Here is a 57,671-nt window from a genome sequence, read left to right on the forward strand (position 1 = left end):
GGGTACTGCTGAGCTGCTTGTAAAGGGCCTGGAAAGAGGCGACCTGGACTGGAGGAAAATTGTGAAGAGCGAAGACGGTGAGGTTCTATGATAGAGGATAAATTGGATATCCTTGCTTTTGGCGCCCATTCCGACGATGTAGAAATCGGGATGGGAGGGTCGCTTGCCAAGTATGCAGCTGAAGGAAAAAAGATTGGCATCTGCGACCTCACTGGTGCGGAGCTTTCGTCTAACGGAACTGTAGAAACCAGGAAAAAAGAGGCGGAAAGGGCAGCCGGCATCCTGGGTGTTTCTGTCAGGGAAAACCTTGGACTGCCAGACAGGGGGCTGCTGCTGAATGAACAGGCTATTACTGCTGTCGCGAGGATAATCAGGACTTACAGGCCAGCTGTCATCTTTGCGCCATATTTTGAAGACAGGCATCCAGATCATGGCAACTGTGCAAAAATCGTGGAAGAAGCCGCATTTTCAGCAGGCATCCGCAGGGCAGACCCTGAAAGCGGATTAGCCCCGCACAAAGTAAACGGGCTTCATTTCTATATGATCAACGGCTTCCATCAGCCTGATTTTATCATTGATGTGTCAGATTATATGGACAAAAAGCTTGCGAGCCTGAGGGCGTATGAGAGCCAGTTTGTCAGGACGGAGGATTCAGCAGACACTCCGCTTGTAAATGGCTATATCGAAAATGTAGAAGCAAGGGAAAGGCTGTATGGGAGAGAAGCGGGAGTAGAATACGCTGAAGGCTTCATATCTAAAAAGCCGGTACTAATACATAAAGATTTATTGGGTGGAGAAGCATGACAAGAAAATTAAAAATCGGGATCACCTGCTATCCGACAGTCGGTGGATCAGGGGTCGTCGCTACAGAGCTTGGAAAGCTCCTTGCCGAAAGAGGGCATGAAATACATTTTATTTCTTCCAGCCTTCCTTTCAGGCTGAATCGGATGTATCATAATATATTTTATCACCAGGTGGAAGTGAGCCAGTATTCTGTTTTCCAATATCCGCCGTATGATATTGCCCTGGCCAGCAAGATGGCTGAGGTGATCAACAGGGAAAAGCTTGATCTGATGCATGTCCACTATGCTGTTCCCCATGCTGTATGTGCAATCCTTGCCAAGCAGATGAGCGGACGCGATGTGAAAATTGCCACTACGCTTCATGGCACAGATATCACTGTCCTTGGATATGAGCCGTCACTGAAAGACAGCATCCGCTTTGGGATCGAAAAGTCTGACAGGGTGACAGCTGTTTCCAAATCTCTTATATCACAAACAAATGATTTGATACATCCTGAAAAAGAAATTCAGGCTGTCTATAATTTCATAGACCATAGAGTATACCAGAAAACTGACTCTGATCATCTGAAAAAAGAATATGGGATAGCTGAAGAAGAAAAAACGGTCATCCATGTCTCTAACTTTCGTGCAGTCAAAAGAGTGCAGGATGTTGTAAAGGTGTTTGCCAGGATTGCGTCGGAAATGCCTGCCAAGCTCCTCCTCGTCGGCGACGGTCCGGAAATGTCCAATGTCTGCAAGCTGGTCAAAGAGCTCGGGCTGAAGGAGAAGGTGCTGTTTCTCGGGAAGCAGGATAAAGTGGAAGAGCTTTATTCCATCAGCGACCTGATGCTCCTCCTTTCTGAAAAAGAAAGCTTCGGCCTGGTGGCGCTTGAGGCCATGGCGTGCGGTGTTCCCTGCATAGGGACAGATATCGGGGGAATCCCTGAAGTGATCTCAGACGGCGAAACAGGATATATCTGCAGACTTGGCGATATCGGGAGCATGGCAGAAAAAGCAGCCGGGCTGCTGGCGGATGCAGATAAGCATGCAAGCTTTTCACATCGGGCAGTAGAGACTGCAAGGGAAAAGTTCAGCGCCGAACAAATAGTCAGCGAGTATGAGAGGCTTTATTTTGAAATGTTAAATGAGGGATAATATGAATCCGGTATTTTTAAAGGCGTCACCTGTATTGGAAAGGATCGAAGCTGCCGGTTATGAAGCCTATTTTGTAGGTGGATCTGTCAGGGATTATCTGCTCGGAAAGGATATTTCTGACGTGGACATAGCGACTTCGGCCACCCCGATGGAAATCAAAGGCATTTTCCCCAGAACAGCGGATGTCGGTATTGAGCATGGGACGGTCGTAGTGCTTTACGCAGGGGAAAGCTATGAAGTCACCACTTTCCGGTCTGAGTCGGAGTATGAAGATTTCCGCAGGCCGTCTAAAGTGGACTTTATCCGTTCCCTGGATGAGGATCTTAAACGCAGGGACTTCAGAATGAACAGCATGGCAATGGCAAAGGACGGCCGCATCATTGATCCTTTCGGGGGCCAGGAGGATATCCGCCGCAAAAGGATTGCTACCGTTGGGAATCCGCTGGAGCGATTTTATGAAGATGCTTTAAGGATGATGAGAGCCGTGCGTTTTGCCAGCCAGCTTTCTTTCCAAATAGATGGAGAGACTTATGAGGCGCTGAATTCTGGAGCTTATCTTCTTGAGAAGATTGCGGTTGAAAGAAAGCTTTCAGAATTTGAGAAGCTGCTTGCGGGCGAAAACAGCTTTATGGCGCTTAATATCATGGCAGAAACAGGCCTCTCACAGCATCTCCCGGGACTGGCAGGGAAAAAGCAGGAGTTGATATCATTTGCCGGGAAGCTGGGCAGCGGGCTTGTATCCGAAGAAAGATGGACTCTGCTGTCAGCTGCTCTAGGCCATGATTACAGGACCGCAGAAGCCTTTTTGAGAAGCTGGAAAATGCCTGTAAAAAAGATCAGGCATATATGCAAGATACTTTATTGGCTTCAGTACCGCTCAGAGCAGAGCTGGACACTTGAATCGGTTTATGAGGCGGGGGCAGAGGCTGCCCGGAATGCAGAGAAGGTTCTGGCGGCGGCGGGGGATGACAGCGCCGATGAGGAAGTTCCTGCCCGTTTATATGCTTCACTTCCGATACGGAGTACAAAGGAGCTGGATGTTACCGGGAATGATTTGATCCAATGGTTCCAACAGCCAGGCGGGCCCTGGGTGAAGGAATTGCTGGGCAAGGTTGAAAAGAGCATTATTTCCGGACGTCTGGCAAATAAAAAAGAGGAAATAAGGGGGTGGCTGGAGTGCAATCAGAGCTGAGGAAAAAATTGCTTGCCGCCTTTACGGAGAGCAAGGGGGAATATTTGTCCGGCCAGTATCTGGCAGACCTGATCGGCTGCTCCAGGACAGCTGTCTGGAAGCATATCGAAGAGTTGAGGCGCGAAGGGTTTGAGCTTGAAGCGGTGCGGAGGAAAGGCTACCGGATTGTGAAGACAACAGAGAAGGTGACTGCCGATGAAATCCGCCTTGGTATGAAAACCAGCTTGCTCGGTACAGAAATCCATTATGAGGAAAGCGTAGATTCGACGCAGAAAATTGCGCACAGGCTCGCGTACGATGACGCACCTGAAGGTACGATCGTAGTGGCGGAAGAACAGCTTAACGGCAGGGGGAGGATGGACAGGAAATGGCATTCCCCGAAATATACAGGAATTTGGATGAGCGTCATCCTCCGGCCGGAGATCCCGCTTCCGCGCGCACCGCAGCTGACTCTCCTTGCAGCGGTTGCCGTCGTCCAGTCCATTGAAGAATGCACGGCCCTTTCCCCGCAGATCAAATGGCCGAATGATATTCTCATTGGCGGCAAGAAGGTTACAGGTATCCTGACAGAATTGCAGGCGGAAGCAGACCGTATATTCTCAATCATTATCGGGATCGGCATCAACGTGAACCAGCAGCTTGAGGATTATCCGGAGGAGCTGAGGGGCACAGCGACTTCCCTGGCGATAGAAAAGGGCGGGAATCTTTCGAGGGCAGAGCTGATCAGGGTTGTCCTGCAGAAATTGGAGAATTTGTACAAGCTTTATATGGAAAAAGGCTTTTATCCGATCCGGCTTCTTTGGGAAAGCTATGCTGTCAGCATTGGAAAGCAGATTACAGCAAGGACGATATCAGGCAGCATCAGCGGGAAGGCTTTAGGGATCACTGAGGAAGGAGTTCTTAGAATTGAAGATGAAGCTGGGGAAATCCACCATGTCTACTCTGCTGATATTGAACTGGACTCATGATTTTATTAGCTAACTTTTTTCGTTTTTGATATAATTCAAATGGGCAGTATCATAATGAACTGCACCTTTTTATCATTTTATATTGAATAGTTTCTGCCTAGATCCAGCATATGGACCGGGACAGAGGGATGAAACGAATAATGAAGCCAAGACGCGACAGGATCCTTCTGCTTTTTTTTGAGGGATCCTTTTTTATATGCCGGCTTTTTGTTCACTTGTTTTGTCTCCTCTGAGTCTTGAGGCGGGTCTTCTTCAGGCCCGTACTTGCGAATGGGAGGAAGAAGGATGAAGCAAACAACGGATTTTTCTAAGATGAAGGAAAAGAACGAAAAAATCGCGATGCTGACTGCCTATGATTATCCGGCAGCCAGGCAGGCGGAAAAAGCCGGAATGGATATGATCCTTGTCGGAGATTCGCTTGGTATGACGGTATTGGGATATGAATCGACCATCCCGGTGACGATGGAAGATATGATACACCATGGAAAAGCGGTAAAAAGAGGGGCGGCCAATACTTTCATTGTCATTGATATGCCCTTCATGAGCTACCATCTCCCTGAACGTGATACCCTGCTCAATGCAGCCAGGCTGATCCAGGAAACAGGCGCGATGGCAGTGAAGCTTGAAGGCGGGGAAGAAGTGGCTGACAAGATAAGAAGCATAACGAAAGCAGGCATCCCTGTATGCGCCCATCTTGGCCTCACTCCCCAGTCAGTGGGTGTTCTTGGCGGGTATAAAGTCCAGGGTAAAGATGCTGAAGCAGCCAGAAAGCTGATTTGCGAAGCTAAAAGATGTGAAGAGGCGGGCGCATTTGCGCTTGTGCTTGAATGTGTGCCAAAACAGCTTGCTGAAGATATCTCCTCAATCCTGAGGATTCCTGTCATCGGGATCGGGGCTGGAGCGGGGACGGATGGACAGGTCCTTGTCTATCATGATGTGCTGTCGTACGGGACAGAAAGGATAGCGAAGTTCGTCAAGCGGTATGCAAACATGGATGAAGAAGCAGAAAAGGGCTTAAAAGCCTATATCACTGAAGTGAAGGCCGGATTATTCCCAGGCGGGGAGCACAGCTATACGATGAAAGAGGAAGAGCTGGCAGGACTTTATGGAGGAAAATCATGAAAATCATTACATCACCAGTAGAAATGCAGCAGCTCATGCTGGATGAAAAAAAGGCAGGGCGTACAATAGGGTTTGTGCCTACAATGGGATATCTGCATGAAGGGCATCTTTCCCTGCTGAAGCGGGCGAGAAAAGAAAATGATGTGATGGTTCTGAGCATCTTTGTGAATCCGCTTCAATTTGGCCCAACAGAGGATCTGGACTCTTACCCAAGGGACTTTGAGCGGGATTCCCATCTGGCAGAAGCCGAAGGGGCCGATTACCTTTTCTGCCCAGGCCCGGAAGACATGTATCCTGAAGGCAATCCCTCCGTCTCAGTAGCCGTAAACCGAAAGACCGATGTATTGTGCGGCAAATCCCGACCCGGCCATTTTGATGGAGTAGCGACTGTTGTCTCTAAATTATTTCATATCGTTTCCCCGGATAACGCTTATTTCGGGAAGAAAGATGCACAGCAGCTGGCAGTGATAGAGAGCCTTGCACGTGATCTGAATTTTCCTGTCAGGATAATAGGCGGGGAAACGGTAAGGGAGCCGGACGGCCTTGCCAAAAGCTCGCGGAATGTAAAGCTTCTCCCGGAAGAGCGGAAGGAAGCACCGGTTTTATACAAGAGCCTGTCAGAAGCAGCCCGATCGATTGCGGAAGGAACGAAGGATGCACAGCAGCTTAAAGCGTCCATCCGCAGCAGGATAACGGAAGAGAGCTCCGGGATCATCGATTATGCTGAGATTCTTTCTTATCCGGAGTTAAAAGAGATAGATAGAGCAGAAGGCACAATCATCATTGCTCTCGCCGTGAAATTCAAACATGCACGCCTGATAGATAATATAATCATTGCAGTCTAACAACTGATCGGAGGAAAAGACATGTTCCGCACCATGATGAATGGAAAGATCCACCGTGCAAAGGTGACAGAAGCTAATCTCAATTATGTGGGCAGCATTACAATCGATAAAGACCTGCTGGATGCGGCAGGAATGGCTGATAATGAGAAAGTCCAAATCGTCAATAACAATAACGGGGCAAGATTTGAAACATATATCATCCCCGGAGAACGGGGAAGCGGCGTAGTCTGCCTGAACGGGGCGGCAGCAAGGCTTGTCCAGGTCGGCGATACAGTCATCATTATTTCTTATGCCCTTGTCCCTGAGGAAAAAGTAAATTCCCATAAACCAAAGGTAGTCATTATGGGAGAAGGCAATACCATCTCAGAGCTGCTCCATGCTGAGCCTGCATCAACCATTCTCTGAGCATGATCATCTATAAGGTTTATGGGCTGCATTGCATAAATGGCGATGCAGCCTTTTTAACATCGGTCCGATTTTCTGTCCTCCGCCATTGATTCTTGAATAAACCCGGCATGGAAGGGAAGAAAAATAACGACGGGCAAGGCTGTTTACCTTTTTTATTTTCCGCTTTTGTGATACCGTTTGAATGACTGAATGTTTGAGGTGTAACCGATGAGTAATAAATATGTAGTAGTTGATTTGGAAACTACAGGAAACAGCGCCAAAAAGGGCGATAAAATCATTCAATTCGCTGCGGTTGTCATGGAAGGCGGAAAGATCATTGATCAATACTCCAGCCTGCTCAATCCGGGGAAGGAGATTCCGGCCTTCATCGAGGAGCTGACCGGGCTCAATGACAGCATGGTCTATGATGCTCCTGTATTTGCAGAAATAGCTCCTAAAGTGATGGAGCTATTGGAGGATGCCTATTTTGTGGCGCACAATGTTCTGTTCGACCTGTCCTTTCTGCAGGAAGAGCTTCTGGATGCAGGCTTCCCGGGCTTTTATGGACCGGTCATCGATACGGTTGAGCTGGCACGGACGGTGCTGCCCTGCTCTGACAGCTATAAATTGTCAGACCTGTCTGCAAAAGAAGGGATTGTGCATGACAGGCCTCACCAGGCGGACAGCGATGCCTATGCCACTGCAAAACTGCTCCACATCTTCCTGGAACGGCTTAAGGAATTGCCCCGGACGACGATCAAACAGCTTCTGAAGCTTTCAGGAGGTCTGAAAAGCGACCTTGATCAAATTTTGGAAGATATCCTCCTTGAAAAGGAAGGGACAGTGGAGAGACTCCCTGAAGGGATTGAAATACATAACGGAATCGCCATAAAGGCAGGCGGGGTCCTGGAAGCAGCATCAAGCCGCCAGCCGGCTCCTGATTATCCCGCTGGAAGCCTGGAAAAAGAAGATATGCTAAAAAAGGCATTTCCGGATTATGAACTGCGCCCCGGCCAGCTTGCCATGATGGATGCCGTCTATCAATCCTTTTTAAATAACGAGCATACCCTGATTGAAGCAGGCACCGGTACAGGGAAAACGCTTGGCTATCTGCTTCCTGCCTCCATTTTTGCAAGGCAGGAGGGAGCCAGGGTGCTGATCAGCACTTATACTGTACAGCTTCAGGAACAGCTGCTTTCGAAGGACCTGCCGCTGCTTGAAAAAATTCTGGGCTTCCCGGCCAGTGCTGTGCTATTAAAAGGCAGGAAGCATTATTTAAGCCTTGCCCGGTTTGAGCAGTCATTGAATGAAGCGGATGATAATTATGATACTACACTTACAAAAATGCAGATACTGGTCTGGCTGACTGAAACAGCTACAGGCGATGTGGATGAACTGAATCTTTCCAGCGGCGGTGCTGTTTTCTGGAGTAAGATACAAAATGGGGACAGCATGTTCATCAGTGAATCAGGCTGGAAATCAAGGGATTTTTATCATAGAGCAAGGAAGAGCGCAGAAAATGCTGACCTGATCATCACCAATCATGCTATGCTTTTGAGCAGTCTTTCAGGTGAAACCCAGATTTTCCCTTCATATGATTATGCAGTCATTGATGAAGGGCATCAGTTCAGCAAGGCGGCCGGAAAGCATTTTGGCTTTTATATTGATTATTTATCTCTCCGTCTCCTGTTTGGAAAAATCGGGCTTTATGAACAAAAACAGCTCCTCTATAAGCTCGAACGGCTGCTTGAAGGCAGGGTCGCTATGGATGGTGCTGCTCATCCTTTTGAGCTCAACAGGCTGGTTGCTGATCTTCAGTATGAGATGGATGAGTTTTTCAAGCTGGTGGGTATTTATGGAAAGAGGAAATTGAAAGCAAGGAAGTATGCATCCAGCAAAATAAGCTTCAGGCTCACAGACATAAGCCCGCGGGATCTTAAAGCTGTGGAGGCGTCAGCAGAGCGCTTTTCTTTTCTGGTCCTGGACCTTATCACAGCGCTGGAAGAAAGGCTTCAGCTGCTGCTGCCTTCAGCCGGTGAACTGGCACCTGGTGATCAGGCGCTGCTGGAGGAGGCCTCAGCCTGCATCGGAGAGCTGAGGGATGTCCGTGAGAGCATCAGGAAAACCATATTTGCCGAACATACAGCTTGTGCTGTCTGGATCGAGCTGGATGGCAGAGCGATGCAGAATGCGACAACTGTCTATTCTCAGCCGATTACTGTCTCAGGAAATCTGAGGGACGGCTTTTTCAACCAGAAGAAAAGTGCTGTTATTACATCAGCCACCCTTTCTGTCGGCCAGTCATTCGATTATATTATGGATGAACTTGGCCTTGACCGGTTCAGCTGCCAGACGGAACAGATAGAGTCCCCATTCGACTATGCTTCACAAGTCAGGCTGGCCATACCATCGGATTTGCCTGAAATCAATACCGTTTCTCAGGAAGAATATGTTTCTGCAATCACAGAGCATATCATCTCACTGGCTGAAGCGGCAAAGGGAAGAATGCTGATTCTGTTCACCTCCCATGATATGCTCCGCAAAACCTATGAGCTAGTCAAAGAAAGCGGCTTTCTCGAAGAATATGTTCTTATAGCCCAGGGAATTACGTCTGGAAGCAGGACAAGGCTTACAAGGAACTTTCAGCGGTTTGACAAAAGTATTCTTTTTGGGACAAGCAGCTTCTGGGAAGGTGTGGACATTCCGGGTGAAGATCTTTCCTGCCTTGTGATGGTCAGGCTGCCATTCTCTCCTCCTGATGAGCCTTTGGGAGAAGCAAGGAAGGAAGCGATTCAGAGCAGGGGCGGCCGGCCTTTCTCCGAGCATGCACTCCCCGAAGCGGTCCTTCGCTTCAAGCAGGGAGTCGGGAGGCTTATCAGAACAAGGAATGACCGCGGGATTATCGTGGTATTTGACCGGAGAATCGTTACAGCGTCATATGGCAGGGCATTCCTTGATTCCATCCCAAGCATACCAGTTAAGGTAAGCCCGCTGGATGCTATTGTTGATCTTGTGGAAGATTGGCTGCAATAAGGTAAAATATACCGGGATACAAGGATAAAATCTTTCGGATGACACACTCTAAAGGATAGCATTGGAGGAATTCGAGATGAATATGCTATTCGCCTTTCTTATGTTGTTTACTAACTGGTATTATGTCCCGGTTGAATCTCCATCCCTGCCGGCAGAAGTAAAAAGCATTGATTTAAAGCTTAAACGCAATGAGCTGGCAATCACGTTTTTTTCGCTGCAGGAAGGGGAATCTGCCTTAATCCAGCATCCGGATGGAGAGAATATCCTTATTAATACAGGCGGTGAAGGCTCTGGGGAAGAGCTTTCAAAGCTTCTTGGACTTTATAATGTGGAACAAATATCGACTATTATCATGACAGAAGAAGATGCAAATTCAATGATGAATGCCGGAAGCATCATAAAGGAATTCGGTGTTAAGCAGCTCGTTGCCGGCCAGGGGCTGGCCCGGAAACGGATGGAAGAGCTTGAAGAGTTTGAAGAGGTGAATATCCATATATGGAGTGCCGGCACAAGGCAGCAGCTTTTCCATAATTTGAAGGCAGAGGTCCTGTTCGAAAATGAAAACCCAAAAGAAGGGATGGACCTTGAGCTTACATTTATGAAGCATAAGGTGCTGCTGCTTAATTCCAGCAGCCTTGATGCAGAGAAGGCCCTTCTCAAAAAAAGTCTTTCGGATGTTAATATAGTGAAGATGCCAGGCTTCGGGCAGGGCAATTCGGTTTCAGGGCAGCTGATCAAGCATCTTGACCCTCAGATAGCCGTCATCTTCCAATCCAGGAAAGTGAAGCCCGATGAAGATCTTTTCAAGATGCTGCATGAAGCATGGATCGATGTGTATTATACAGGGGTCCATGGGACGGTCACAATAAAGTTCACTGACTTGAATTATGAGGTTATCACGATTTCCCCGGGTGAAGCGCGGTAGGCTGTATAGCATAAAGGAAAGGCGCGCACCCGGCACGAGACAAAAAAGCTGCGCATGATTGCGCAGCTGAAAGACGTTGTGGACTAGAAGAAAATTTTTGGTGAATCTTGCATCTTTGGTTAACGGATGATAACATCACCTGTTATAATATTGGCAAAGACCTGTTATAAGGATAGTATTAGCTGTCCGGGCTGTATTATCAGCTGCAATATTTGTCAAAGGTCCGGAGAGAGGAGCAGAACAATGGAAAGCAAAATAGAAGTGCTGTCGACTGTAAAAATCAGCAACAGCCCCGATTTGTATAAAATCGTCGATTCCTTAAATAGGACATTAAAGGAGAAGGATTTAATGTTCGGCCTGGCACTTGACCAGGAAGATCAAAATAAAGCGGTATTCACCATTTATCGTACATAAAGCAGAGTGATAATATGAAAAAATGGATCATCATCAGCATCATTGCGGCCGCCATTCTGATCGGGATAGCCGCTAAAGTTTATATTGCTTCAACTGAGCCGGTTAAAGCTGCTTCAGAAAAAGCGTTTGAGAGGGCAAAAGAAGAGACAGCACTCGAGAAAATGGACAGCTTTACCCTTTATCACGGACAGGAGACCTTTTACGTCCTGCAGGGAAAGGATAAAAAAGGAACAGAGCTCATCGTCTGGGTTCCTGAGAAAAAAGGGAAGCCGGTTGTCAAGAATGCAAAAGACGGCATATCTAAACAAGAGGCCATTGAAATAGTTCAAAGGGAAAAGCAGCCAAAAGAGATCATTTCTGCGAAGCTGGGGATGGAAAAGGGCTTTCCTCTCTGGGAAGTGTATTATCGCTCTAATGGCGGCCTGATCAATTATTATTATATTCATTTTGAAACTGGGGAAATGCTCAAGCGGATTGAAAATTTATGATGAGGATGAAATGGAGGCGCAAGCTATGAAAATAAAGCTAGCAGGCAGGGTGGAGGCGCTCACGCCTTCTTCGACGCTGGCGATAACAGCTAAGGCAAAAGAACTGAAAGCCCAGGACCATGATGTAATTGGGCTGGGGGCAGGAGAACCGGACTTCAACACGCCGCAGCATATCATAGATGCTGCTTTGGCTTCAATGAATGAGGGGCATACGAAATATACTCCATCCGCAGGTCTTCCCGCGCTGAGAGCCGAAATAGCTGCAAAGCTAAAAAAAGACCAGGGGCTCGACTATAAAATCAATGAAACCTTTGTCGGAAGCGGAGCAAAGCATGTGCTATACACCCTTTTCCAGGTGCTTCTTGATGAAGGAGATGAAGTCATCATCCCCACCCCATACTGGGTGAGCTATCCTGAGCAGGTGAAACTGGCAGGAGGCGTCCCTGTATACGCGGAAGGCTCTGAGGAGAATGGTTTTAAAATCACTCCACAGCAGCTGAAGGATGCGGCTACAGAGAAAACAAAAGCAGTCATCATCAACTCTCCGAGCAACCCGACCGGAATGCTTTATACGGAGGAAGAGCTGAAGGCGCTTGGGAAAGTGTGCCTTGAGAAAGGCATTCTGATCGTATCGGATGAAATATACGAGAAACTTGTATATGGCAATAACCGCCATGTGTCCATTGCGCAGCTGTCGCCTGAATTAAAAGAGCAGACCATCATCGTGAATGGTGTTTCTAAATCGCATTCAATGACAGGCTGGAGAATCGGCTATGCAGCGGGCGGCAGCAGGATCATCAAGGCAATGACCGATCTGGCGAGCCACAGCACTTCAAATCCGACCACTGCTTCCCAGTACGGAGCCATTGCCGCTTATGCCGGGTCACAGGATCCTGTAGAGGAGATGAGGCAGGCATTTGAAGGCAGGCTGGAAGAGATCTACGGAAAGCTTGTGTCTATACCGGGATTCACCTGCATTAAGCCGCAGGGCGCATTTTATTTATTCCCTAATGCCAGACGTGCAGCCGAAATGACTGGATACAGAGATGTAGATGCATTCGCCGAAGCGCTTCTTGAGGAAGCACTGGTAGCGGTCATTCCCGGATCTGGATTCGGGGCTCCGGACAATATCCGCCTTTCCTATGCAACTTCGCTTGAATCCTTGGAAGAGGCTGTAGAACGTATCTGCAGGTTTGTGGCAGAAAAGACCCAGTGATATAAATAACATTTTATGGCATAACTGCTGCGCACATGTTTTCGCGCCTCAGTAATTGCCAGTTTTCATTTCCGCTTACAGCATTAAAAGGAAAATAAAAGGATCCGCTTATGCGGATTTTTTTATTCATATGCACTCAGGCCATGCGCTGTTTTCAGACCTAATTTCTGCCAGCGTTGCCTGTTATTCTCCTTACTGGCCCTGAATGTTCATGATATACTCTAAAGGAGGTGTCCAGGATGAAAGACAATATGATCAAGTGGCTTCAGGAAGGGAGCCTGTCCATACCAGGTGCCCTCTTGGCCCGCTACCATAAACTGAATATAACTGAACAGGAACTCGTCCTGCTTTTGCATATATCTTCCTTTATAGAAAAAGGCAGAGACTTTCCTACCCCAAATGAAATTTCGTCCAGAATGACGATTTCTGATACAGCTTGCACAGATATGATCCGGAAACTGATCCAGAAGGGATTTATAGAAATACTCGACGGCTTTTCGGATGATGGAATACGCTTTGAAAAGTATTCGCTTGATCCCCTTTGGGAAAGGGTGGTTGACCAGTTTCTCATCGATGATAAACAAAAGGATATTAAATCCCATCAGCAGGAAGAGATGGATCTGTATACATGCTTCGAAAAAGAATTCGGCAGGCCGCTTTCGCCTTTTGAATGTGAAACGCTGGCAATGTGGATGGATGATGACCACCATGACCCTGTCATCATTAAAGCGGCATTGCGGGAGGCAGTTATATCCGGAAAGCTGAATTTCCGCTATATCGACCGTATTTTATTTGAGTGGAAGAAAAATGGGATTAAGACAATCGAACAGGCGAAGAGCTTTGGACGCAAATTCCGTCAAAACCAGCCGCAGTCAAGGCAAAAAACGGATGAACGTCCTGTTCAGCAAAAATCAATCCCTTTTTACAACTGGCTTGAGCAATAAAGTTTATGGCGGGAGACTTCTCCCGCCCTTTTTATATGATATTCCTGCTTCTCCGGTGCCTGAAGAGGGTTTGGAAGGACAGGATATAGAGAAAAGGTTAAGATAATAGAAACCTATTTAAATACAGAGTGGTGATACAAATGCTGAATAAAACACAAATCAGGCATTGCCTGGATGTTATGGGCGAAATGTTCCCCGATGCCCATTGCGAGCTTAATCATGAAAATCCTTTTGAACTTGTTATCGCGGTTGCCCTTTCTGCTCAATGTACAGATGCGCTGGTCAACAAGGTTACCAAAAACCTGTTTCAAAAATATAAAACGCCTGAGGATTATTTAGCTGTTTCCCTTGAGGAGCTGCAGAACGACATCAGGTCGATTGGCCTGTTCCGGAACAAGGCAAAGAACATTCATAAGCTCTGCAGGCTGCTGATCGACGAGTATAATGGCATTGTCCCGCATGACAGGGATGAACTGACAAAGCTGCCGGGGGTCGGAAGAAAAACGGCAAATGTCGTCGTTTCTGTGGCCTACAATGTGCCTGCAATCGCAGTAGATACCCATGTGGAAAGAGTCAGCAAACGGCTCGGGTTCTGCAGATGGAAGGATTCTGTTCTCGAAGTAGAGAAAGCATTGATGAAAAAGGTGCCTGAGGACGAATGGTCAGTTACACATCATCGGATGATTTTTTTCGGCCGATATCACTGTAAGGCACAAAACCCGCAGTGTGAAATCTGCCCGCTTCTGGACCTTTGCAGAGAAGGCCGGAAAAGGATGAAGAGGAAATAATGGGGGAGAGCGAAAAAATCATGCTGCGGCTGCCTCCTGAAGTATCCCATCCCTTTCTGATGGGAGAGGAGGAAGTATGGGAGCCTGCTTGGGCAGCAGAGTTTCAGGCAGATGCTATCTTCATCTATGAGGTTGCTTTTTATCATGGAATTGAAGCACTCAAGCCATGGGAGAAGGGTGAAGAGTTCTTTCCGGCCAGGATTGAACAGTGGCAGGAGGTAAAGATCTCCATCGCAGCTTTGCATGAGAAACGGAAGAGGACGGGATTAGCGGAATTGATGAGGCATGCTATAGGCCTTTTCCTTCAGATGCTGTTCTGGGCCAACGGAAAGCCGGCCAGGCTGGATATCCCTGGTGAGTTTGATAAATTGAGTGTAAAGCCTGCTAATCTAAATGAACGGCTGGAATTTGTTTTGTCCAGGCCGACCCTTTATCATTCGTTCATCCAATTATGTGAGCTGCAGGCTGAATTAGAAAAGCAGCGCCAAAAGAAAGCAAGCATAGAAAAAGCGTTTAAGCACAAAGCTTAAACGCTTTTTACATTTATGATTACTAATGAAAGATGAGTCGGACTAATTGCTGCCGTCAGACCCGGAGCCGCTGCCTGATCCAGTTCCGCTCCCCGAACCGGATCCAGAGCCAGAGCCAGATCCAGATCCAGATCCAGAACCTCCAGACCCGGTTCCTGTCCCGGATCCTCCAGAGCCGGACCCAGAGCCAGTTCCGCCGCCCGAGCCGGTCTGTCCTCCGTTCTGGCCGGTTTGCCCTGAGTCTCCGCCGGAGCCGGATTCACCACCGGAGCCGGTCTCGCCTTCAGAACCGCTGCCATCGTCCTCTCCGTCATCTTCTTCATTTCCTCCATTGCCATTGCCGTTGCCGTTGCCGTTGCCAGGATTCTGATTGTTTTCCTCATTTTCATCATCATTCTGGTTAGCATCGTCATCCTGGCTTCCATCTTCACCATCTTCAGATTCTTCCTGTCCATCATCCTCAGGAGCCCCTGGTATGGTGACAGAAACAGAAGCAGGATCGCTTCGCATATCATTTCTAAACGCCGTTACGCTGAAAGTATATGTGCTTCCAGGGGAAGGAGCAGTGAACCTTAAGCCTTTTTCACTTGTTACCGTAGGCTGCTGGCCGCTGCCGTCAACCGAAGCATTCACCTCGAATTGTACACCTTCTTCTGAACCATACTCCCAGCCAACCACGATTTCATTGGCTTCAGGATCATATACTGCAGATAAGCCTTGCGGCGCATCAAGCTTGTCGTATTTCTTTGAAACCTGTGTAGGCGCTTCTCCTTTAACTGCATATTCAGTAAGGATCTGGTCGCTTGGCGTATAGGCACTTGCGAGCTTTGAAGTGCCTTTTTCAATTTTAACGACTTCTACGCTTTTCGGCATTTTGAAGTCAGGTGTGTCTTTGCCTTCGGATACATGGGCAATTAAATTTTTAAAGAGATTCTGGGCTATCTTCTGGTCTCTTCCGTTTGAAGGAAGATAATTCTTCCTATCCTTATAGCCAGTCCATACTGCCGCTGTATAATTCGTTGTATAGCCGGCAAACCAGGCATCAGGTACTGCGCCGTCAGGAACATTATACTTGGATATTTCATCATTGCTATAATTGGTTGTTCCTGTCTTTCCTGCGACCGGCAGGCCTTGCACGTTAGCCTGCTGGCCGGTGCCATAGGAATCCTTTACAACGCTCTTGAGCATATCTGTGATCATAAAGGCTGTATAGTCCTTCATGACTACCTTTGATTCCGGAGCCAGATCGAGCTTTGTGCCATCTCTAAGCTCTACGCTTTTGACTGTATGGGGAGTATTGTAAATGCCGTTGTTTCCAAAAGCACTGTAGGCTCCGGCCATCTGCATGGAGGAAACCCCTTTTCCAAGCCCTCCTATGGCATATGATTCGAATATTTCGTCCAATGGTATGCCGAGATCGACAGCAAAGTCCTTAGCCCGGTCAAGTCCTACTTCCTGAAGAGCCATGACCGCAGGGACATTCCGTGAACGGGCGAGTGCTTCTCTCATGCTCATAGGACCCATATGCCGGCCGTCCCAGTTGTTGAATTCGGTGCCGTCGGAATACGTGTAAGGTTTATCATCCAGGGTATAGTAGGTGCCCCATTTTAAGTATTCAATGGCAGGGCCATAGTCGAGCACAGGTTTGATGGTCGAACCTGGCTGGCGCTTCTGGTCAGTGGCATAGTTGAAGCCAAATTCTACTTCAGGATTGCGGTTTCCGCCAAGGGCGCGGATTTCTCCGGTCTTTGTATCCAGGAGCGTGATGCCCGCCTGGAATTCCTCGTTCGGGAATTCAACAATTTCATTGCCGTTGAGCATTGTCTCAACATATTCCTGTGCATTTTTGTCCAGTGTTGTATAAATTTTCAATCCGTCTGTAAAGACATTAATCGTTCCATACTTATCATTTATTTCAGCAATGGCCTGCCCGATGAAAGAATCATAAGGAATGTCTCCATTGATTTTCCGATTCTCTTCGGCAACCAGGGAAGATGTGACCGGAACCTTCTTGGCCGCTTCCATTTGTTCTTTTGTGATGTATCCATGCTTATTCATTAGCGTCAAAACAATGTTCCGCCTTTTTTCCGCCTTGTCGGGGTGGTTGAATGGATTGTAATTGTTCGGGCTTTGCGGCAGTCCTGCAAGCAGTGCCGCTTCATGGAGCTCAAGGTCCTTCAGCGGCTTGCCGAAATACGTTTCCGATGCAGTCGCGAAACCGTAGGAGTACTGCGACATATTCACTTTGTTCATATAAAGCTCTAAAATCTCATGCTTCGTATATTTGCGTTCCAGCTGGATGGCAAGCCATGCTTCCTGCGCTTTACGGGACAGCTTTTTGTCAAACTCGAGGAAATAGTTTTTGGCAACCTGCTGGGTGATGGTGCTCGCTCCTTCTGCACCGAAGCCTTCTGTGATGTTGGCAAGGACTGCACCGCCGAGGCGGATCGGATCTATGCCATGATGTTTATAAAAGCGGGAGTCTTCTGTTGCAATGACTGCTTCCTCTACAATCTTAGGTATGTCCTCATACTCGACATAATCCCTGTTTTCGGAACCAATGGTCGCAATCTGCTCCCCGTTCATATCATAAATTTCAGATGCGATAGCGGATTTCAACTTCTCTTCATCAAGCTTTGGCGTATCTTTGACCATGTATGCGAATGCACCGGCCCCGATGATGATCCCGGCAAGACCGAGTGCGATCAGCACCAGAAATATCTTTTTAAAGATACCGCCTTTTTTCTTTTTGGGAGTTTTCTTTTTAGTGCCGGCAGACTGCTGCTTCCGGCGTTCCTCCCTTGAGTTGTAGTTTTCTGCCATATATATATTCATCCTTTCTTACATCTGCATAAAATCATGTAAGATTATAAAGATAATCTATTACTTTAATATAGTCAATCCTGGGCTGGAAGCCAAGCTGGATCCTATGGCCATTTTCTTCTATTTCCGTTTTCGCAATAGATTTGCGCCCGCCATTCTCCATCCTCTCCCAAAATGGGAAAAGGGAGCCGGCTTCCAAAAGGAAGATTTCCTCGCTCTCTGAGAAACGGAGCAGTACAAAGCAAATCCCCCCCTGGTCAACTACCCTGCGCATATGGGATATCTGGTGGGCATGGAAATTTTTAAGGGGAAAAGATGTGCTATTCTTTGTTTCCTTCGCTTCAAAATCAATATATCTTCCTTTATAAAGGCCGTTATAATCTGTTGTTGAGGCTTGCTTGAAATAAGCCTCCTTGATAACTGCAGCACTTCTTTTTGGATAGTCCACATTTACAATCTGGACTGGAGTGGGCTTTTTATGGATTACAGCCAGCCCTCTTTCCAGGTAAAAAGCATTCGTTTCATTTATATCATCCTCTAGTGTCATCCCCCTGTTGGAATATGTCCATTTTTTCTCCTTTTTTACAGGCGCAGCAGCCGTCTTTTGCGGCAAATACTTTCGTCCGTTTGGATAGTGGAAACTCAATTGCATTCACCTGCCCGTTTTTCTTTGCCGGCATGCCGGCAATCGCTCATTACTCATCATACCAAAAGTGCCGGCTGGAATGTTGAATAAAAAGCACCAAAAAGTGAACGATAAAAGCAGTGAGCAAGGAGGTTTGCTTTGAAAAAGACTGCCAATTTCACACTTGACAGCTCCGAACGGGTGCTCGCCGAAGAAATCCGTTCGATTGCGGATCATTATAACAAAGATAATATCAGCCGGACTGATGCCTATTTTGACTATTATCAATCCCACCAGGACATCCAATGGGCTTTCCTGGCGAGTATGGTTTCCAGAAATGCAGGCTGGAATATGTGCGATCTGGAAGAGGATTCATTGTCCTGCCTCCTTGGACCGGAAATCAGGGAGCGGCTTTTCCTTACATATGAGCGTGCCAATTGGCTCATTTTCTCAGATGCCTTTCCACAGCTGCTTCTCTATGAATATTCGACGAAAAAAAACTCGCCAATGTTTCACCTTCTGCCATTCTTTCATGTTTCTTCATTTATGGAAGCAGAATGGAACCGCTACTGGCGGGAGGGGGACCGGGAAAGACTGATGACAGCCCTCATTATAAACGAACAAAATCTGATCCAGCGCCCTGTGATTGAACATCCGGTTTATAAAAGGAGGGTGTTCCATTCACTGTTTTTTTCCATCCAGGACTGGATGCATTTCAGCTCGGTCCTGTTTCCAACCTGCAGCGGCCGGCTTTATGGCGCAAGTGTAAAGAAATTCAGAAAAACAGACGAAAGGATCATGCTCGGAAAACGGCTTGCAAGGATTCTGTTCTCACCGGTTCTTTTCCCGGAGTTCCTGAAGTTCGCAGGAAAAGTGCCCCACACGGGGTCGAGGGCGGATTATGAACAATTCCTTAATGGCGGAACAGGGCGTGTTATGCAAACCTTAAAAGATACTTACCCCATTATCAGCCATCACATACATGAAAGCCATGATTGGTCTAAGGATAGAAGGGCCAACCCGGATTGGTTTGCAGAAGAAGTAGAGATCAAGGAGCCTGTCTTGATGACAGAGTGGTTCCTGCATAAGCAAAGGCAGCTGGAAAGGGCAGCGGCAATAAAGAAATTTATCTGTTTTAAAAGCTAGACCCAGCGTCAGTTTTTGACAAGAGGGATGGGGAGGGGCAGCTGCCGACTGAGGGTTTCAGGCAGCTGAGCTGGAAACAGTTCAAGCACCTTGGCCACTATATCAGCAAAAGTGAAAACAGCGGCTCTGGACCACAAGCCCGGAAACACTATTCTCATAGACTCTATCTTATTGGAGAAAGTTTCCCTGATCTCCGGAACCTTGGTTTTATTAGGCCCAATTCAGAAACTGTACAGCCGGCAGTATAAAAAAAGCAAGGGATCCCCCTTGCTTTCATCAGGTGGAAGGTCTGTCCGGGCCTTCCAGCTTTTTGCTGCCATATCCAGCTTTCGTTTCTTCCTGTTTTTTCGGCTGAACCTTATTTTGTTTTTCCTTGTTTGCCATCTTTCAACACCTCCATCATCTAGTGTGTTCAATCACTATTATTTCATCCATCCAAGATGTCGAAACGATCTTCCTTGATTGAAAAATATAACTTTCTTTGACGAATCGCTTCTAGTTTTGTCAAGGGTGAAGGGAAGTGAAGAGAGAAGGCGAATACAGTGAATAGCAATAAGCCGCACACTCGGGCAGGCATATGCAAAAGGGAGGTTATATCATGAAACACACTTCACAGAAAGAAGAATTGCTCCATATGCTGAATGAGATATATGACCAGCTGGAAGAATTGGATGCAGCACTTGAGACAAGCCTTTCAAAATTCAGGGGACAAATGTCAGAAGAACATCAGCAAAAGATGATATATTGTGAATCAAGGCTGTCTAAAGCTGAAAAGGGGTTTCAGGAGATCGGGAGAAAGGACGGCAGGGACCTAAAGATGACAGGCGGTAATGACAGCATTAAGCTTGAATTGGGCTATTAGGTTGTCTAAAATATAGAGAATAATCCTTTAGTAGCTGGATCACCACGCTACTTTTATTTTTTTGGACAAAAATATCCAACTGGAGATGAAATATATGGAAGAGGCAAAACGATTAGACCTGCTGACAAGAGAGCTGCTGGAATGTACGGAGGAAGCGGCAGTTCATTACCGCCAGGCGCGGGAGAGGGGGACAAAGCCTGATTTCTATGCGGAAGTGAAGCCTTTTGCAGATCGCAGCAAACACCTGCTGGATGAATGGTCCTCTCAGGCTGCCGGCTGGATCGCCGAGAACAGGCCCAAGAACCTGCATGAAAATCAGATCAGTTCGGCAGCGGAGCATATAGAGCTGATTACGGTCCAATGCTTTTTCCCGGAAACAAGCCGGACGCGTTTCATTAATTACTATAACTCCGCCAAATATGTCCTCAATGTGCTCCTTGGCCATTTAGGCGAAAAAAAATGAAGCCTGCAGGACAATTGTCCGCAGGCTAAGTTTTACTTGGATAAAAGTTTTGCGTCCCGCGTCCCGCTTTACAATCCGGGGATCAATTCTGCAGGTTTGCTGCTGCGGTGAAGGAACAGTCAGCTTCAGCTCCCTGTGCTTCAAGCTCACGAATAAGGTTGCGGTATTCATTAATGGTGATTTCATTGTGGATATAGGCTTTTTTGGCGAAATCCAATAATTCATTGACGCTCTCGGGGCTATAATCTTTCAGCTGCAAAAATTTGACTCTCAGTTCGTGAATGTTCATTAATGTTCCTCCTCCGCCTTTTTCAATATCGTATCATGAAACAAAAAAGATTCTCCGTTTTTAAAAAATTGAAACTTCCGACAAAATTCATCATAAGCAGACAAAACCGGATAATCTTGCCTGCAATGCACAAAATGGGCAGAAGCTTCATAATTTAAAGTAGTGATCAGTATTAGGAGGATGTCTGCCCATGTTTCAGAAAAAGAGAAGATTTCCGGCACGAGTGCTGCAGCCAGGGGGCAGCGGCATAAACGGCCGGCACCTGTACTATTCTGCATTTCCGACTATGCAAGGAAGCCCCCAGGCTCAATATCAGCCCCAGTACCAGCCTTTTGCCGGCAATCAATCAGCATATTTCAATCCGTTTCAGCAGGCACATAATACTCCGCCCTATTTCCAGGGATATCAGCAGCATATGCAGCCCCCGATTCAGCCTCAAGTCCAGCAGCCTATAAGCCAGGGGCTTTTTCAGAATCCGCTGCAGCAGGAGGAAGCATACCAGCAGCCCCAAAGCCAGCAGCCGAACAATCCGTATCCTTTCATGAACCCATACCCGAAGCAGTCTTTTATGGCAAAACAGCCCTCAGGGGTCCAGTCAATCATGAATTCCTTTAAAGGCCAGGATGGATCCCTGGACTTCAATAAAATGATGAATACAGCCGGGCAGATGATGAGCGCGGTTAATCAGGTTTCATCAATGGTCAAAGGGCTGGGAGGCATATTCAAGGTATAAGAACAGCTGATGCAGGCTGTTCTTTTCTATGTGGTCTTCATCAATGCGGCCGGCGAAAATTTCGGAATTCATGGAATATTATTGACAAAATTGTGAAGGGATTGGAAAATGTAAACATTGACTGTAGGTCATATAAAAAGGGGTGGTCAATATTGCTTAGGCAATTACAGCAGCTTATCATCGTGGTACTGCTTATTCTTCTCATTGCCTCACTGCCATTGATGGTAACCGCGGATCCGGAAACACAATCGCTGAGCTTCAGTCCGGGTGCGCTGCCGCAGGTATACGGCGAATTTTTCACACAAATAGCAGATGGGGATTTAGGTACTTATCAGCAGGGGACCAGGACACGGTCCATCGGGGAGGATATCGGAAGATTCTTTATAACAAGCCTGAAAATCATGGAAGCAGGCATCCTGGCAGCGGTCGTGCTCAGCCTTGTTTTCGGTGTCTTTATCAGCAGGTTCCGGGCAGCCAGGGGTTTCAATTATATCCTTAACATTCTGGCATCAATCCCGGATTTCATCATTATTGTTGCTAGCATGATCCTTGCCGTAAAATTTTATAAAATGACGGGGATAAGGATCATTTCCCTTAGGCCGGATTCTGGTGCGCTGAACACGTGGTTTCCGACAGTGCTTGTGGCGATAGCCCCAACATTGTATCTGTTTAAGCTGGTGGCAGTGAAATACTATCAGCTGAGCGGCGAGGATTATATCAGGACCGCGGTGGCTAAAGGGATGCGGCTGGATTATATCAATCTTCAGCATGTTTTTAAAAACATCGAGCCTTTTATCCTTGCTGAAATGACAAAGGTAATTTCGCTTGGGATTGGCAATTTATTTATCGTTGAGTACATAATGAATGTTTCAGGAATCACGAAATTCATTTTCCAGGCTAATGGATTCCAGCCCATTGCGATCGGCTTGTTCGCAATGCTTTTGATGTCGCTGATCGTTTATCTTTCTATCAGATTATTATTTTATTTATTTAAGCGGGTGCTGATCCATGAATAAGCTCCTCAGAGTGAATTACTCATTATATATTGGCGTATTTCTAGTCAGTGTTCTGCTTTTCTTTGCTGTTTTCGGGCCTTATCTGGCGCCCCACCAATTGTCTGAAGCGCTGGAAACCCAGTATAAGGATGGAAAGGTGCTTGCACCGCCGATCCAGCCGTTTGAATCTGATGAATATCCATTGGGGACTGACCGATGGGGCTATGACATTGCATCGATGATTCTCAATGGCCTGAAATATACGGTTTTCATCGCGATTGCCGTAACTTTTATCAAGATGGTGCTGGGTACCATTATCGGCCTGTATGTGGGGACCTGGAAACGGACACCGGGATGGCTGCTGGCGTTTGAAAATGCATGGAGCTTTGTCCCGCTGTTTCTGATCGTTTATTTTTTCTTCAGGGGAATCAATACACTAACATTCATTCCGACATGGAAGCTTATCATGCTGTTCATCCTGATCACTTCCCTTGTCAGCATTCCAAGCATTGTCTCTTCTGTCCGGCAGAAAACGGCAGAGCTGAACAAATCTGTATACATAGAAGCTGCCAGGGCATTGGGGGCAGGGAGGCACAGGCTCATCTGGAAACATATTTTCCCTCAGCTCAAGGAAACATTTCTTGTCATGTTCATTCTTGAGATTGTCTATGTGATTACGATTATGGGGCAGCTTGGCCTGCTGGAGATATTTGTCGGCGGTACAAGGGTCACCTATGATCCGCTCCTGTTCCATTCCATAACGAAAGAGCTGGCAGGACTGGTCGGCCAGGCAAGGGGGAATATTTATGGGAACCTCCATATTTTAATGGTGCCCCTTGCAGTCTTATTGATCACGACCATTTCATTCAGCCTGCTGGCCAATGGCATGAAAAACCGCTTCCAGTCCAATTACCAGAGAACACCTTGGATCAAAACCGGTCAGGAGCCAAAGCTGAAGCCGGTAAGGAAAAATTATGATGCCCAAAAAGGAAGGAAGTTCCTGTCGCCTGAGCCGATGGCGCTTATAATTCTTTTGATCCTCTTTGTCAGTGCCGGCACCTATGTATATGCCACAAAGGATCAGGATATAGGGGTGAAAAACTTCAGTAAGGCTGAATATGACCTGAGCCTTAAGATGAACAAGCAAGGAAAATTCTCATCGACGGCCAATATTGAAGTGAAGAACGAGTCAGAGGATGAATGGGATAAGCTGGTGTTCTATTTTATCCCGAATGTATTCAAGGAAGGCCATTCATTCCAAAGCGTGGAAGGCTGGGCCTCCGTAACTCTGGATGACATCGAGGTGGACGGGAAGGAAGCAAAGTATGAACTGAAGGATGATACCTTAACCGTCTTCCTTTCAGAAAAAATGGATGAAGATGATAAAGGCAAAGTTGAGATAAACTATGAATTCACCCTTCCTGAAAAAGGAAATCGTTTCTCGAAAGTGGGTAAAAATTATTATCTTGCCCAATGGTATCCGATGCTGGCAACCTTCCGTGAACATAAATGGAATAAGGAAGAGTATTCCGAAGGGCTGGAAACCTATCATACCGATTTTTCGGATTATAAGGTTACCTATGATATACCAAAAGGCTATACGATTGCCTCAACAGCAGATGAAGACCCGCCAGCTTCTGAAACCAGGGGAACTTTGAAGGCTAAAAAGGTCAGGGATTTTTTCATCAGTATTCTTAAGAATACAAGCGTACATGAGGCCGAAACGGAAAATGGGGTAAAGGTGAGGCTTTTTACAAAAGAAGATCATAATAAAGACCCTGAACAGTCGCTCGAGCTTGCGAAAAAGGCTCTGTCATTCTACCAGGATAAAATCGGGGAATACCCTCATGAGACGCTTGATGTCGTCCTGGACGAAGGCCAGTTCATGGAATATCCGGGCATTGTCACGATCAATCCGTATATTGAAGATTCGTATTTCTACCAGGCTTCCATCGTCCATGAGATAGCCCACCAGTATTTCTACGGAACCGTTTCTAATGATCCTTATTATGAAGCCTGGGTGGACGAGGGGATTACAGAGTTTGCAACCAGCATGTATTTCTATGCGGGAGAAGGCGAGGGGGAAATGAGGGCATTTTCTATTCCCTTTAACCGGATGAAGGGCATAGAAGAAGAAAACGTTAAAAGGCAGCATTCAAATGTGCCTTTAGATGAAGTGGCCCATAACGGGTATGTGTACGGCCAGCCGGCAGTAAAGCTGCTTGAACTGGTCAATAACCGCTTCATGGTTAAAGGCAATGACCCGCGTGATGTGGGAATGGACTTCCTCTCAGCGTATTATGAAAAGTATAAATATAAAGAAGTGGATTCCGAAATGTTTGCCGATTTTGCTGCAGATTACTTCTTTGTGCCGCGAGGCTATTTTACAGATTGGCTGGAGCTCGAATAGCACTCTTCAGCTGAAGAATATATGCAAAAAGCTCCCTTGCTGCAGCCGCAAGGGAGCTTTTCAGTCTCTAAAGAGGAACCTTGGATGCCTCTGGCAGGGAAGCTTCTCAATAGGCATTAATTGTTTTCGTCAATGATGATTTTCTTGCCTGACTGCTTAGCTACCCGGATGATCAGCAGACCGTCCTGATAAGAGGCCCTTACCTTTTTCTCATTGATAGGCTGCGGAAGCGGGATGGTTCTTGATGATTGCTGCACCGTCTGCTTCCGGCTGAAGGTCCTGTGTTTGTCATCTTCCTGCAGGACGGTTTCCGCATGGCTGACTGAAATGGTAATATAATTATCCAGCACATCAATATGGATCTGCTCTCTTTTTATTCCCGGAAGCTCTGCTGTAATATGATGCTCTTTATCGGTTTCAGATACCCTGACAGAAAAGGTACTCTGCGGAAAGGGGGTCTTAAAGAAATCATCAATGCTCTGCAAGAACCCTTTGACGGGTTTTTCCTGAAAGAATGTGTTCATCGATTTCATGATATCGCTGAATGGCTCATTTTTCTCTTTCTTTTTTGGGCCATCAGGCAGCTGTGAAGACATTCATGCATCTCCTCCCAAACAGAATCTTGGGATATAGTATGCAATTAGCGCCCGATTGGTCCCTTGGAGGAAGACGCAGCGTTTTACTTACAGATACCTTATCTTCCGAGCGAAAATATTTTTGATCCCCTGGGAAAGGAGATTGAAGGTGAATATAGAAAAAGTCATAAACAAGGCTGCAAAGAATGGAATCCAGATCGGGCCCCGGATGTCGATGAACGCATCCTTCAGAAGCATCGGCCAGGAGATGGAAGTGTTGACAAATTCCCATAGCCCTGTTGGCATCTGGACAAACTGCTGAGAAATGAAGATGCCGACAAAGCCAAGCTGTCCCAGGAGGAACATGACTTTTCCCAGATCTGAAATCATATAGACCAAAATTTTCCCGTACAAAAAAGGCAAGTAATATCGTTTGAACATGCCAAAGGGAGTGGTTCCCGCTGCTATTCCCCCTGTAATGAACTCTTTAGATGAAACTTCATCAAACTCCAATTTGATCATGTCGGCAGCCCTGGCTGCTTCGGAAAGGGCAACCACAAGGATCAGCCAGAAAGGCCGGTCTTCAGCAAACAATAAAGGCGGCAGATTAACGACCAGTATGACAATGATAATGGTCGGGATATAGGATAAGAAGCCATTCAGCCATTTCAGGACAGAATCGGCAGCAAGCACTTTTTTATGCGCCAGGAACGCAAAAGGAATCGCCAATGCATATCTGAGCGCTGTAATGACAACGACCAGGAAAAGCGTTTCCTTAGCGCCAAGCACAATGAGGCTCAAGAGATCCCTGCCTGCTTTATCCGTTCCGAGAGGGAAGTCTTCATTTGGCCCATATGGCGGGATGACAGGCTTTCGGTTTTCATCCATTATGTAAGTGATCGTCGACAGATCACGGTCGATAAAAGGGAGGTAAGGGCCAATAAAAGCAATAAAAGCCAAAATCCCAAGACAAAGCAGGCTTATAAGAAATACACTATATTTTTCCCACTGAAATTTTCTGTTCATATCAATTCGCTTCCCCCTGGCCTTTTTGGCATAAAAAGATATTTAGCTGATTGAGAGGCCAGTATGGTTAAAAACATCAGCACCAGGAATGGAAGCATCAGCGCAAAAGAAGAAACATCATTATAATTCAGGATGCTCTTAAGCAGATTGTTTCCTGCTCCCTCGTAGCCGGATAACTTCTCCACGATCGGCAGGCTTGACAGGATGTACAGCATGATGAACTGAGCCTGATTGAGAAGTGTCCCTGCACAGTTAAAAAGGATATGCAGATAGATCCTTTTCCTTCCCAGTCCTTTTGAGTAGGCTGTCCGGATATAATCCTCCCCGCTTTCCTTGTCCATTGCAGCAGCGGTAAAATTGACCATATGAATGAAAGGGAAAAGTGTCAGTGAGATCATTGGGAGCAGAAAACTGTACCAATGCTCATGGCCGTAAAGCGTAATCTTTGGGAAACCCAATTGAATCAGCTTGATCAATATATACTGCAGGCTCATATACAGAAAAAAATCAGGAACAGATGAAAACAGCCAGGACAGCGCTTCCTGGATTTTGCCCCGCATACGGAGGCGCAAAGAAAACTTTGCAATTCCGGCCATTATGCCGGCTGCCATGCTGATAAAGAAAGCAGGAAGGATGATTCCCAGGCTTCTTTTCATATAGAGGATGGTTTCTTCAGATACTTTCCTGCCGGTCCGGCTCTCGCCGAATCCGTTTTCTTTCTGGATAAATTGAAAGAAGGATTGGATTTTATTTTTGTAGGCCTCTGCACTGAAAGGATAATCCATTTCAATGTGAAAAGCGGAAGGCTGATGGATGACCGGTTCTCTTGGCAGCAGCAGAATCAAGAGAAAGCTTGCCAGCACAAGGAGAAAAATGAACAGCTTTTTCAGTAATAGCATAAAACGATTGACCCCCATTCTTCTATATATCTGTTAAAATAGGTTTTCCGCGGCTGGAGAGCCGCATTTTGTAAAAAATATATCTGAATTGTCGCAAATTTTATACCATCAGTCAATTTGTTTTTGGAAAAATCTGATAATCCTAAAATTGGTTATTCAAATCATGTTCCAAAATAATCCAACGGTAAAACGATAGAAAAACCTTTTTGAACGAACGTTTATTCGGTAGAATGAGTGTATGAGGTGAACGGAAAATGAAGCTCAGGAAAAATCTCCAGGAGATATTGAAAGATTTAAAGATGACTGAAGAATTCAAGGACAATATTGTCCATTGGCATACTATTGAAGAAAAAGAGGCAAAAACAGAGGAACTGCCGGAGGATATACATCCTTCCTTGAGAAATGCATTGGAAAGGCGGGGCATCAGCCGCCTTTATACACACCAGAGGTCTGCCTATGCTGCTGCTTCTGAGGGAAAAAGCCTTGTGGCTGTCACACCCACTGCATCTGGTAAAACACTATGCTATAACCTTCCCGTCCTGCAGACGGCCGTCAGCGACCCGAAGGCGAGGGCATTGTATATTTTCCCTACCAAAGCACTGGCCCAGGACCAGAAGAGTGAAATAAATGAATTGATCCAGGAAGCGGAGCTCCCTGTCAACAGCTATACGTATGATGGCGATACTCCGGCAAATATAAGGGAAAAAGTGAGGAAAGCGGGCCATGTTGTCATAACAAACCCTGATATGCTGCATTCGGCGATTCTTCCCCATCATACCAAATGGGTTTCTCTTTTTGAAAACCTCAAATACGTTGTTATTGATGAGGTTCATATATACAGAGGCGTGTTCGGCAGCCATGTGGCAAACGTGATCCGCAGGCTCAGGCGCATCTGCCGTTTCTACGGGAGCGACCCGCTCTTCATCTGCACATCGGCTACCATTGCCAATCCGCTTGAGCTTGCTGAAAACCTGACGGAAAAGAAAATGGAGCTGATAGACAATAACGGGGCGCCAAGCGGAAGGAAGCACTTCTTGTTCTATAACCCGCCAATCGTCAATAAACCGATGAATATACGGCGCAGCGCCACGCTTGAAGCAAGGAAGCTGGCAGGAAGGCTCCTGAAAAACCGCATACAGACCATTGTATTTGCCAGGAGCCGGGTCAGAGTCGAAATCCTGCTCACCTACCTCCAGGAGCTGGTTAAGCATCAGCTGGGCCCGAAAGCCATCAGAGGCTACCGGGGAGGCTATCTGCCGACAGAGAGAAGGGCAATTGAAAAGGGACTGCGTGCGGGTGAAATCTACGGGGTCGTCAGTACAAATGCATTGGAGCTTGGCGTGGATATCGGCCAGCTTCAGGTCTGCATCATGACGGGTTATCCGGGATCGATCGCAAGCTCGTGGCAGCAGGCAGGACGGGCAGGGCGGAGGCATGGCGAGTCTCTCGTCATCCTTGTTGCAAGCTCCAGCCCCCTGGACCAGTACGTCATCCAGAATCCGGACTACTTTTTCAATAAAAGCCCGGAAACGGCCAGGATCAATCCTGACAACCTAATCATTTTAATCGACCATATGAAGTGTGCTGCCTACGAGCTGCCTTTTAAATATGGGGAGAAATTCGGCACTGCAGATACGGAGGAACTTCTTGAATATCTGACAGAGGAAAGGGTGCTTTACCAAAACGGCGATAAATGGCACTGGATGAATGATTCTTTTCCTGCCCACAATATCAGCCTCCGGTCTGCTTCACAGGAAAATGTCATCATCATTGATCAGTCAGACATTGCAAACGTGAAGGTCATAGGCGAAATGGACCGTTTCTCTGCGATGACACTCCTGCATGATGAAGCCATCTACCTCCATCAGGGCACCCAGTTCCAGGTTGAGTATCTGGATTGGGATGAAAAGAAAGCATATGTGAGGGAGGTTGATGTGGATTATTTCACAGATGCCAATCTGGCCGTCGAGCTCAAAGTGCTTGAAGAAGATAAAAACAGGTCACGCGGTGAAATGGAAATCGGCTATGGCGATGTGAGCGTGCTGGCCATGGCAACGATTTTCAAGAAGATCAAGTTTGAAACACATGAAAACATCGGATCCGGGCCGATCCATTTGCCTCAGGAAGAGCTGCATACAAGCTCGGCATGGATATCCATCGGCAAGGAGCAGATCCAATTTGATGAGGACCGTATTGAAGAAGGTCTGATCGGGACCGCCCATGCACTCAAGCATATAGCCCCATTGTTTGTCATGTGCGACCCGCAGGATATTTTCGTCGTACCGCAAGTGAAGGCCGCGCATAATGAGAAGCCGACCATCTTCTTTTATGACCGCTATCCGGGAGGCATCGGGCTGAGTGAAAAGCTCTATGATGGCATTGAAACGGTCATACAAAAAGCTGAAGGCATGGTAGCAGGCTGCTCCTGCGAGAACGGCTGCCCATCGTGCATTGGGACTGACTCAGCTATGAATACGGCAAAAAGCGATGTTTTGAAGCTTTTGGCTTTATTCAGAAAAACGGCTATGGAGGGGGAGCGGTATGAGCCTCAAAAATAAGCTGAACCGATTGAAGCCTCATCTTTCAAAAGAACAGGGGAGTGAACCGGCTAAGCCTGTCGGGACAGCAGAAGTTCCCAAGGAATTTATGCTTCATGACCTGTGGAAGGAAAACGGGGTTGTCCCATTCCATTTTGAGGATACCTTCTGCCTTGTCAGGGAAAAGGAATATCCGCTTGACTGGAAGCATGGGAATTACCGGTTCTCTGATTTTGCGGCAGCTGTGGATGCATGGAACAGCAGGGATGTGTCCCATCCGCTTTCCTCTGCCGGGCATCAGCCTGAGGAGCTGTTCTTCTTTGATACAGAAACAACGGGTCTTGGCGGCGGCACCGGCAACACGATTTTCCTGCTGGGCCATGCCAGTGTAACGCGTGATGGTGTGAAGCTCAGGCAGCACATCCTTCCCCATCCCGGTGCAGAGGTGCCTCTTTATAAGAGCTTTTTGGACAGCGTGGATTATACAACCATGGTCACCTATAATGGCAAAGCTTTTGACTGGCCGCAGGTGAAGACAAGGCATACCCTTATCAGGGAACAGGTACCCAAGCTTCCGCCTTTCGGGCATTTTGATCTTTACCACGCATCCCGAAGGATCTGGAAGCACAGGCTCGAAAGGCTGAAGCTTTCCATCGTCGAGAAGGAGGTGCTTGGTGTTGAGCGGAAAGATGATATACCAGGCTTCCTTGCACCGATGATTTATTTTGATTTTGTCCAGACAAAGAACCCTGAAGGCATGCTCGGAATCCTGAAGCATAATGAAATCGATATCCTGTCGCTCATAACGCTGTACACACATCTATCCTATCAGCTCCTTGGGCTGGACGGCAGACAGACCGCTGCGGAAACCTATGAAGTAGGGCGGTGGTTTTCTTCTCTTGGCAACACTTCTTCGGCGAAAGCAGCCTTTGTGCAGGCAGCACAGACAGAAAATGAAGAGTCGTTAAAGGCCAGGAATGCACTTGCGTTTGAGTACAAGAAACTGAAGGACTGGGAACAGGCGGCCGCTCTTTGGCAGGAATGCGCCGATTCGGAGTCCGATCCGAAAATTACTGCTGAATCATCCATTGAACTGGCAAAATATTTTGAGCATCGCAGCAAAGATCTTGGGCGGGCAGTCCATTATGCTGAAAAAGCGAGAGAGGCGCTGGCAGCCGTTCCTGCACCAGGTACCTCTGATAGGCTTAAGCCGGAAACAGATAAGCGGATCCGGAGGCTCTATGCAAAGCTGGAAAAAGAACAGTCCCGGAATCATGACCGTTTCAGCATGTGAAAAAAGCGCAGCATCAGGAAAGTATCATCCTGGCTGCGCTTTTTTGCATCAAGGGAAGCAGGTCTGCCCGCTGTAACAAAACTTTAATATTTCTATATGCAAAAACCATTATTTATTAGTTGTCTGTACCTCATTGAAGCTGTAAAATTGAATGTTGTATGCTACATACAGTGAATAAAAAGAGTGAGGCTGGTTTGGATGTATAAAGCAATATTGTTCCTGTTTTTTGTTGTCATCTGTCTGACAGTCATTATTTTTTCCAGCATGAAGGACAGCTTTTATGTGATGCTGTAGCGAAAAAACCCCGGCAAATGCATAAAATTAGGTGTTTTCCTTAGTACAAGATTCCCCCTTTCATCATAACTTGTTAGTGTAAATATAACAGAATGAAGGGAGATCTTAATTATGCATTGCGGACCAAGACCGAATATTTGCCCGGCAGTTGTCCACCCGACAAAATGCTGTGTAAATCATACTTTCCAGAATAATGTGGTGCCTCATATCCATCCTACACACACTACGACAGTCAACCACATTAATTTTCAGCATCAGCATTATTTCCCACAAACACAATCAGTTGTAAATGAAGTGACAAACCAGCAGTTTGTCGCAGGCCCTGGCCCGGCCCCTGGATTTGGAGGACCTGGCTTCGGCGGCCCTGGAGCAGGCGGCTTCGGCGGACCTGGGTTCGGAGGCCCAGGCTTTGGCGGCCCAGGCTTCGGAAGATAATAATCTGTCCTATTAAGGTGCAGAATACCAAGGCAGGGGCCTGTTTACAGGCCCCTGCTCACTTTTTTACATAGAAAGGAGCAGCCCAAATGAAAACAGCGGTTGTCTCAGGCTATAAACCCCACGAGTTGGGAATTTTCAAACGAAATGACCCTGCAGCAGCTTTCATAAGGGCTGCAATCAGGAAAAGCCTGCTCAGTATGCTTGATGAAGGGCTTGAATGGGTGATTATCAGCGGGCAGCCGGGCGCAGAGTTATGGGCTGCTGAGGAGGTCTTTCAGCTTCAGCTCGATGAATATCCTGATCTAAAGCTGGCCGTCATCACCCCATTCCTGGACCAGGAGCAGAACTGGAGCGATTCCAATAAAGAGTGGTATGAATCAGTCATTTCCCAGGCCGATTTTGTGGATTCAGTAACAAGGAAGCCTTACGAAAAGCCCTGGCAGTTCAGGCTGAAGAATCAATTCCTTATCGAAAAAAGCGATGTGCTTCTTCTTGTATATGATACAGAAAAGGAAGGTACGCCAAAGTTCATATATGAAGCAGCTAAAAGCTACCAGGAAAAGAATCCATACGATATCAGGATGATTTCTTTTTATGATCTTCAGCTGATTGTTGAAGAAGAGCAGATGAAGAACCAGGATTTTTAATTTTGTTCGAAAGATAAATTGACAAAAGTACATATTTTTGAAAAAATATATTAAGATTATTCAGCGATAGACTGAGGTGAATGTGATGCTATCCGATAAAGTTAAGTTAACAGCAAAAGACATTTTGGAAAAAGAATTCAAGGCAGGGATGCGGGGATACAAGCCTGAAGACGTCGATAAGTTCCTGGATCTGATCATCAAGGATTATGAAACCTTCCACCAGGAAATCGAAGACCTCCAGCAGGAAAACCTGCGCCTGAAGAAACAGCTTGATGAAGCCTCAAGAAGGCCTGCAAGCACCCAGACTGCCGGAACAACGAACTTTGATATATTAAAGCGCCTTTCCAATCTGGAAAAGCACGTTTTTGGCAGCAAACTTTATGAATAACAGCTTTTAACTGATTTTCCTTTTTAAAACCATTGCTATTGGAAGCCAGATTGAATATAATATCATTTGTAGTCATTAATAACGTTCGGGTAATCGCTGCGGCAGCTTGCTGCTGCAGAGGAAAGTCCATGCTCGCACGGACTGAGATGTCCGTAGTGTTCGTGCCTGGCGAAGTCATAAGCCAGGGCAGCCGGGCGATTGCGCGGCTGACGGCAGGGAAAATGCCTAAGTCCTTCGGGATATGGCATGAATACCTTGAAAGTGCCACAGTGACGGAGCCTTTCCAGAAATGGGAAGGGTGGAACGAGGTAAACCCCGCGAGCGAGAAACCCAAATAATGGTAGGGGCACTTTCTCTGAGGAAATGAACAAGGAGAAGGACAGATTTTATATCTGTAGATAGATGATTGCCGCCTTAGTACGAGACGCAGGTCGATTGCAGTACAAAGGAACAAAACATGGCTTACAGAACGTTATTAGTGAGATGATTTTTGAAATGGTAAAGCTCTCCTTTTGCAGGAGGGCTTTTTTAATACATAATACATTGGCCAAACTCATAAAGGGGAACACTTGCACGCGGAAACTTCTTCAGGCTATGATGGATGAAGCGGACCGCAGGCCGGAAATAATTAAGGGAAGACCTACTGGAAAGGATGTCTTACATGGGAAAGTATCAGATCATCGCTACAGCGGCAATGGGGCTTGAAGCGCTCGTTGCGAAGGAAGTGCGGGCACTTGGATATGAATGCCAGGTGGAGAACGGAAGAGTTGAATACACAGGGGATGAGACAGCTATAGCAAGAAGCAACTTATGGCTGAGAACGGCAGACCGGATAAAAATAAAAGTCGGCGAGTTTAAAGCTTATACTTTCGATGAGCTGTTCGAAAAAACAAAAAGCCTTCCCTGGGATCAGTATATTGCAGAAGATGCTGAGTTCCCGGTAATCGGCAAGTCTGTCAAATCAAAGCTGTTCAGCGTTTCTGACTGCCAGGCAATCGTCAAAAAGGCGATTGTCGAAAAGCTGCGGACAAAATATAAGAAAACAGGCTGGTTTGATGAAACAGGCCCATTATGCCGCATTGAGATTTCAATGCTGAAGGATACAGCAACCCTGACTCTGGATGCCAGCGGAAGCGGCCTTCATAAACGGGGATACCGGGCAGGCCAGGGAGAAGCGCCGCTGAAGGAAACACTGGCTGCTGCGCTCGTCCAGCTGACGAACTGGACCCCGGACAAGCCATTCGTGGATCCTTTCTGCGGATCCGGGACCATTCCAATTGAGGCGGCATTGATCGGGCAGAATATCGCCCCAGGCTTTAACCGGGAATTTACCTCTGAAAAGTGGGGCTGGATGCCGGAAAAAGTGTGGGACGATGCGAGAGATGAGGCAGAGGACCTGGCTGACTATGATCAGGCATTAGACATAACCGGATCGGATATAGACCACAGAATGGTGAAGATCGCCCAGGAGAATGCTTTTGAAGCCGGGCTTGGGGATATGATCCAATTCAAGCAGATGCAGGTACGGGATTTTACCACGAATAAGGAATATGGCGTGATCATCGGCAACCCTCCATATGGAGAAAGGCTTGGGGAAAAGGGTGCGGTACAGAAAATGTACCGTGAAATGGGAGAGGCCCTCTCAGGACTTGATACTTGGTCCATTTATATGCTTACATCTGATGAGGACTTTGAACAGCATTTCGGGCGCCAGGCAACGAAGAAAAGGAAGCTGTTTAACGGATTCATCCGAACAGACCTCTATCAATACTGGGGCAAGCGCCCGCCAAGAGAAAACAGGCAGTAAGAGGAATAAAAGGTTCTCATATTGAATAAACTAGCAATACTCGATCGTTTTTGGATTAGATAGGCTAGTTTTATTTACAGGAGGAGAGCCAATGGATTACAGGACTCTTGATTTCTATAGAATTTCCCAGGCGCTTGACTACTCGATGGAAATGCTGGTAAAAGAAACGCCTGCAGAGCAGGTGCTGGATGAACTGAAAAGCGCTCAGCACGAGCTCCGGCAGGCCCTGTCCTTTTCCCATTCCGGCAGGCAGCAGTAAATCCTGCCTGATGTCCGGCAATAACCAGGCCCAATGCTGGCCTCCTCGAAGGGAGTGCCAGTTTTTTGCCGTTCAAGATTATAAGTTGTGCTGAATTCCTGATCCATGCGCAAAGCTTCCACGGTCTCTTGAGCTTGACTAGTTGGAAAAATAGTATAAAATGATTCTTGGCCTCCCAGTTTACAGGCCTTGATGCTGCAGAGTGCAGCTTGATGCAAAAATGAAAGGCCGTGCTTCCATGGCCGTAAATAATATTGAAAATTACCGCCTCAGCCAGGCGGTTATACTTTTTTTATGCTGAAAAATCGCAGCACTTCTGCATGTGCAGGAGTTTTTCCGCCATAGGCGGACAAGGCCGCAGGCCAATGTCCGGTCCCCCGTCATTTTGCCAAAGTTATAGGAAGCCCATGGGACGCTTCTGGATATAGGAGGATTACATGCAAAACCAATTGCCCTTTGCAGTAGCAAAAACAGAATCATTTTTTGAGAAGCTTGGCGACTGGATCGGGGATGTTTTCTATGATCTGCTCCCAGAAGCCGGTTTTGAATTAAGAGACGAACAGATCTATATGGCTTTCCAGCTGGAAAATGCCTTCAAGGAGAAGAAGACGATCTTTGCTGAAGCTGGTGTCGGGACAGGAAAAACGCTGGTCTATCTCCTGTATTCTATCTGCTATGCAAGATATACGAATAAACCGGCTATCATAGCCTGTGCCGATGAAACCCTCATTGAGCAGCTTGTTAAAAAGGAAGGGGACATCGCCAAGCTTGAAAAGGCGCTTGGACTGAATATTGATGTGCGCCTGGCAAAATCAAGGGATCAATATCTCTGCTTGAACAAACTGGACAAGGCTGTAGCGGAACAGGATTACGAGGCTTATGGAAATATATATGACCAGCTTCCGTCCTTTACCCACAGCGGAGGATCCTTGCAGAATTTCGAAAGATACGGAGACAGGAAGGATTATCCTGAGCTGACAGACAGCGAATGGACCGGTGTATCATGGGATTCTCTTCAGGATTGCTTTACATGCGAGAAAAGGCACCGTTGCGGCCAGACACTGCACAGAGATTATTACCGGAACAGCCAGGACCTGATCATATGCTCGCATGATTTCTATATGGAGCATATCTGGACCAAAGAATCCCGCAAAAGAGAAGGCCAGCTGCCGCTGCTGCCAGAATCCTGCACAGTCGTATTCGATGAAGGGCACCTGCTTGAGTATGCCAGCCAGAAAGCCTTGACATACAGGCTGACCGAGCAGATTCTGGAATCGCTCCTTACCCGCCTGATGGCTAATGACGTCAGGGAAAAAACGCTGAATCTGATTGAAGACACCATCGTCCAGAATGAGACATTCTTCCATGCGCTTTCTGCTGCTGCCGGCAGCCGCACGGACTCTGAGAAGCAGCAGATTGCCAAAGGGCCGGCTGTTCTGAAAGAAGGAAAGCTCCTGCTTGAAATGATCGGCTCACTGGAAGAGGAGCTTGTCTTTGAAAGCGAAATGTATGTTATCAATGAATATGACCTGAAGGTTGTAGAAGAATATCTTGAGCAAATTTCATTCTCGCTCTCCCTGTTCATGAAAGATAAGGGCGGTATCAATTGGTTTGAAGAGCATAATGGTGAAAGGACACTTGTCATCATGCCTAGAATGGTAGAGGAAATCATGAGGGATGAGGTATTTTCCCAAAAGAAACCATTCATCTTTTCTTCAGCCACTTTATCCGAAAAAGGCTCATTCGACTATATGGCTTCAAGCCTGGGCATCGATGACTATTTATCATTCACTGTAGCATCACCTTTCAGCTATGAAGAAAAAATGGCCATTCATATGCCGGAATACAGTGAAGAAGATATGGCCGGCAAAATGGAATATACCTTGGAGCAGCTTAAGAAATCAGGGGGCAGAGGCCTTGTGCTCTTTACTGATCAAAGAGAGCTGAACCTGTTTAAAGACTATGCACAGGGCAAAACGGAATTCCCTGTCTATTTTGAAGGGGAGGCTGAAATCAGTACACTCGTATCAAAATTCCAGAATGAAGAAGAAGCAGTCCTTTGCTCTACAAACCTTTGGGAGGGCCTTGATATTCCAGGCAGGTCGCTCGAAAATGTAATTATTTTCTCACTCCCGTTCCCTCCGCATGATCCGGTGTTTGATGCCAAGCGTGAAAGCGCGGAAGATTCTTTCCGGGAAATCGACATGCCATACATGCTTCTCAGGCTCCGCCAGGGAGTCGGCAGGCTCATCAGGGGCCATGAGGACAGAGGAACAGTACACATCCTGACCAGCACAGAAGAAGATGCTTCTGTCCTTGAGTCTGTTGAAGGTGTGCTGCCTGTCACACCTGTGAAATAATGTTTTGATTGCCCCCCCTTGGCCGAGGGAGGGGCTTTTTCTTATTTACATCAAAGATTCCTGATTTTTTCAGTATGGTCCAGCCGACAAGGCTAAGCCGATAAGTCAAAATCTATTCCTTCAGCCCCTATCTTCTTCGCTGCATTCAAAGCAAATCGTTTTCTTGTCATCCGTTATGATACCGTTGAAAAATCCATCAAGGCAATAAATTATTTTTCCGCATCGTCCGCAAGTACCGGCAGGTTCCCTCATAATTCTTCCTCCTGATTTTAGGTGTTTACAGGTCTATTCTAGCGTTTTATTCAGAAAAATGTGATAAAATATACTTTGCAAATGATTTTTAGGGGGATGCCAGCATGAATGAAGCATTGAAAAAAACTGAAAAAGACTTTCTTGATTTTGTAAAAAAGATGAGCGCTTATAATGAGGCGCTGTCATTAATATTCTGGGATCTTCGGACCGGCGCTCCCAAAAAGGGTGTAGATCAGCGCACTGAAGTAATCGGCATGCTGTCTTCCGAAGTGTTTAGGATGTCCACTTCAGAAGAAATGGCTGCATACATAGCAAAGCTTTCTGGAGAAGAAGCGGCTGCATCACTTGATGCAATTACCGTAAAGGTACTGGAAGAAAGCAAGAAAGAATATGACCGGAATAAGAAAATCCCGGCTGAGGAGTATAAGGAATACGTCATCCTGCAGTCAAAGGCTGAAAGTGTGTGGGAAGAGGCAAAAGAAAAGTCGGATTTCACCCTCTTCCAGCCGTATCTGGAAAAGCTTGTTGAAGCCAATAAGCGCTTTATCCAGTACTGGGGCTATGAAGGGAATAAATACAACACACTCCTGGATATGTATGAACCGGGCATAACAGTCGATGTGCTGGATGAAGTTTTTGGCGAGCTCAGAAGCAAAATAGTACCACTCGTCCAAAGCATATCTGAATCGGATTCAAAGCCGGATACCAGTTTTTTATATGAAAATTTCCCGAAGGAGAAGCAGCGTGATTTCAGCTTGGAAATCCTGAAGCAGATGGGCTATGACTTCGATGCAGGAAGGCTTGATGAAACGGTCCATCCATTTGCGACAGGCCTGAATCCCGGGGATGTCAGGGTAACAACGAAATATGATGAGAAGGATTTCCGCACAGCCGTATTCGGGACAATCCATGAAGGCGGCCATGCGCTTTATGAACAGAATATTTCCAGAGACCTGGTAGGCACTCCGCTGTGCACCGGGACATCAATGGGAATCCATGAATCACAGTCTCTCTTTTATGAGAATTTTGTGGGGCGCAGTGAATCATTCTGGAAGAAAAATTACGAACTGCTCAAGCAGTACGCTAATGGCCAGTTTGACGGGGTGGAGCCGGAAGATTTTTACCGTGCCATCAATGAGTCAAAACCGTCGCTGATCAGGATAGAAGCAGATGAATTGACCTACCCGCTTCATGTTATTGTCCGCTATGAAATCGAAAAAGGGCTGTTCAATGATGAAATTGAAGTGAAGGACCTTCCGGAAATCTGGAACAGCAAATACGAAGAATACCTGGGAGTAAGACCGTCCAATGATGCGGAAGGAGTTCTTCAGGATGTCCATTGGGCAGGGGGCAGCTTTGGGTATTTCCCTTCATATGCCCTCGGTTATATGTATGCGGCACAGCTAAAGCAAGCGATGCTGAAGGATCTTCCGGATTACGACCAGCTTCTTGAAAATGGTGATCTTGCGCCAATCAAGGAATGGTTCACGAAAAACGTCCATCAGTACGGCAAGCTGAAAAAGCCGCTTGAGATTCTTGAAGATGTGACTGGCGAAGGGCTGAATGCCAGCTGTCTGTCTGATTATCTTTATGAGAAATACGGGAAGGTCTACCGTTTAAAAGAGTCATCCCGTTAATTTTAAAAAATGAAGAAAGGGAAAAAGAGCGGTTCAAGCCGCTCTTTTTCTGCAGGGTGAGGCAATGAAGAAGCTGATGCCATATTTTGCAATCTCTGCCGGTGCTTCTTTATGGGGCCTGATTGCATATTTTATCAGGGGCTTATCCGGGTTTGGCTTTTCTTCAATGGAAATCGTAGGGATCCGGGCAGTAACTGCTGCTGCGGCTTTGCTGCTGACAGGGCTTTTTCTGGCGCCTGGCCGGCTGGCTCTGAAAAGACCATCTGATATTGGCATGTTTGCCGGCACCGGGATTTGCAGCATCGTGTTTTTTAATTGGTGCTATTTTACCAGCATCAATCTGATGGATATTTCAATCGCAGTCATACTGCTGTATACTTCTCCTGCATTTGTAGCAGTTTTGTCCTATATTTTCCTGAAAGAGAAAATAACCGGGCGGAAAATCATTGCCGTTTGCGGGACCGTTGCCGGGTGTATCCTGATTGCAGGGATGGGGGGCAGTGCTGGTTTAAGCGTAATTGGAGTGGTCATCGGACTGGGAGCGGGTCTTGGCTATGCACTTTACAGCATCTTTGGAAAGTTTGCGCTTCAAAAGTATGAGCCGTTTACTGTAACACTTTATACATTCCTGACTGCCTCTGCTGTCCTGCTGCCGATAACCAGGCTGTGGGAAAAAGCTTCTCTGTTCTTAAAGCCGGAGGTTCTGTTCCTTGGCCTTGGGCTCGGCCTGCTGCCGACCGTGCTTGCCTACTTTCTTTATACCTGGGGCTTACAGAAGACAGAAAGCAGCAAGGCAGCGGTCATTGCTGCGATTGAGCCTGTCGTCGCCATCCTCCTGGGTGTGGCTTTATATTCTGAATCACTTGGATTCCTGCAGCTGTCCGGCTCTATGATCATCATACTATGCGTCATCCTCGTGAACCTCCCGGAAAGAAAGGGGAGAACAGGCCTTCGGGCAGGCAAGAGTGCATAAGGAAACACTCCAGCTGATGCTGGAGTGTTTTTTTGGCTCGAGAATTGGTTTATCCTGGGCTGCAGGACGCAGCGTATTTAGTCTGCGTTCCTTAATCTGAACAAGCTTCCTCCGCTTTTCTTACCACAATTTATATCCCTTAGATCCCGGTGGTGCGTTTTGGATCAGGTCGATGAACGGGATGGTATAGGCGAACAGGATGAGGGCAGCGGTAATGCCGATCCATAGCTTCCAGTTTTCAAAGACAAGCGGGGTTTTCCCGGCATTTTCCGCTGTTTCGCCTACCGGGAATTCTTCGCAGCCTTTAGGGGCCATGAAGGCGAGATTTACAAATATATACAGCATCAGGATGATAGCAAGGAACAGGATGGATCCCCCGATTGCCTGTGCGACTTGATAGGGGATCCATTCAGCTGCCTGGGCCGCGCCGCCGTACTCAGAAAAGGAAGAGCGGCGGGGGGCGCCCAGTAATCCTGCAGCATGCATGGCCCCGGACATGAATGTCATGCCGATTGCCCAAAGCACGCCTTGTGTAATGGCGAGGCGGTTCATTGCTTTCGTCAGGACCCTGCCGGTTAAATGCGGGACCAGCCAGTAAGAAATGCCGAAGAATGTCAGGACCACCGCAGTTGCCACGGTTAAATGGAAATGGCCGGTAACCCAGATTGTGTTGTGAACCACCTGGTTCATCTGGTGTGATGCGTTAACAATGCCTCCTGCACCCGCAGGGATGAAGGCAACCATCCCGATGAATGGAACGGTGAAGCGGGCATCCCCCCAAGGCAGTTTCTTAAGCCAGCCGAATAAGCCGCTTGCCCCTTTGGATCTTCCGAATCCTTCAAATGTGGCAAATAATGAAAAGGCGGTCATTAAAGACGGAATTACAACCAGGAATGTCAGGATTACCTGCAGGAATTTCCAGGCCGCATCGATTCCCGGCTCCATCAGCTGATGGTGGAATCCGACGGGTATGGAAAATAGCAGGAATAGAATGAATGACATCCGGGCAAGTGAATCTGAAAAAATCTTTGCGCCGATTACTTTCGGAATTACAACATACCAGCCCATATAAGCTGGAAGAAGCCAGAAATAGACGAGTGGATGTCCGAAATACCAGAAGAGCGTCCGGCTTACTCCGACATTGACTGTCTCCACAAGGCCCAGCGACCATGGAAGCAGCTGTATGAGCACAGTTGCGGCCACTCCAATGGTAGCAACGATCCACATGATGGTATTTACCAGGCTCATGAATGTGAGCAGGGGACTCGGCTGCTTGGGATTATTCCTGCGCCACTCTGCGTATTTCATGATGATGGCAGCTCCATCAAACCAGCTGCCGACTACTACAAAGGTCAGTCCAAGATAATAAATCGCATGTGCCTGCAAAGGGGCATAAAATGTATATAAAACGCTTGCTTCATTCAAAAGAATCATGATGGCTGCCATGATGGTTCCCGCTGTCATGAGCCAAAAACCGATCCAGCCCATCGTCCGCTGCTTTTTCGTCAAAGTCCCGGATGTTTTGCTGACTGCTGCAAGCTGGAAGCCCATAATGAAGAACGTGGTGAGGACCAGTCCCAACACGACTCCATGGACAGTGAGAATCTGATAATAGCCGATTCCGGCAGGCAGCTGGAACTTGCCGGAACGTACAAGCACCTGCAGCAGGCCGGCAAGCCCGCCGATTGCGAGCGCTGTGAAAGCTACATAGAAATGAGCCATGGCAAGCTTCCCGTCCTGTCTGTCGACCTTTGGATTCTGATTTTGCTTCATTATGCTTCAACCACCTTTATTTTTGACGTCATCATATGATGTCCTGCTCCGCAGTACTCATTGCACAAGATCAGATACTCTCCAGCTTTATCAAAAGTGGCTGTATGCTCACTGATATATCCTGGTTCAATCATCATATTGATGTTTGAGCCTGCGACCTCAAAGCCGTGGATAACGTCCTTTGTCGTCGCAATGATCTTAACCTTTGCCCCAAGAGGTATTTCAATATCGCCCGGATTATAGGAAAAGGCGGAAGCAACGAATACCAGCTCATAATCCCAATCCTTTCCTTCCACTTTTTTAAGGCCGGGCTCATTGAATGGCGCAGTCTGGTCCACCTTTTCCGGATTGATGGTTGCAAGGCAGCTCGGCGGCTGGTTGCCAAGATAGAATGCGCTGATGCCAAGCACCGTCAAGAAAACGATCAGTGAGCCGATTCCGAAGCCGAGCCAGGCTTTTTCATATTTATGCATATGCATAGCTTTCTTCTCCCTTCAGGCTATTAAAATATAATAGATTGCATGCTGAATGATTAAAATCGATCTGTAAATAAGAAATACACGCCTGCCCATACCCCGATTAAAAATAAGCCCAGAATGAACACAGAGGCCAAGGTTCCCTTTAAAGAGGAAGCATCCTCGATCTTTGTTTTATTTTTCCTGCCGAGTTCCATGTTTGCCATGGCTTTTTTCTCCTTTCAATGGATGAATAAGTAATGATTACATGTTCATCATACAAGGAATTTCACCGGATTCTACCAGTCCTCACCCGTTTCACAAAGTGTTCATTCACTGTGTTGGCACTATGGTAATAGTGTAAAACTGGTACAGCAGGCTGGAAGGGCCGGGATTCTTATGGAGAAATGTGAAATTTATGTGAAACTGATAAAAACTCTGGGCATTTTATGTGAATATGCCCAGGCTAAAGAAATGGCCTAACTATCCAAAGCAGTAATTTTTTGATGTTTAGGATTATTCAGAAAAGAGCCGGATATATACTGTTCAAGATACGAAAAGCTGCATAATATCCTTAAAGGCGAACATTGCAAGTGAAATAAAAACAAATAATTCGACTTTTTATCTTATGATTCTATTGAAAAATCTTTCTGGGGTGATATAATGAAACATAATTTCATAACGATACACTCATATAATCGCGGGGATATGGCCTGCAAGTTTCTACCGGACTGCCGTTAACAGTCTGACTATGGGTGAGCAATGGGAGGCATTGGGATCTTTTGCTGGTGCCCCTGCCTTGATAAAAGCCTGAAGGGATTGCTTCACTCATTTTTTTTGCAGTGAGTGATTTCCTTCAGGCTTTTTTATTTTTCTATCAATAGGGAGGATAATGATGAAACTACTAGAAGAAACAATCAAAAGAGAAGGACGGGTGCTGTCTGACAGTGTCCTAAAGGTAGACTCCTTTCTTAACCATCAGATCGACCCTTTCCTGATGAAGGAAATAGGCAAAGAGTTTGCGGCCCGTTTTGAAGGGGAGGCCATTACGAAGATTCTTACGCTGGAATCTTCAGGGATTGCACCCTCTGTCATGGCAGGGCTTGAGCTTGGGGTACCCGTGCTGTTTGCAAGGAAAAGAAAATCTTTGACTCTTTCAGAAGGGCTGCTTTCCGCCAGTGTTTATTCTTTTACAAAGCAAGAGTCCAACGAGATTTCAGCATCTTCCAAATATCTTTGCGCTGATGACAGGGTACTCATCATCGATGACTTTCTGGCAAATGGACAGGCGGCTTTGGGGCTCATTGAGCTTGCAGGACAGGCTGGGGCTTCGGTTGCCGGCGTCGGGATTGTGATTGAAAAATCCTTCCAGGAAGGACGCAGCCTTTTGGAAGAGAAAGCGATCAAAGTGGTATCCCTTGCACGAATCCAATCGCTCAGAGATGGAAGCATTACATTCATGGAAAATAGCAGGGAGGCATCAACTCTATGAAAAACTCACCATTTAAAATAGCTTCATTGGGAATCCAGCATGTTTTAGCCATGTATGCAGGTGCTGTCATTGTACCCCTTATAGTGGGCGGGGCCCTGGGCCTGTCAGGAGAAGAGCTGACATATCTTGTTTCCATTGATATCTTAATGTGCGGAGTTGCGACGATCCTCCAGGTATGGCGCAATCAATTCTTCGGCATCGGCCTTCCGGTCGTGCTTGGCTGTACGTTTACCGCAGTCAGCCCAATGATTGCGATTGGCGGGCAATATGGCATCACAGCCATTTATGGATCAATTCTGGTTTCGGGGCTCTTTGTTATCCTGGTGGGAAAATACTTTGGCAGTCTTGTGGGTTTCTTCCCTCCGGTTGTAACAGGCTCGGTTGTTACCATCATTGGTATCACACTTATCCCGGTTGCCATGAATAATATGGCTGGCGGCGAAGGAAGTGCAGACTATGGTTCGCTCTCCAATCTGGCCCTTGCGTTTGGGACTTTATTTTTTATCATTATTTTGTATCGTTTGTTTACAGGATTTATCCGCTCTGTTTCAATCCTGCTTGGTCTGTTTGCGGGAACGGCCGCTGCATTCCTGATGGGGAAATCAGACTTCTCAGCAGTGGGTGAGGCTTCATGGTTCCATATGGTCCAGCCTTTCTATTTCGGTATGCCGACATTTGAACCGGCAGCAATCCTGACGATGATCATTATCGCAATGGTCAGCCTGGTTGAATCAACAGGGGTATATTTCGCACTTGGAGATATTTGCGGTAAGAAACTGGATAAAAAAGACCTGGCAAACGGCTACAGGGCAGAAGGGCTTGCAATTGTCCTCGGCGGGCTGTTCAATGCATTTCCATATACAACGTATTCACAGAATGTCGGCCTTCTCCAGCTGTCAGGCGTGAAAGGCAAGAATGTCATTTATACAGCGGGCGTATTCCTGATACTCCTTGGCCTGGTTCCGAAAATTGGGGCCATGACTACAGTCATTCCATCAGCTGTATTGGGCGGCGCAATGATTGCCATGTTTGGAATGGTCATTGCCTACGGAATCAAAATGCTCAGCCAGGTGGACTTTTCTTCCCAGGAAAATCTGCTGATCATCGCCTGCTCTGTCGGAATGGGGCTTGGAGTCACAGCAGTACCCGGCCTGTTCGCAGAAATGCCTGAGAGCATCAGGATCCTGACAGACAACGGTATTGTAGCGGGAAGTTTGACGGCTATTGCACTCAATCTTGTATTTAATGTAAAGACCTCAAAAGCAAAGGCTGCGGCCTCCAAGCTTGAAGAGAAGGCAGCATAATATTAAACAGCCATCCTGCTTTTTATGGGGATGGTTTTTTTATAAGATAATAAAGTATTTTTTTAACTTCGATTACTGTCTAGCTTGACCAAGGCCCTTGCGCTTTTCTTATGAAACAAATTCTCATGTCAACCGTATTGAATAACATGAAACTTAAAGGAGGAATGAGTATTGAAAAAAATCTTCCGGCTGTTCATGTTTGCGGTGATCGCCCTTTCCCTTGCAGGCTGCTCCTTTCTGGAGGAGGCTGCCGGCACTGTAGAGTATGCCAATAAAGCTGCAGAACACATTGAAAAGCTGAATGCATTTGCCGAGGATGCTCCCGGGATGATTGAAGAAGCTGCCAAAAATTCAGAAATCCGGCAGCAGCTTGAGGAAAGGCTGGTTATTCTAAAAGAGGATATTGAGAACTTTATTCAGCTTCAGGAAATACCGGCTGCCGCTGAGGCCATTCATGAGGAGCTGGCTGCCAAAAATGAAATGCTGCTGGCAGAAATCAATCTGGCGATTGATGGCGGCAATCTGGCCCTTGATCAATTGGAGAGCTCAGAAATGATTAAAACAATAAACGATGCATCAGCCCTGCTGAACCGGATTGAAGGGCTGATGAATTAATGGATAAAAGGGCATCTTAGGGATGCCCTTTCTGTCTTGTCATTTTCCTTCCAGCAGCTCATCCGTAAATCTTATGCTCTTTTCCAGTCTCTCCCGGTAGCTGCCGTTGATTATTTTATAGCATACATGATGTTCATCAAGAAGGGATTTCAGAATGAGATGATTCCTCCAGCGCAAATCCTGATCCCCAAAGCTTCTTGTCCCGTCATCGACCCATACCACATCCGGCTCCAGTAAAAGCCATAAATCATACTCCTGCAGCCTCGCCATTTCATCGAGCACAGGCAGCCTTTTATTCAGATAGGCGTGAGAGAAAAACTGGGTGGTGATTGCCTCGGTATCAACAAAAAGGATTTTGTCTGCCAGCTTCAGCTGCTTCCATTCCTCCAGCTTATGAGCATATGCAATATGGGGATAATCTTCAGGTAGTGTTATTCCCTCGCATCCTCCAAGTTCTTCATAAAAGGTCCGGCCATATTCCTTCACAAATGAAGTATTATAAAGCTGTGCCATATTGGCTGCCAGCGTGGATTTTCCACAGCTTTCGGTCCCGGCAATCACCACTTTTTTGACGAAATGCGGCCGGACGCATTTAGGCACCATATCCCAATGCTTAAGCACACCATCTCTTCTGAACATCGTGCCTGATACCGGATACCTTTTTCTCTCCGGATCTATGAGGATATGCTCAGCTTCCGGGTAAAGACGGGAAAAAATCGGTCCGTAATCCGGCTCTGAGCTGAACACAAAATCGATCGGACTGCCGATTGCGGCACGGATCTTTCTTGCTCCATTCTCCCAATCGGAGAAAGAGCCGGTCTGTTCATCATAAATTTCATGGACATGTACATGCGGCAGCTCCCTGGTCAGCTGTTTCCACCAGCGGAGCCGCAGTGTATAGCTGACATGCTCTGCACAGCCGCCTTCACAAAGCTTTCTTTCATAGTCACTGTCGTGTGAGATGATTATATGAAGCTCGTCAGCTATTGAAGCTGCCGCCGTCATGCTGTATACATGGCCAAGATGGGGGAAAGGAAGGAACTTTCCCCCGTACATACCAATTGTTTTTTTCTTCAAACCGCTGCAGCTCCCTGTTTTTTATAAAGTTTCGTCCAGTTTATATACCCATAAATGCTGTTAAACAAGAATGCCGTCCACATGACGAGCATAGATATATCATTGCCCCCTGTTGAAATCAGAGCATTAAACCAGAGGATGACCGACAGGACATTGACAAGGATCCAGAGAAGCCACTGTTCGGCAAATCTTCTCAGCATCAATATCTGTGCTGTTACTGAAAGGACATTTGTGGCAGAGTCAATATAAACAGATCTGCCTCCCAGATAGTCAAGGAGGAGGGCATAAAGAAAAATGGACACCAGCACAATGATGCCAAGAAGGGACCATCCCTTGGAATCAAGCGTCTTAACCTTCACATCTTCCCCTTTTACGCTGTCCCTTGTCTGATTCTTTCTCCAGAGATATATGCCGATGAACTGAACGGGAAAATAGAACAGGCCATTGAGCATGGCTTCACCATACAACCCGTAGGTATAGGAAATATAAGCATAAGTCCCTGTCTGGATAATGCCAAAATAATAGTTTGAGATTTTCCCCTTAGCTACGAGGACAACGCAAAGCATCCCGGCCAAAGAAGAAATAAGGCCAAGAAGTGAATCCTGCCAGGCAAAAAACAGATACACGTTAATGAGTGTAAAAACAAGAAGCCAGCTTATTTCAAATATCGTCCAATCATGGAATCTTTTCATGGTTTCCTCCTAATAAACGCAGATGCGGCCATACAGCCTAAAACTTATTATAGGTGATTATTTTCTGAATAGGGAATAAATTTCCTGTTTTTTTACCATGGAAGCTTAGCAGAGGAACATTTTGTTTTTTTAAAAATAAAATATAATTGCAGCAATACAGAATGAGGGTGAAGAAGTGGAAAAGTTTTATTGCGAGTATTGCAGGCTCCTTTACAATGAAAAGGGAAGCTGTAAAGTATGCGGTTCTGCTGCAGGCAAGAAAATCATCATAAACGTCCAGGCCCAGGAGCTTTCATCCGATAAATCCAAGGAATAGGCTGGAAGGGCGCAGAGCCGCCCTTTCCCGGCATCAGGCAGACTGTTAGGTGTCCGGGCATGCTGTATGATAAAATTTATATGAATTTTCTAAAAAGGGTGATAGATATGTATTTGCCTGATTTCAGGGTAGAAGGGAAAAAGGCATTAGTGACCGGTGCAGGGCGGGGAATAGGACGGGCCCTTGCGATTGGGCTGGCAGAAGCGGGTGCAGATGTAGCCCTGCTGGCAAGGACAAAGGCCGATTTGGAAGAAACCGCTGCAGAAGTGAGGAAGACTGGCAGGGAGGCCATTGTCATCCAGGCTGATGCAACCAAGAGGGAAGATGTACATAATGCAGTCAAAACCGCTGCAGAACATTGGGGAAGGCTGGATATTGCCGTCAACAATGCAGGCATGAATATCCGTTCAAAAGCGCTGGATGTAACTGATGAAGAATGGCAGACAATTATGGATACGAATCTGAAATCCGCTTTCATGGTCTCCCAGGAGGCCGGAAGGGTGATGAGGGACAGCGGGACACCGGGCAGGATCATAACGATTGCCTCCGTTGCCGGACATGTCGCTTTAAGGACGGGGGTTGTGTATGCAGCAACAAAAGCCGCTTTAATCCAGATGACTAAAGTACTTGCCATGGAATGGGGCCCTTATAATATCAACGTCAATGCAATAGGTCCGTGGTATTTTAAAACTCCGCTTACAGAAAAGCTCCTTGCAGATCCGGAATATCTGCAGGAAATATTGGATGTGACACCGCTGAACAGGGTCGGCGAGCTGGAGGAGCTCGTTGGACCGGCAGTATTCCTGGCGAGTGCTGCAGGCAGCTATGTGACCGGCCAGACACTTTTTGTTGATGGCGGCATGACGATTAAAGGATTTTAGACAGGAAAGTCAAATCCCCCGGCGATGTGCCGGGGGATGTCTTTCTTTTTATCCAGCTGACAGGCGTCCGCTGAGATTATTCAAGCATCAGGACGACCATCAGCTCACCTGCACCTGCAATCTTTACAGGCAGGCTGTAGGCCTTCTCAAACCCATAGACCTTCGTCTCGCCTACAAGGACAGTAGGGGTGGTGATATCAATTTGCAGGCCCTGCCCTGATAAATAAATAGATAGATTGCCGGCAATCATATTTCCGAGTTCACCCGCAAAAGATTCCAGCATTTCACCTTCCAGCAGCATTCCAAACATAGCTTCGCCGATTTTGCTGAATACCTGCTCTTCTCCATCTATAATGATTCTGCCCGGCAAATCGCCCGTCATTCCAATCAGCACACCAATGCTATGCTGTGTAAAGGGCTGTGAAAATTGCGCCGGCTCCTCAACTGAAGATTCAAAAGGAAATACACTTTTAATTGATTCAATAGTCCCGCTAATGATATCTTCAATACTTTTAGTCAATGACATGAACGATCCCTCCAGCAACCAGCTATCATTAATATTAACATAATTTCCCGATGCTGGTAGTAAGTTTTTGCAAAAATACCTCTGATTATTTCCCGAAATCCACAGGGCAAAAGTAGCTGGTATAAAAGTATCGCTCCAAGTGGATATTAATTGGAAAAGATTAAATAATGAATGCCCTTATAAAACCTTATATAATAAAAGAGCACAGCAACTCCTTCAAAACGTGAAGCTTCCTCGGGCGGGGAAGCTTTTTTTTGTCCCGTGCTGCATCCATCTGTGTATAAAACTTCTTCGTTTGGAAAAATTAACTTGGAATTGTTTATAGAGCGAGGAGCGTAATAAGATGCCAGCTATCATCTCGGCTGCCGAAGCCATCCCTGCCCACAGGCTGGAGCAGGGACAAGTAATGGAGTTTGCAAGAGACCTGTTTTCTGAGTCCTTCAAGGATGTAGAGAGGCTTTTAAAAGCCTTCCATAATGGCCAGATACATAAAAGGCATTTTGCGAAAGGAATGGACTGGTACAGGCGTGAACATTCTTTTGAAGAAAAAAATGAAGCTTTTATTGAATGTGCGGTAGAGCTTGGGGCAGAGGCCATAAAGAATTGCCTCCATAACAGACAGTTCCTGGAACGAAAAATAGATTATACGGAGATTGATGCCATCTTCATGGTGACAAGCACGGGAATCTCCACTCCAAGCCTGGAAGCAAGGATCATGAACATCCTGCCTTTTTCACAGCATACAAAAAGAATACCCTTATGGGGGCTCGGCTGTGCCGGCGGGGCTTCAGGGCTATCAAGGGCTTATGAATACTGCCTTGCCTATCCAAAGGCGAAAGTGATTGTCCTGGCAGTCGAGCTTTGCAGCCTGACCTTCCAGAAAAATGATCGAAGCAAAAGCAATCTGATCGGCACCTCTTTATTTGCTGACGGTGCTGCTTGTGTCTTAATGGCCGGTGATCATGCGGAATTGGATATGATCAAGCGCACTGCCGCCATTCCAAAAATAATTGGCACAGCTTCGACGACCATGCCTGATTCTCTTGATGTAATGGGATGGGATGTGAAGAACGAGGGTCTCTATGTAGTATTTTCCAAGGATATTCCCTCCATTATTGAAAACTGGCTCAAGCCAAATGTAGAAAGCTTTCTGAAAAGGATGGACACCAGGCTGGATGAAATTGATCATTTTGTGGCGCATCCGGGCGGGAAAAAGGTTCTGGATGCCTATGTCAGCAGCCTGCAGTTTTCTCCCCATATGACAGATATATCCCTTCAGGTGCTAAGGGAGTTCGGCAATATGTCTTCTGCTACGATCTTGTATGTACTGAGAAGGTTTATGGAAAAAGGGAAAGCAGGAGAGCTTGGGATTGCGGCTGCCCTGGGACCGGGGTTCAGCTCTGAACTGCTATTGCTGAGGTGGGAATAATATGGATATGTTCACCGTTTTTATTTTGATTATTATGCTGCAAAGGCTCGGGGAGCTGGCAGTAGCCAGAAGCAATGAAAGATGGATGAAAAGCCGGGGAGCCATTGAGTTTGGAAAGGGGCACTACAGCTTAATGGTAGTGATCCATACTTTTTTCTTTCTTTTTTTCAGCTTAGAGGTTTCATGGGGGAGCAGGACCCTATCATCCTTGTGGCCAGCCATTTTAACAATTATCATCATCACTCAGGCTGGCCGGCTGTGGGCGCTTCTTTCCCTGGGGAAGTACTGGAATACGAAAATCCTGGTTATTCCCCAGGCCAAAGTGGTCATGCGAGGGCCTTATCGATACATCCGGCATCCGAACTATGTAATTGTAACCCTAGAATTCCTCGCTTTTCCTCTTATGTTCCAGGCGTATTGGACATTGGCCGTGTTTTCCATTCTCAATCTTGCCATCCTCTCGGTCAGGATACCTGCAGAAGAACAGGCTCTCAGCGGCCTGACTGAATACCGGGAAAAATTGCAGCATAACCGTTTTCTTCCAGGAAGGCCGAAACGAATTTCTGAATAAAGCAGTTGAAAATGATTTTCATTGATGATAAACTTCTAAATGAGGCTGAATATTATTCTCAATTGAAAAAATGATTCAACCAAGGACGGTGTTACATATGGTATCTGTTTTTATTATTGGTGTTATCGCTGTATACTCGTTTGTCATGAAGCACGTCTTAAGCCATGTTGCAAAGCCGCAGACAATGAAATAAAATATTCCAGGCCCTTTTCCTTTCAGAAAAGGGTTTTTTCTTTGATTTTTTTGCTGATAAGAGCTTCTTCCGCACGGGCTGGCAGCTGCATAGTTATAAGTATATGAAAAGAGCGAATAATCGTTTAAAATGGTAGTAAATTCATAAAAGCAAGGAGAAGTATCGGATGTCATTCACATTGCCAGAACAGCGGACAGCAGAGAAGGTCAACAAAGCCGCTGCCCTTCATGATTATTTTGCAGAACAGAAAGATGCCCAATCAGCAGAAAAGGCGGGCCAGCTTGCAAGAAAGATCCGCCGGAATGAGTTTACTATTGCCTTTTGCGGCCATTTTTCAGCCGGAAAATCAAGCATGATCAATAATATCATCGGCGAAGACCTTTTGCCGTCAAGCCCGATCCCTACAAGTGCCAATTTAGTGACAATCAAAGCAGGGGAGGATTATGCCAAAGTCTTCTTTAAAGAAGGAAATCCCCGCCTCTATCCTGCTCCATATGATTATGAGCGTGTAAAAAAGTATTGCCGGGATGGCGACCAGATTCACTCCATCGAAATCAGCAAGCCGGGCACAAGCCTCCCGAATAATATCGCTGTCATGGATACACCGGGTATCGATTCGGCAGATGATGCACACAGGATTTCAACAGAATCTGCCCTGCACCTTTCCGACCTCATTTTCTATGTGATGGATTATAATCATGTCCAGTCAGAACTGAATTTCCTGTTTACAAAAGAGCTTGCTGCTGCTGGAAAAGAGATTTATCTGATCATCAATCAGGTCGACAAGCATCGTGAAGAAGAAATAAGCATGGCGAAGTTCAAAGCCAGTGTGAAAGAGTCATTTGCTTCTTGGGGAGTGAAGCCTGAACGTATTTTCTATACATCACTAAAACAAGAGAACCATCCTCATAACGAATTCAAAAAGCTGCGCCAATTCATTCAGGAAAAGATGGCTTTAAGCAGCGAACTGCTTCCCCGGGCTGCAGAGGAAGCTATAAAAAGGCTCGCTGATGAGCATATCCGATTCCGGGAGACACTCGATGAGTCGGAAGAACAGCGGCTGGAAGGAATTTTGGAAGGGCTTCCTGCACAGAAGAGGGAGGCTTTAGAGAAGGAAGCTGCTGCTTTTGAGGATGAGCTCAATAAGAAAAAGGCAGAAAGGGATGCTTTTCAGGAAGAATTTGGAAAAGAGCTGGAAAAGGTATTAAAGAACGCTTACCTGATGCCATACCAGACAAGGGAGCTTGCAGAAAAGTATCTCGAATCCCGTCAGCCCGGATTTAAAGTCGGCCTGTTTTTCTCACGCCAGAAAACCGGGGAGGAATCAGCCCGCCGCCTTGATGCTTTTTATCAGGATCTGCACGACCGGGTGAAGTCAGAGCTGGTCTGGCATATAAAGGAAGTATTTTCAAGGGCAATAAAAGAAAAAGAGCTCCACGATCCTGAACTGCTGGAAGCGGTGCAAAGCTTCTCCATCCCGTTTTCGCCGGAAATGATCGAACAGACCGTGAAAAGCGGTGCGATGCTGACAGGTGAATATGTGCTTAACTATACAGAGGATGTCGCCTCAGCAGTGAAAAAAGCGGCTAAGGACCATTTTGAACAGATTAAAAACAGCATGATCCAAAAAGCAGCGGAAAACTCTTCAGAAGCGATTGAAAAGTCAGAAGCGGAATACAGGGTAATCAAAAATTATGCAGAAGCGTGGAGCAGCCTGAATGAAATGAAAGAAAAACAGCTCGCTGCAAAAATTAGGCTGGAGCAGGTAATACATGAAGACTATCCTTCAGATCAGCTGAGTGCCAGCGCAATCGAGCTGACAGCCGACACCGAAACAGCCGAAGCTGTGCCGGACGATGAAGAAATCCTTCAGGAAAAGGTAAACGATAAGCTTGAAATGGAAGAAGAAGAAGTTCAAATTGCCGGGCGGAGTGCAGACCCGGAGGACATGATCGAAAGGCTTCTATTTACAGCTGACAAATTGAAAGATGTACCCGGATTCTCAAAGACTGCTGCCGAATTGGCGAGAAAAGCGGTGCGGCTGAAGGACAAGGATTATACGGTTGCTTTATTTGGAGCCTTCAGTGCCGGCAAGTCATCTTTTGCAAATGCGCTGATTGGCGAAAGGCTTCTTCCGGTTTCGCCGAATCCGACCACAGCCGCAATCAATAAAATCAGGCCTGTCGACCAAGACCATGCCCATGGCACAAGCCTCGTTCATTTCAAAACAGCCGAGGTTCTTTACGAGGATGTCAATCGTTCCCTCAAGGCTTTCAATGAACAGGCAGCAGATCTTGATGACGCCCTTAGAAGAATCGGAAAGCTGAGTGAAGCAGGGGATTTGAACAGCAGCGAAAAAACCCATCTGGCTTTCCTGAACGCCTTTTCAAAAGGATATCCGGAGTACCGTGCCAAGCTGGGCGATACTTTGACAGCCAGTCTGGCAGAATTTGGGGCCTTTGTGGCAGACGAGGAGAAATCCTGCCTGGTGGAGCTGATTGAAGTGTTTTATGACTGCCCATTGACGAGGCAGGGCATCACACTTGTCGACACTCCCGGAGCTGATTCAATCAATGCCCGCCATACAGGCGTTGCATTCGATTATATAAAAAATTCAGATGCCATCCTTTTTGTCACCTATTATAATCATGCATTCTCAAGGGCTGACAGGGAATTCCTCATTCAGCTCGGAAGGGTGAAGGATTCTTTTGAACTCGATAAAATGTTCTTTGCTGTCAATGCAGTCGATCTCGCCTCAAGTGAGGAGGAAATGAATTCTGTGCTCGGCTATGTGGAAGACCAGCTGACTCAGTACGGCATTCGCCGTCCGCATCTGTATCCGGTCTCAAGTTTGCTGGGACTGCAGGAAAAGCTGGGCGAGGCCGCCGGCAATTCCTATTTGGCGGAGTTCGAGGAACGGTTTTATTCATTCATTTCCAGCGAGCTTTCCGCCATTGCCGTCAACTCGGCTGAAAGTGAATGGGAACGCGCCATCGGCCAGCTCAGGAGTTTTATCCGCTCTTCTCAGGAAGATGTGTCGGCAAAGCAGCGGAAACGCGAAAAGATAGCTGGGGAGAAGGCTGGAATCGGGGATATTCTTGAAAAAGGCTCTTCCATAGTGCTGAAGAAAAGGCTTGAACAGGAAGCGGATGAGCTCATCTTTTACATTAAGCAGCGGGTATTTTTCAGGTTTGGCGATTTTATCAAAGAAGCCTTTAATCCTTCTGTCCTGAAAGATGACGGCAGGAATATGAAGAAAGCACTCCAGGATGCCCTGGCCGACTTCATCAGCTCTTTCGGGTTTGATTTTGCACAGGAGATGAGGGCAACCTCGCTGAGACTCGAAGTATTTGCCGGCAGGCTGGCAAAGGAAGCCCAGGCCGCACTGGAATCTTCCATCAGGAAAATCAGCGGAGATATTACATTTACAGAATTTGAAGTCTCCAGCCATTCAGGGATTGAATTCACATCCGCTTTTTCGGACCTGGAGCCTGAGATGTTCAAAAAGGCTTTAAGCTATTTTAAAAGCCCGAAGGCATTCTTTGAACAGAATGGCAGAAAACAGCTTGGCGAGGAACTGCACAAAGTGCTGGATCAACCGGCTGACATTTATCTGGCTTCTGAGGGCAGCAGGCTGAAAGACTATTATACAGGCATTCTCGAAGAAGAATACCGAAAGATGGCGGCCGAAATGGCTGAGCAGGCAGCTGAATATTATGAAGGGGTGTCTGCAGCGCTGAGTGATGAAATTCCTCTGGGGAAATTGACTGAACTGGAACGCTCACTCGTCCAATTCACATCTCGCAGCAAAGGGTGATAATGTGAAAGAATGGCTTCAGGACCTGGAAAAGAAACATAATATCACCATTTATTATGCATGTGAAGCAGGAAGCCGCGCCTGGGGAACGGCTTCCGAACAATCGGATTACGATGTTCGTTTTATTTACAAATACAATGAAGTACGCAGCTATTTAGCGTTGAAGCCGGAACAGGAGACAATCATCCATGCCTCGCCTGCAGACTCTGCAGGCTGGGATTTGTTCAAGGCGTTCAGCCTGCTGGAAAAATCAAATCCAAGCCTTTATGAATGGGCGTATTCCCCAATCGTCTATATTGACAGGCAGGGTTTTGCCAGCCGCCTCCGGAACTTCATCATTGAAGAATATTCTCCTTTTAAGCTAGCAAAGCATTATCAGGCTCTGATGAGTCGGAACTTAAAAGAAATTTCGGGCAAGGAATTGACGTCCAGGAGGCAGAAACAGCTGATCCATGCTGCAAGATCATGCCTGCTGGCAGGAATGCTGTCAAAAGAAAATAAAGCTGTGCCTTGGACTGATCTCTTTGCCGGTGTTCCTGGAGCACCGGATTTTGCCCAAATTTTGCAATGCTATCATATCCTTGTTGAAGCAAAGGCCAGCGGCAGACTGCTAGAGGAAAGTGAAAGAGCTGAATTGGAGATCCTTTTATTAAGGCAAAAAAAGCAGCTGGACACTCCGGCATCGGCGCCGGCTGGAAAAAGGGAAAATACCAGGGAGAAGCTGAACCAATGGCTTTGGGAACTTCTCGATATTTAGGGGGAAATAATGGGGAAATCATTCCATGCTTGTGCAACCTGCATACATTTCCAGGCAGAGAGGGCCGGGGGGAAAATGGAGTACCGGTGCAGGCGGCTCGGCTTTGATACATTGCCGCATTACCAATTCAATTGCTGGGATCCAAAGGAAAATGTCAGGAAACTGATGGGAAAAAGGAAAGGGGGAAAAGAAAATGAAGTGGGTCAAGGAAATTAGTGAGGTGATAGAAGGGCTCGGCAGCGGAGACGTCCGGTTCTGTGATTGCCGGTTCAGTCTGGGAGAGCCGGAAAAAGGGGAACAGGCCTATCTTGAAGAGCATATCCCGGGCGCTGTTTATTTTCATTTGGAAAAGGACCTTTCCGGACAGGTGTCAGAGCATGGCGGAAGACACCCCCTCCCTGATATGAATGAATTCAAGGAAAAACTGGAATGGGCCGGAATCTCCAATCATACGGCTGTCATTGCATATGATGGCGGAGAAGGGGCGTTTGCTGCAAGATTATGGTGGCTGCTGAAATATGCCGGCCATGAAAACGTCTATGTCCTAAATGGCGGCTTCAAGGAATGGAAGAAAGAAGGACAGCCTGTGGCAAAAGAAATTCCCCGCATTGCGAGAGGTGTATATAACTTAAGCCTGAATGCTGCTATACTGGCAGATACAGAAGAAGTAAAAAAGGCTTCCGGGGCTGAATTTAAGAAAACCTTGATAGATTCGCGTGAGGAAAAACGCTATCTTGGAATAGAGGAGCCTATTGATAAAAAAGCCGGCCATATACCCGGAGCCGTCAATTATCCATGGACAGACGGTTTCGATAGCGGAAAATACAGAATTGCAGAAGAACAAAGAATAAGGTTCAGCAGCACCAGTCCGGAAGATCCTGTCATAGTTTATTGCGGTTCAGGCGTCACGGCCGCCCCTAATTTCATTGCTTTGAAGGAAGCAGGCTATGAAAATGTAAAGCTGTATATCGGCAGCTTCAGCGACTGGATCTCCTATCCGGAGAATAAAGTGGCTCAGGCAGCTGGCAAATAAATAGAAAATCCCTTGAAAAGGGATTTTTTTACTTTTGCTTCTATTGTATAATTGAGAAGGTTCTGAAATTTTAATAGGGGGATCTTTTTTTATGAGCACAGGCTATACCATTACAAAAAAGAGAAAAACGGAAAAGAGCCAAATTTTTGTTTCATGTGCGATCATCTTGATTTTGTCGTCATGTTTTGTGCCGATTTTCATTCTGATACCACTGCAGGA

At 46.7% G+C, this 57,671-nt stretch carries 57 protein-coding genes, 1 other RNA gene and 1 riboswitch (2 of these 59 cut by a window edge); of the genes, 45 read left to right on the top strand and 13 right to left on the bottom strand.

All coding sequences use genetic code 11. The features are described from left to right. The 16 genes from mgsA to LCM00_RS10045 form a co-directional block, all read left to right on the top strand. Nucleotides 1-91: the 3' portion of a methylglyoxal synthase gene (gene mgsA, locus LCM00_RS09970; RefSeq protein ID WP_224900949.1), read on the top strand. Its footprint begins 326 nt before the window's first position; 91 of the gene's 417 nt are visible here — the last part of the coding sequence; its start codon lies beyond the left edge, outside the window; its stop codon occupies nt 89-91. Continuing rightward, a complete protein-coding gene (gene bshB1, locus LCM00_RS09975; protein ID WP_224900952.1) occupies nt 88-804 on the top strand; it encodes a bacillithiol biosynthesis deacetylase BshB1 in 717 nt (238 codons plus the stop codon). The genes mgsA and bshB1 overlap by 4 nt, the downstream gene beginning before the upstream one ends. After that, on the top strand, nt 801-1,937 hold the full coding sequence (gene bshA, locus LCM00_RS09980; RefSeq protein ID WP_224900955.1) for an N-acetyl-alpha-D-glucosaminyl L-malate synthase BshA: 1,137 nt from the start codon (nt 801-803) through the stop codon (nt 1,935-1,937). The genes bshB1 and bshA overlap by 4 nt, the downstream gene beginning before the upstream one ends. A gap of 1 nt (nt 1,938) precedes the next feature. Continuing rightward, entirely contained in the window at nt 1,939-3,129 is a 1,191-nt protein-coding gene (locus LCM00_RS09985) for a CCA tRNA nucleotidyltransferase (protein WP_224900959.1), read from the top strand. Then, nucleotides 3,114-4,097, top strand: a complete 984-nt coding sequence (locus tag LCM00_RS09990) for a biotin--[acetyl-CoA-carboxylase] ligase (protein WP_224900962.1) — start codon at nt 3,114-3,116, stop codon at nt 4,095-4,097. Before LCM00_RS09985 ends, LCM00_RS09990 begins: the two co-directional genes overlap by 16 nt. Before the next feature lie 285 nt (nt 4,098-4,382). After that, nucleotides 4,383-5,219, top strand: coding sequence for a 3-methyl-2-oxobutanoate hydroxymethyltransferase (gene panB, locus LCM00_RS09995; RefSeq protein WP_224900965.1), 837 nt, complete (start codon nt 4,383-4,385; stop codon nt 5,217-5,219). Then, nucleotides 5,216-6,064: a pantoate--beta-alanine ligase gene (gene panC / locus LCM00_RS10000; protein ID WP_224900969.1), complete on the top strand. Its 849-nt coding sequence runs from the start codon at nt 5,216-5,218 to the stop codon at nt 6,062-6,064. Before panB ends, panC begins: the two co-directional genes overlap by 4 nt. A gap of 21 nt (nt 6,065-6,085) precedes the next feature. Next, on the top strand, nt 6,086-6,469 hold the full coding sequence (gene panD, locus LCM00_RS10005; RefSeq protein ID WP_224901002.1) for an aspartate 1-decarboxylase: 384 nt from the start codon (nt 6,086-6,088) through the stop codon (nt 6,467-6,469). 210 nt (nt 6,470-6,679) lie between these two features. Further along, nucleotides 6,680-9,484, top strand: coding sequence for an ATP-dependent DNA helicase DinG (gene dinG / locus LCM00_RS10010; RefSeq protein ID WP_224901004.1), 2,805 nt, complete (start codon nt 6,680-6,682; stop codon nt 9,482-9,484). Nucleotides 9,485-9,560: 76 nt separating this feature from the next. Further along, nucleotides 9,561-10,409 carry a ComEC/Rec2 family competence protein gene (locus tag LCM00_RS10015; protein WP_224901007.1) on the top strand — a complete coding sequence of 283 codons (849 nt, stop codon included), beginning with the start codon at nt 9,561-9,563 and terminating at the stop codon, nt 10,407-10,409. A gap of 243 nt (nt 10,410-10,652) precedes the next feature. Continuing rightward, complete coding sequence (locus LCM00_RS10020; RefSeq protein WP_224901011.1) at nt 10,653-10,823, top strand: YpmA family protein; 171 nt, start codon at nt 10,653-10,655, stop codon at nt 10,821-10,823. A gap of 14 nt (nt 10,824-10,837) precedes the next feature. Then, nucleotides 10,838-11,311: a cell wall elongation regulator TseB-like domain-containing protein gene (locus tag LCM00_RS10025; protein ID WP_224901014.1), complete on the top strand. Its 474-nt coding sequence runs from the start codon at nt 10,838-10,840 to the stop codon at nt 11,309-11,311. A 31-nt stretch (nt 11,312-11,342) separates the two neighbouring features. Next, entirely contained in the window at nt 11,343-12,527 is a 1,185-nt protein-coding gene (locus LCM00_RS10030) for a pyridoxal phosphate-dependent aminotransferase (protein ID WP_224901501.1), read from the top strand. A 239-nt stretch (nt 12,528-12,766) separates the two neighbouring features. Continuing rightward, on the top strand, nt 12,767-13,471 hold the full coding sequence (locus LCM00_RS10035) for a DnaD domain-containing protein (RefSeq protein WP_224901018.1): 705 nt from the start codon (nt 12,767-12,769) through the stop codon (nt 13,469-13,471). Nucleotides 13,472-13,611: 140 nt separating this feature from the next. Beyond that, nucleotides 13,612-14,259: an endonuclease III gene (gene nth, locus LCM00_RS10040; RefSeq protein ID WP_224901021.1), complete on the top strand. Its 648-nt coding sequence runs from the start codon at nt 13,612-13,614 to the stop codon at nt 14,257-14,259. After that, nucleotides 14,259-14,789, top strand: coding sequence for a YpoC family protein (locus tag LCM00_RS10045; protein ID WP_224901024.1), 531 nt, complete (start codon nt 14,259-14,261; stop codon nt 14,787-14,789). Before nth ends, LCM00_RS10045 begins: the two co-directional genes overlap by 1 nt. 42 nt (nt 14,790-14,831) lie before the next feature. Here the strand turns inward: LCM00_RS10045 and LCM00_RS10050 are convergent, their stop codons facing one another. Further along, entirely contained in the window at nt 14,832-17,612 is a 2,781-nt protein-coding gene (locus LCM00_RS10050) for a penicillin-binding protein 1A (RefSeq protein WP_224901028.1), read from the bottom strand. A gap of 34 nt (nt 17,613-17,646) precedes the next feature. Continuing rightward, on the bottom strand, nt 17,647-18,258 hold the full coding sequence (gene recU / locus LCM00_RS10055; RefSeq protein ID WP_224901031.1) for a Holliday junction resolvase RecU: 612 nt from the start codon (nt 18,256-18,258) through the stop codon (nt 17,647-17,649). A 138-nt stretch (nt 18,259-18,396) separates the two neighbouring features. On the opposite strand from recU, the gene LCM00_RS10060 reads away from it, so the two are divergent. The 3 genes from LCM00_RS10060 (at nt 18,397) to LCM00_RS10070 (ending at nt 20,708) form a co-directional block, all read left to right on the top strand. Next, nucleotides 18,397-19,383, top strand: coding sequence for a DUF2515 domain-containing protein (locus LCM00_RS10060; protein WP_224901035.1), 987 nt, complete (start codon nt 18,397-18,399; stop codon nt 19,381-19,383). Nucleotides 19,384-19,981: 598 nt separating this feature from the next. Continuing rightward, nucleotides 19,982-20,245, top strand: coding sequence for a hypothetical protein (locus LCM00_RS10065; protein ID WP_224901040.1), 264 nt, complete (start codon nt 19,982-19,984; stop codon nt 20,243-20,245). A gap of 94 nt (nt 20,246-20,339) precedes the next feature. After that, nucleotides 20,340-20,708 (top strand): YppE family protein, encoded by a 369-nt coding sequence (locus tag LCM00_RS10070; RefSeq protein WP_224901043.1) that lies wholly within the window; start codon nt 20,340-20,342, stop codon nt 20,706-20,708. A gap of 82 nt (nt 20,709-20,790) precedes the next feature. Here the strand turns inward: LCM00_RS10070 and LCM00_RS10075 are convergent, their stop codons facing one another. Beyond that, entirely contained in the window at nt 20,791-20,997 is a 207-nt protein-coding gene (locus LCM00_RS10075; RefSeq protein WP_224901046.1) for a YppF family protein, read from the bottom strand. A gap of 190 nt (nt 20,998-21,187) precedes the next feature. Between LCM00_RS10075 and LCM00_RS10080 the strand changes: the two genes are divergently transcribed. From LCM00_RS10080 to LCM00_RS10090, 3 genes are all read left to right on the top strand, one after another. Then, nucleotides 21,188-21,730 carry a YppG family protein gene (locus LCM00_RS10080; protein ID WP_224901048.1) on the top strand — a complete coding sequence of 181 codons (543 nt, stop codon included), beginning with the start codon at nt 21,188-21,190 and terminating at the stop codon, nt 21,728-21,730. 152 nt (nt 21,731-21,882) lie between these two features. After that, nucleotides 21,883-22,746 (top strand): ABC transporter permease subunit, encoded by an 864-nt coding sequence (locus tag LCM00_RS10085; protein WP_224901050.1) that lies wholly within the window; start codon nt 21,883-21,885, stop codon nt 22,744-22,746. A gap of 10 nt (nt 22,747-22,756) precedes the next feature. After that, the gene (locus LCM00_RS10090; RefSeq protein WP_224901052.1) at nt 22,757-25,135 is read left to right on the top strand and encodes an ABC transporter permease subunit; all 2,379 of its coding nucleotides are present in this window, start codon (nt 22,757-22,759) and stop codon (nt 25,133-25,135) included. A 116-nt stretch (nt 25,136-25,251) separates the two neighbouring features. Here the strand turns inward: LCM00_RS10090 and LCM00_RS10095 are convergent, their stop codons facing one another. The 3 genes from LCM00_RS10095 to LCM00_RS10105 all read right to left on the bottom strand — a co-directional run bounded on the left by LCM00_RS10095 (nt 25,252) and on the right by LCM00_RS10105 (nt 27,635). Then, nucleotides 25,252-25,731 (bottom strand): Hsp20/alpha crystallin family protein, encoded by a 480-nt coding sequence (locus LCM00_RS10095; protein WP_224901054.1) that lies wholly within the window; start codon nt 25,729-25,731, stop codon nt 25,252-25,254. A gap of 87 nt (nt 25,732-25,818) precedes the next feature. Then, nucleotides 25,819-26,736 (bottom strand): peptide ABC transporter permease, encoded by a 918-nt coding sequence (locus LCM00_RS10100; RefSeq protein WP_224901057.1) that lies wholly within the window; start codon nt 26,734-26,736, stop codon nt 25,819-25,821. After that, nucleotides 26,733-27,635, bottom strand: a complete 903-nt coding sequence (locus LCM00_RS10105; protein WP_224901059.1) for an ABC transporter permease subunit — start codon at nt 27,633-27,635, stop codon at nt 26,733-26,735. The genes LCM00_RS10100 and LCM00_RS10105 overlap by 4 nt, the downstream gene beginning before the upstream one ends. Nucleotides 27,636-27,889: 254 nt before the next feature. On the opposite strand from LCM00_RS10105, the gene LCM00_RS10110 reads away from it, so the two are divergent. From LCM00_RS10110 to LCM00_RS10150, 9 genes are all read left to right on the top strand, one after another. After that, on the top strand, nt 27,890-30,193 hold the full coding sequence (locus LCM00_RS10110; protein WP_224901061.1) for a DEAD/DEAH box helicase: 2,304 nt from the start codon (nt 27,890-27,892) through the stop codon (nt 30,191-30,193). Beyond that, on the top strand, nt 30,177-31,466 hold the full coding sequence (locus tag LCM00_RS10115; protein ID WP_224901064.1) for a ribonuclease H-like domain-containing protein: 1,290 nt from the start codon (nt 30,177-30,179) through the stop codon (nt 31,464-31,466). The genes LCM00_RS10110 and LCM00_RS10115 overlap by 17 nt, the downstream gene beginning before the upstream one ends. A gap of 405 nt (nt 31,467-31,871) precedes the next feature. Further along, nucleotides 31,872-32,195: a CotD family spore coat protein gene (locus LCM00_RS10120; RefSeq protein ID WP_022544119.1), complete on the top strand. Its 324-nt coding sequence runs from the start codon at nt 31,872-31,874 to the stop codon at nt 32,193-32,195. An 89-nt stretch (nt 32,196-32,284) separates the two neighbouring features. Beyond that, nucleotides 32,285-32,845, top strand: coding sequence for an SLOG family protein (locus LCM00_RS10125; RefSeq protein WP_224901067.1), 561 nt, complete (start codon nt 32,285-32,287; stop codon nt 32,843-32,845). An 85-nt stretch (nt 32,846-32,930) separates the two neighbouring features. Next, a complete protein-coding gene (gene gpsB, locus LCM00_RS10130; protein WP_009791232.1) occupies nt 32,931-33,233 on the top strand; it encodes a cell division regulator GpsB in 303 nt (100 codons plus the stop codon). A gap of 81 nt (nt 33,234-33,314) precedes the next feature. Beyond that, nucleotides 33,315-33,703: RNase P RNA component class B (gene rnpB, locus LCM00_RS10135), an RNA gene on the top strand. A 191-nt stretch (nt 33,704-33,894) separates the two neighbouring features. Next, a complete protein-coding gene (locus tag LCM00_RS10140) occupies nt 33,895-35,040 on the top strand; it encodes a THUMP domain-containing class I SAM-dependent RNA methyltransferase (protein WP_224901070.1) in 1,146 nt (381 codons plus the stop codon). 91 nt (nt 35,041-35,131) lie between these two features. Continuing rightward, the gene (locus tag LCM00_RS10145) at nt 35,132-35,299 is read left to right on the top strand and encodes a hypothetical protein (protein WP_224901073.1); all 168 of its coding nucleotides are present in this window, start codon (nt 35,132-35,134) and stop codon (nt 35,297-35,299) included. A gap of 437 nt (nt 35,300-35,736) precedes the next feature. Then, nucleotides 35,737-37,659 (top strand): ATP-dependent DNA helicase, encoded by a 1,923-nt coding sequence (locus tag LCM00_RS10150; RefSeq protein WP_224901076.1) that lies wholly within the window; start codon nt 35,737-35,739, stop codon nt 37,657-37,659. Between the two features lie 120 nt (nt 37,660-37,779). On the opposite strand, the gene LCM00_RS24630 is transcribed toward LCM00_RS10150, so the two are convergent. Further along, entirely contained in the window at nt 37,780-37,911 is a 132-nt protein-coding gene (locus LCM00_RS24630; protein ID WP_257991636.1) for a hypothetical protein, read from the bottom strand. Between the two features lie 104 nt (nt 37,912-38,015). Between LCM00_RS24630 and LCM00_RS10155 the strand changes: the two genes are divergently transcribed. Together LCM00_RS10155 and LCM00_RS10160 are read left to right on the top strand one after the other, a co-directional pair. Beyond that, complete coding sequence (locus LCM00_RS10155) at nt 38,016-39,548, top strand: carboxypeptidase M32 (protein ID WP_224901079.1); 1,533 nt, start codon at nt 38,016-38,018, stop codon at nt 39,546-39,548. Between the two features lie 64 nt (nt 39,549-39,612). Beyond that, complete coding sequence (locus LCM00_RS10160; protein ID WP_224901082.1) at nt 39,613-40,521, top strand: DMT family transporter; 909 nt, start codon at nt 39,613-39,615, stop codon at nt 40,519-40,521. Between the two features lie 120 nt (nt 40,522-40,641). Here the strand turns inward: LCM00_RS10160 and LCM00_RS10165 are convergent, their stop codons facing one another. From LCM00_RS10165 to LCM00_RS10175, 3 genes are read right to left on the bottom strand one after another with little or no spacing between them, the layout of a single operon-like run. Then, on the bottom strand, nt 40,642-42,294 hold the full coding sequence (locus LCM00_RS10165; RefSeq protein ID WP_224901085.1) for a b(o/a)3-type cytochrome-c oxidase subunit 1: 1,653 nt from the start codon (nt 42,292-42,294) through the stop codon (nt 40,642-40,644). Continuing rightward, nucleotides 42,294-42,773 (bottom strand): cytochrome c oxidase subunit II, encoded by a 480-nt coding sequence (locus LCM00_RS10170; protein ID WP_224901088.1) that lies wholly within the window; start codon nt 42,771-42,773, stop codon nt 42,294-42,296. Before LCM00_RS10170 ends, LCM00_RS10165 begins: the two co-directional genes overlap by 1 nt. Before the next feature lie 53 nt (nt 42,774-42,826). Continuing rightward, entirely contained in the window at nt 42,827-42,976 is a 150-nt protein-coding gene (locus LCM00_RS10175; protein ID WP_224901093.1) for a cytochrome c oxidase subunit 2A, read from the bottom strand. A 443-nt stretch (nt 42,977-43,419) separates the two neighbouring features. Next, nucleotides 43,420-43,521: riboswitch (purine riboswitch) on the top strand. A 123-nt stretch (nt 43,522-43,644) separates the two neighbouring features. Here LCM00_RS10175 and LCM00_RS10180 point away from each other — a divergent pair. From LCM00_RS10180 to LCM00_RS10190, 3 genes are all read left to right on the top strand, one after another. After that, nucleotides 43,645-44,241, top strand: a complete 597-nt coding sequence (locus LCM00_RS10180) for a xanthine phosphoribosyltransferase (protein ID WP_224901096.1) — start codon at nt 43,645-43,647, stop codon at nt 44,239-44,241. After that, a complete protein-coding gene (locus LCM00_RS10185; protein ID WP_224901098.1) occupies nt 44,238-45,545 on the top strand; it encodes a nucleobase:cation symporter-2 family protein in 1,308 nt (435 codons plus the stop codon). The genes LCM00_RS10180 and LCM00_RS10185 overlap by 4 nt, the downstream gene beginning before the upstream one ends. A 171-nt stretch (nt 45,546-45,716) precedes the next feature. After that, the gene (locus LCM00_RS10190; RefSeq protein ID WP_224901101.1) at nt 45,717-46,160 is read left to right on the top strand and encodes a DUF6376 family protein; all 444 of its coding nucleotides are present in this window, start codon (nt 45,717-45,719) and stop codon (nt 46,158-46,160) included. Between the two features lie 39 nt (nt 46,161-46,199). Here the strand turns inward: LCM00_RS10190 and nadR are convergent, their stop codons facing one another. Both nadR and pnuC read right to left on the bottom strand, forming a co-directional pair. Beyond that, entirely contained in the window at nt 46,200-47,237 is a 1,038-nt protein-coding gene (gene nadR, locus LCM00_RS10195; protein ID WP_224901104.1) for a multifunctional transcriptional regulator/nicotinamide-nucleotide adenylyltransferase/ribosylnicotinamide kinase NadR, read from the bottom strand. Further along, a complete protein-coding gene (pnuC, locus tag LCM00_RS10200) occupies nt 47,234-47,929 on the bottom strand; it encodes a nicotinamide riboside transporter PnuC (protein ID WP_224901107.1) in 696 nt (231 codons plus the stop codon). Before pnuC ends, nadR begins: the two co-directional genes overlap by 4 nt. A gap of 175 nt (nt 47,930-48,104) precedes the next feature. Here pnuC and LCM00_RS10205 point away from each other — a divergent pair, with 175 nt between their 5' ends. Both LCM00_RS10205 and LCM00_RS10210 read left to right on the top strand, forming a co-directional pair. Beyond that, nucleotides 48,105-48,245: a hypothetical protein gene (locus tag LCM00_RS10205; RefSeq protein WP_224901110.1), complete on the top strand. Its 141-nt coding sequence runs from the start codon at nt 48,105-48,107 to the stop codon at nt 48,243-48,245. 107 nt (nt 48,246-48,352) lie between these two features. Continuing rightward, the gene (locus tag LCM00_RS10210; protein WP_224901504.1) at nt 48,353-49,126 is read left to right on the top strand and encodes an SDR family NAD(P)-dependent oxidoreductase; all 774 of its coding nucleotides are present in this window, start codon (nt 48,353-48,355) and stop codon (nt 49,124-49,126) included. A 76-nt stretch (nt 49,127-49,202) separates the two neighbouring features. Here the strand turns inward: LCM00_RS10210 and LCM00_RS10215 are convergent, their stop codons facing one another. Continuing rightward, nucleotides 49,203-49,652 carry a chemotaxis protein CheX gene (locus LCM00_RS10215; protein ID WP_148974386.1) on the bottom strand — a complete coding sequence of 150 codons (450 nt, stop codon included), beginning with the start codon at nt 49,650-49,652 and terminating at the stop codon, nt 49,203-49,205. A 343-nt stretch (nt 49,653-49,995) separates the two neighbouring features. On the opposite strand from LCM00_RS10215, the gene LCM00_RS10220 reads away from it, so the two are divergent. From LCM00_RS10220 to LCM00_RS10250, 7 genes are all read left to right on the top strand, one after another. Continuing rightward, complete coding sequence (locus LCM00_RS10220; protein ID WP_224901113.1) at nt 49,996-51,081, top strand: type III polyketide synthase; 1,086 nt, start codon at nt 49,996-49,998, stop codon at nt 51,079-51,081. A 1-nt stretch (nt 51,082) separates the two neighbouring features. Continuing rightward, nucleotides 51,083-51,652: an isoprenylcysteine carboxyl methyltransferase family protein gene (locus LCM00_RS10225; RefSeq protein ID WP_318247605.1), complete on the top strand. Its 570-nt coding sequence runs from the start codon at nt 51,083-51,085 to the stop codon at nt 51,650-51,652. 359 nt (nt 51,653-52,011) lie between these two features. Continuing rightward, complete coding sequence (locus tag LCM00_RS10230) at nt 52,012-55,662, top strand: dynamin family protein (protein WP_224901115.1); 3,651 nt, start codon at nt 52,012-52,014, stop codon at nt 55,660-55,662. A gap of 4 nt (nt 55,663-55,666) precedes the next feature. Beyond that, the gene (locus tag LCM00_RS10235; protein WP_224901117.1) at nt 55,667-56,419 is read left to right on the top strand and encodes a nucleotidyltransferase domain-containing protein; all 753 of its coding nucleotides are present in this window, start codon (nt 55,667-55,669) and stop codon (nt 56,417-56,419) included. A 9-nt stretch (nt 56,420-56,428) separates the two neighbouring features. Beyond that, a complete protein-coding gene (locus tag LCM00_RS10240) occupies nt 56,429-56,635 on the top strand; it encodes a hypothetical protein (protein ID WP_224901119.1) in 207 nt (68 codons plus the stop codon). Continuing rightward, nucleotides 56,613-57,452 (top strand): sulfurtransferase, encoded by an 840-nt coding sequence (locus tag LCM00_RS10245; RefSeq protein ID WP_224901121.1) that lies wholly within the window; start codon nt 56,613-56,615, stop codon nt 57,450-57,452. The genes LCM00_RS10240 and LCM00_RS10245 overlap by 23 nt, the downstream gene beginning before the upstream one ends. Nucleotides 57,453-57,543: 91 nt before the next feature. After that, a protein-coding gene (locus LCM00_RS10250) for a hypothetical protein (protein ID WP_224901123.1) crosses the window boundary here: on the top strand, nt 57,544-57,671 show its 5' end (the start). The gene runs 481 nt beyond the window's last position; only the first 128 of its 609 coding nucleotides appear in the window; it begins with the start codon at nt 57,544-57,546; its stop codon lies off the right edge, out of view.

It is taken from the genome of Bacillus infantis (genome assembly GCF_020171945.1).
GTDB classification, from domain to species: Bacteria; Bacillota; Bacilli; order Bacillales; family Cytobacillaceae; genus Bacillus_AB; species Bacillus_AB infantis_A.

Coding starts and splice junctions, on each gene's coding strand:
- bshB1 (WP_224900952.1), top strand. CDS start 88: ATGATAGAGGATAAATTGGATATCCTTGCTTTTGGCGCCCATTCCGAC.
- bshA (WP_224900955.1), top strand. CDS start 801: ATGACAAGAAAATTAAAAATCGGGATCACCTGCTATCCGACAGTCGGT.
- LCM00_RS09985 (WP_224900959.1), top strand. CDS start 1,939: ATGAATCCGGTATTTTTAAAGGCGTCACCTGTATTGGAAAGGATCGAA.
- panB (WP_224900965.1), top strand. CDS start 4,383: ATGAAGCAAACAACGGATTTTTCTAAGATGAAGGAAAAGAACGAAAAA.
- panC (WP_224900969.1), top strand. CDS start 5,216: ATGAAAATCATTACATCACCAGTAGAAATGCAGCAGCTCATGCTGGAT.
- panD (WP_224901002.1), top strand. CDS start 6,086: ATGTTCCGCACCATGATGAATGGAAAGATCCACCGTGCAAAGGTGACA.
- dinG (WP_224901004.1), top strand. CDS start 6,680: ATGAGTAATAAATATGTAGTAGTTGATTTGGAAACTACAGGAAACAGC.
- LCM00_RS10015 (WP_224901007.1), top strand. CDS start 9,561: ATGAATATGCTATTCGCCTTTCTTATGTTGTTTACTAACTGGTATTAT.
- LCM00_RS10020 (WP_224901011.1), top strand. CDS start 10,653: ATGGAAAGCAAAATAGAAGTGCTGTCGACTGTAAAAATCAGCAACAGC.
- LCM00_RS10025 (WP_224901014.1), top strand. CDS start 10,838: ATGAAAAAATGGATCATCATCAGCATCATTGCGGCCGCCATTCTGATC.
- LCM00_RS10035 (WP_224901018.1), top strand. CDS start 12,767: ATGAAAGACAATATGATCAAGTGGCTTCAGGAAGGGAGCCTGTCCATA.
- nth (WP_224901021.1), top strand. CDS start 13,612: ATGCTGAATAAAACACAAATCAGGCATTGCCTGGATGTTATGGGCGAA.
- LCM00_RS10045 (WP_224901024.1), top strand. CDS start 14,259: ATGGGGGAGAGCGAAAAAATCATGCTGCGGCTGCCTCCTGAAGTATCC.
- LCM00_RS10050 (WP_224901028.1), bottom strand. CDS start 17,612: ATGGCAGAAAACTACAACTCAAGGGAGGAACGCCGGAAGCAGCAGTCT.
- LCM00_RS10065 (WP_224901040.1), top strand. CDS start 19,982: ATGAAACACACTTCACAGAAAGAAGAATTGCTCCATATGCTGAATGAG.
- LCM00_RS10070 (WP_224901043.1), top strand. CDS start 20,340: ATGGAAGAGGCAAAACGATTAGACCTGCTGACAAGAGAGCTGCTGGAA.
- LCM00_RS10075 (WP_224901046.1), bottom strand. CDS start 20,997: ATGAACATTCACGAACTGAGAGTCAAATTTTTGCAGCTGAAAGATTAT.
- LCM00_RS10080 (WP_224901048.1), top strand. CDS start 21,188: ATGTTTCAGAAAAAGAGAAGATTTCCGGCACGAGTGCTGCAGCCAGGG.
- LCM00_RS10095 (WP_224901054.1), bottom strand. CDS start 25,731: ATGTCTTCACAGCTGCCTGATGGCCCAAAAAAGAAAGAGAAAAATGAG.
- LCM00_RS10100 (WP_224901057.1), bottom strand. CDS start 26,736: ATGAACAGAAAATTTCAGTGGGAAAAATATAGTGTATTTCTTATAAGC.
- LCM00_RS10105 (WP_224901059.1), bottom strand. CDS start 27,635: ATGCTATTACTGAAAAAGCTGTTCATTTTTCTCCTTGTGCTGGCAAGC.
- LCM00_RS10110 (WP_224901061.1), top strand. CDS start 27,890: ATGAAGCTCAGGAAAAATCTCCAGGAGATATTGAAAGATTTAAAGATG.
- LCM00_RS10115 (WP_224901064.1), top strand. CDS start 30,177: ATGAGCCTCAAAAATAAGCTGAACCGATTGAAGCCTCATCTTTCAAAA.
- LCM00_RS10120 (WP_022544119.1), top strand. CDS start 31,872: ATGCATTGCGGACCAAGACCGAATATTTGCCCGGCAGTTGTCCACCCG.
- LCM00_RS10125 (WP_224901067.1), top strand. CDS start 32,285: ATGAAAACAGCGGTTGTCTCAGGCTATAAACCCCACGAGTTGGGAATT.
- gpsB (WP_009791232.1), top strand. CDS start 32,931: ATGCTATCCGATAAAGTTAAGTTAACAGCAAAAGACATTTTGGAAAAA.
- LCM00_RS10140 (WP_224901070.1), top strand. CDS start 33,895: ATGGGAAAGTATCAGATCATCGCTACAGCGGCAATGGGGCTTGAAGCG.
- LCM00_RS10145 (WP_224901073.1), top strand. CDS start 35,132: ATGGATTACAGGACTCTTGATTTCTATAGAATTTCCCAGGCGCTTGAC.
- LCM00_RS10150 (WP_224901076.1), top strand. CDS start 35,737: ATGCAAAACCAATTGCCCTTTGCAGTAGCAAAAACAGAATCATTTTTT.
- LCM00_RS24630 (WP_257991636.1), bottom strand. CDS start 37,911: ATGAGGGAACCTGCCGGTACTTGCGGACGATGCGGAAAAATAATTTAT.
- LCM00_RS10155 (WP_224901079.1), top strand. CDS start 38,016: ATGAATGAAGCATTGAAAAAAACTGAAAAAGACTTTCTTGATTTTGTA.
- LCM00_RS10160 (WP_224901082.1), top strand. CDS start 39,613: ATGAAGAAGCTGATGCCATATTTTGCAATCTCTGCCGGTGCTTCTTTA.
- LCM00_RS10165 (WP_224901085.1), bottom strand. CDS start 42,294: ATGAAGCAAAATCAGAATCCAAAGGTCGACAGACAGGACGGGAAGCTT.
- LCM00_RS10170 (WP_224901088.1), bottom strand. CDS start 42,773: ATGCATATGCATAAATATGAAAAAGCCTGGCTCGGCTTCGGAATCGGC.
- LCM00_RS10175 (WP_224901093.1), bottom strand. CDS start 42,976: ATGGCAAACATGGAACTCGGCAGGAAAAATAAAACAAAGATCGAGGAT.
- LCM00_RS10180 (WP_224901096.1), top strand. CDS start 43,645: ATGAAACTACTAGAAGAAACAATCAAAAGAGAAGGACGGGTGCTGTCT.
- LCM00_RS10185 (WP_224901098.1), top strand. CDS start 44,238: ATGAAAAACTCACCATTTAAAATAGCTTCATTGGGAATCCAGCATGTT.
- pnuC (WP_224901107.1), bottom strand. CDS start 47,929: ATGAAAAGATTCCATGATTGGACGATATTTGAAATAAGCTGGCTTCTT.
- LCM00_RS10210 (WP_224901504.1), top strand. CDS start 48,353: ATGTATTTGCCTGATTTCAGGGTAGAAGGGAAAAAGGCATTAGTGACC.
- LCM00_RS10215 (WP_148974386.1), bottom strand. CDS start 49,652: ATGTCATTGACTAAAAGTATTGAAGATATCATTAGCGGGACTATTGAA.
- LCM00_RS10220 (WP_224901113.1), top strand. CDS start 49,996: ATGCCAGCTATCATCTCGGCTGCCGAAGCCATCCCTGCCCACAGGCTG.
- LCM00_RS10225 (WP_318247605.1), top strand. CDS start 51,083: ATGGATATGTTCACCGTTTTTATTTTGATTATTATGCTGCAAAGGCTC.
- LCM00_RS10230 (WP_224901115.1), top strand. CDS start 52,012: ATGTCATTCACATTGCCAGAACAGCGGACAGCAGAGAAGGTCAACAAA.
- LCM00_RS10240 (WP_224901119.1), top strand. CDS start 56,429: ATGGGGAAATCATTCCATGCTTGTGCAACCTGCATACATTTCCAGGCA.
- LCM00_RS10245 (WP_224901121.1), top strand. CDS start 56,613: ATGAAGTGGGTCAAGGAAATTAGTGAGGTGATAGAAGGGCTCGGCAGC.